Annotated in this window: 58 protein-coding genes and 6 tRNA genes (2 of these 64 cut by a window edge); 28 read left to right on the top strand and 36 right to left on the bottom strand. The window is 44.8% G+C overall.

The features are described 5' to 3' along the window. Positions 1-861: the 5' portion of a phosphoserine phosphatase SerB gene (gene serB, locus ACPUEK_RS07535; RefSeq protein WP_425642823.1), read on the bottom strand. It extends 57 nt beyond the left edge of the window; 861 of the gene's 918 nt are visible here — the first part of the coding sequence; it begins with the start codon at positions 859-861; the stop codon falls past the left edge of the window. A gap of 167 nt (positions 862-1,028) precedes the next feature. Between serB and ACPUEK_RS07530 the strand changes: the two genes are divergently transcribed. Beyond that, the gene (locus tag ACPUEK_RS07530; RefSeq protein ID WP_425642822.1) at positions 1,029-2,462 is read left to right on the top strand and encodes an AhpA/YtjB family protein; all 1,434 of its coding nucleotides are present in this window, start codon (positions 1,029-1,031) and stop codon (positions 2,460-2,462) included. A 74-nt stretch (positions 2,463-2,536) separates the two neighbouring features. On the opposite strand, the gene rpoS is transcribed toward ACPUEK_RS07530, so the two are convergent. From rpoS to ACPUEK_RS07465, 13 genes are all read right to left on the bottom strand, one after another. Beyond that, positions 2,537-3,526, bottom strand: a complete 990-nt coding sequence (gene rpoS / locus ACPUEK_RS07525) for an RNA polymerase sigma factor RpoS (RefSeq protein WP_425642821.1) — start codon at positions 3,524-3,526, stop codon at positions 2,537-2,539. A gap of 50 nt (positions 3,527-3,576) precedes the next feature. Then, positions 3,577-4,416, bottom strand: a complete 840-nt coding sequence (locus tag ACPUEK_RS07520; RefSeq protein WP_425642820.1) for a peptidoglycan DD-metalloendopeptidase family protein — start codon at positions 4,414-4,416, stop codon at positions 3,577-3,579. 11 nt (positions 4,417-4,427) lie between these two features. Beyond that, positions 4,428-5,375, bottom strand: coding sequence for a DUF368 domain-containing protein (locus ACPUEK_RS07515; RefSeq protein ID WP_425642819.1), 948 nt, complete (start codon positions 5,373-5,375; stop codon positions 4,428-4,430). Next, positions 5,368-6,030, bottom strand: coding sequence for a protein-L-isoaspartate(D-aspartate) O-methyltransferase (locus ACPUEK_RS07510; protein ID WP_425642818.1), 663 nt, complete (start codon positions 6,028-6,030; stop codon positions 5,368-5,370). Before ACPUEK_RS07510 ends, ACPUEK_RS07515 begins: the two co-directional genes overlap by 8 nt. Further along, positions 6,027-6,773 (bottom strand): 5'/3'-nucleotidase SurE, encoded by a 747-nt coding sequence (gene surE, locus ACPUEK_RS07505; RefSeq protein ID WP_425642817.1) that lies wholly within the window; start codon positions 6,771-6,773, stop codon positions 6,027-6,029. The genes ACPUEK_RS07510 and surE overlap by 4 nt, the downstream gene beginning before the upstream one ends. After that, positions 6,751-7,845, bottom strand: a complete 1,095-nt coding sequence (truD, locus tag ACPUEK_RS07500; protein ID WP_425642816.1) for a tRNA pseudouridine(13) synthase TruD — start codon at positions 7,843-7,845, stop codon at positions 6,751-6,753. Before truD ends, surE begins: the two co-directional genes overlap by 23 nt. Next, positions 7,842-8,330, bottom strand: a complete 489-nt coding sequence (gene ispF / locus ACPUEK_RS07495) for a 2-C-methyl-D-erythritol 2,4-cyclodiphosphate synthase (RefSeq protein ID WP_425642815.1) — start codon at positions 8,328-8,330, stop codon at positions 7,842-7,844. Before ispF ends, truD begins: the two co-directional genes overlap by 4 nt. A gap of 10 nt (positions 8,331-8,340) precedes the next feature. After that, entirely contained in the window at positions 8,341-9,039 is a 699-nt protein-coding gene (gene ispD, locus ACPUEK_RS07490; protein WP_067030527.1) for a 2-C-methyl-D-erythritol 4-phosphate cytidylyltransferase, read from the bottom strand. After that, on the bottom strand, positions 9,039-9,317 hold the full coding sequence (locus tag ACPUEK_RS07485; protein WP_231872648.1) for a septum formation initiator family protein: 279 nt from the start codon (positions 9,315-9,317) through the stop codon (positions 9,039-9,041). The genes ispD and ACPUEK_RS07485 overlap by 1 nt, the downstream gene beginning before the upstream one ends. Positions 9,318-9,428: 111 nt before the next feature. Then, entirely contained in the window at positions 9,429-10,724 is a 1,296-nt protein-coding gene (gene eno / locus ACPUEK_RS07480) for a phosphopyruvate hydratase (RefSeq protein WP_067223501.1), read from the bottom strand. A gap of 51 nt (positions 10,725-10,775) precedes the next feature. After that, on the bottom strand, positions 10,776-12,410 hold the full coding sequence (locus tag ACPUEK_RS07475) for a CTP synthase (protein WP_067223498.1): 1,635 nt from the start codon (positions 12,408-12,410) through the stop codon (positions 10,776-10,778). Between the two features lie 182 nt (positions 12,411-12,592). Further along, complete coding sequence (locus tag ACPUEK_RS07470; protein ID WP_244502920.1) at positions 12,593-13,561, bottom strand: PDR/VanB family oxidoreductase; 969 nt, start codon at positions 13,559-13,561, stop codon at positions 12,593-12,595. Between the two features lie 84 nt (positions 13,562-13,645). Continuing rightward, positions 13,646-13,942 (bottom strand): DUF6482 family protein, encoded by a 297-nt coding sequence (locus ACPUEK_RS07465; RefSeq protein ID WP_067030536.1) that lies wholly within the window; start codon positions 13,940-13,942, stop codon positions 13,646-13,648. A gap of 55 nt (positions 13,943-13,997) precedes the next feature. Between ACPUEK_RS07465 and ACPUEK_RS07460 the strand changes: the two genes are divergently transcribed. Further along, positions 13,998-14,699 carry a hypothetical protein gene (locus ACPUEK_RS07460; RefSeq protein ID WP_425642814.1) on the top strand — a complete coding sequence of 234 codons (702 nt, stop codon included), beginning with the start codon at positions 13,998-14,000 and terminating at the stop codon, positions 14,697-14,699. Between the two features lie 139 nt (positions 14,700-14,838). After that, complete coding sequence (locus tag ACPUEK_RS07455; RefSeq protein ID WP_425642813.1) at positions 14,839-16,077, top strand: outer membrane protein transport protein; 1,239 nt, start codon at positions 14,839-14,841, stop codon at positions 16,075-16,077. Between the two features lie 53 nt (positions 16,078-16,130). Here ACPUEK_RS07455 and tilS read toward each other — a convergent pair whose 3' ends face one another. After that, positions 16,131-17,372, bottom strand: a complete 1,242-nt coding sequence (tilS, locus tag ACPUEK_RS07450; RefSeq protein ID WP_425642812.1) for a tRNA lysidine(34) synthetase TilS — start codon at positions 17,370-17,372, stop codon at positions 16,131-16,133. 60 nt (positions 17,373-17,432) lie between these two features. Continuing rightward, positions 17,433-18,737: a tyrosine--tRNA ligase gene (tyrS, locus tag ACPUEK_RS07445; protein ID WP_067030545.1), complete on the bottom strand. Its 1,305-nt coding sequence runs from the start codon at positions 18,735-18,737 to the stop codon at positions 17,433-17,435. A 171-nt stretch (positions 18,738-18,908) separates the two neighbouring features. Here tyrS and ACPUEK_RS07440 point away from each other — a divergent pair, with 171 nt between their 5' ends. Then, positions 18,909-20,162 (top strand): peptidoglycan DD-metalloendopeptidase family protein, encoded by a 1,254-nt coding sequence (locus tag ACPUEK_RS07440; protein WP_425642811.1) that lies wholly within the window; start codon positions 18,909-18,911, stop codon positions 20,160-20,162. A gap of 79 nt (positions 20,163-20,241) precedes the next feature. Here ACPUEK_RS07440 and trxA read toward each other — a convergent pair whose 3' ends face one another. The 6 genes from trxA to lptM all read right to left on the bottom strand — a co-directional run bounded on the left by trxA (position 20,242) and on the right by lptM (position 24,298). Next, positions 20,242-20,568, bottom strand: a complete 327-nt coding sequence (gene trxA, locus ACPUEK_RS07435) for a thioredoxin TrxA (RefSeq protein WP_067223636.1) — start codon at positions 20,566-20,568, stop codon at positions 20,242-20,244. Between the two features lie 99 nt (positions 20,569-20,667). Beyond that, on the bottom strand, positions 20,668-21,381 hold the full coding sequence (locus tag ACPUEK_RS07430) for an HAD family hydrolase (RefSeq protein ID WP_425642810.1): 714 nt from the start codon (positions 21,379-21,381) through the stop codon (positions 20,668-20,670). Next, complete coding sequence (locus tag ACPUEK_RS07425; RefSeq protein WP_425642809.1) at positions 21,378-22,046, bottom strand: DUF484 family protein; 669 nt, start codon at positions 22,044-22,046, stop codon at positions 21,378-21,380. The genes ACPUEK_RS07430 and ACPUEK_RS07425 overlap by 4 nt, the downstream gene beginning before the upstream one ends. A gap of 10 nt (positions 22,047-22,056) precedes the next feature. Next, positions 22,057-22,887 (bottom strand): diaminopimelate epimerase, encoded by an 831-nt coding sequence (gene dapF / locus ACPUEK_RS07420; RefSeq protein ID WP_425642808.1) that lies wholly within the window; start codon positions 22,885-22,887, stop codon positions 22,057-22,059. 10 nt (positions 22,888-22,897) lie between these two features. Next, positions 22,898-24,151: a diaminopimelate decarboxylase gene (gene lysA, locus ACPUEK_RS07415; RefSeq protein ID WP_425642807.1), complete on the bottom strand. Its 1,254-nt coding sequence runs from the start codon at positions 24,149-24,151 to the stop codon at positions 22,898-22,900. Positions 24,152-24,160: 9 nt separating this feature from the next. Then, positions 24,161-24,298, bottom strand: coding sequence for an LPS translocon maturation chaperone LptM (gene lptM, locus ACPUEK_RS07410; protein WP_425642806.1), 138 nt, complete (start codon positions 24,296-24,298; stop codon positions 24,161-24,163). A 181-nt stretch (positions 24,299-24,479) separates the two neighbouring features. Here lptM and ACPUEK_RS07405 point away from each other — a divergent pair, with 181 nt between their 5' ends. After that, on the top strand, positions 24,480-25,238 hold the full coding sequence (locus ACPUEK_RS07405) for a hypothetical protein (RefSeq protein ID WP_425642805.1): 759 nt from the start codon (positions 24,480-24,482) through the stop codon (positions 25,236-25,238). A gap of 53 nt (positions 25,239-25,291) precedes the next feature. On the opposite strand, the gene argH is transcribed toward ACPUEK_RS07405, so the two are convergent. Continuing rightward, complete coding sequence (gene argH, locus ACPUEK_RS07400; RefSeq protein ID WP_067102094.1) at positions 25,292-26,692, bottom strand: argininosuccinate lyase; 1,401 nt, start codon at positions 26,690-26,692, stop codon at positions 25,292-25,294. Between the two features lie 157 nt (positions 26,693-26,849). Here argH and hemC point away from each other — a divergent pair, with 157 nt between their 5' ends. Genes hemC through ACPUEK_RS07380 form a run of 4 tightly spaced genes read left to right on the top strand, consistent with a single transcriptional unit; the run spans position 26,850 to position 31,015 of the window. Continuing rightward, complete coding sequence (hemC, locus tag ACPUEK_RS07395; RefSeq protein ID WP_417504663.1) at positions 26,850-27,776, top strand: hydroxymethylbilane synthase; 927 nt, start codon at positions 26,850-26,852, stop codon at positions 27,774-27,776. A 29-nt stretch (positions 27,777-27,805) separates the two neighbouring features. Beyond that, positions 27,806-28,558: a uroporphyrinogen-III synthase gene (locus tag ACPUEK_RS07390; protein WP_425642804.1), complete on the top strand. Its 753-nt coding sequence runs from the start codon at positions 27,806-27,808 to the stop codon at positions 28,556-28,558. 1 nt (position 28,559) lies between these two features. Beyond that, positions 28,560-29,786: a uroporphyrinogen-III C-methyltransferase gene (locus tag ACPUEK_RS07385; protein WP_425642803.1), complete on the top strand. Its 1,227-nt coding sequence runs from the start codon at positions 28,560-28,562 to the stop codon at positions 29,784-29,786. After that, positions 29,783-31,015 carry a heme biosynthesis HemY N-terminal domain-containing protein gene (locus ACPUEK_RS07380; protein ID WP_417504659.1) on the top strand — a complete coding sequence of 411 codons (1,233 nt, stop codon included), beginning with the start codon at positions 29,783-29,785 and terminating at the stop codon, positions 31,013-31,015. The genes ACPUEK_RS07385 and ACPUEK_RS07380 overlap by 4 nt, the downstream gene beginning before the upstream one ends. 56 nt (positions 31,016-31,071) lie before the next feature. Here ACPUEK_RS07380 and ACPUEK_RS07375 read toward each other — a convergent pair whose 3' ends face one another. The 3 genes from ACPUEK_RS07375 to ACPUEK_RS07365 all read right to left on the bottom strand — a co-directional run bounded on the left by ACPUEK_RS07375 (position 31,072) and on the right by ACPUEK_RS07365 (position 33,911). Beyond that, positions 31,072-32,619, bottom strand: a complete 1,548-nt coding sequence (locus ACPUEK_RS07375) for a methyl-accepting chemotaxis protein (RefSeq protein ID WP_425642802.1) — start codon at positions 32,617-32,619, stop codon at positions 31,072-31,074. Between the two features lie 140 nt (positions 32,620-32,759). Further along, the gene (locus ACPUEK_RS07370) at positions 32,760-33,677 is read right to left on the bottom strand and encodes a hypothetical protein (RefSeq protein ID WP_425642801.1); all 918 of its coding nucleotides are present in this window, start codon (positions 33,675-33,677) and stop codon (positions 32,760-32,762) included. Positions 33,678-33,704: 27 nt separating this feature from the next. Further along, positions 33,705-33,911, bottom strand: coding sequence for a hypothetical protein (locus ACPUEK_RS07365; protein ID WP_067030589.1), 207 nt, complete (start codon positions 33,909-33,911; stop codon positions 33,705-33,707). A gap of 89 nt (positions 33,912-34,000) precedes the next feature. Between ACPUEK_RS07365 and yaaA the strand changes: the two genes are divergently transcribed. Next, the gene (yaaA, locus tag ACPUEK_RS07360) at positions 34,001-34,777 is read left to right on the top strand and encodes a peroxide stress protein YaaA (protein WP_067030591.1); all 777 of its coding nucleotides are present in this window, start codon (positions 34,001-34,003) and stop codon (positions 34,775-34,777) included. A 4-nt stretch (positions 34,778-34,781) separates the two neighbouring features. Here yaaA and prmC read toward each other — a convergent pair whose 3' ends face one another. From prmC to hemA, 3 genes are read right to left on the bottom strand one after another with little or no spacing between them, the layout of a single operon-like run. Next, positions 34,782-35,618, bottom strand: a complete 837-nt coding sequence (prmC, locus tag ACPUEK_RS07355) for a peptide chain release factor N(5)-glutamine methyltransferase (RefSeq protein WP_425642800.1) — start codon at positions 35,616-35,618, stop codon at positions 34,782-34,784. A gap of 31 nt (positions 35,619-35,649) precedes the next feature. After that, positions 35,650-36,738, bottom strand: coding sequence for a peptide chain release factor 1 (gene prfA / locus ACPUEK_RS07350; protein WP_067030594.1), 1,089 nt, complete (start codon positions 36,736-36,738; stop codon positions 35,650-35,652). Continuing rightward, a complete protein-coding gene (gene hemA / locus ACPUEK_RS07345) occupies positions 36,735-38,009 on the bottom strand; it encodes a glutamyl-tRNA reductase (protein WP_067223601.1) in 1,275 nt (424 codons plus the stop codon). The genes prfA and hemA overlap by 4 nt, the downstream gene beginning before the upstream one ends. Positions 38,010-38,247: 238 nt before the next feature. Between hemA and ACPUEK_RS07340 the strand changes: the two genes are divergently transcribed. From ACPUEK_RS07340 to ACPUEK_RS07275, 14 genes are all read left to right on the top strand, one after another. Then, positions 38,248-39,978 carry a tetratricopeptide repeat protein gene (locus ACPUEK_RS07340; protein WP_425642799.1) on the top strand — a complete coding sequence of 577 codons (1,731 nt, stop codon included), beginning with the start codon at positions 38,248-38,250 and terminating at the stop codon, positions 39,976-39,978. Positions 39,979-39,987: 9 nt separating this feature from the next. Continuing rightward, positions 39,988-40,569: a lipoprotein insertase outer membrane protein LolB gene (gene lolB, locus ACPUEK_RS07335; protein ID WP_425642798.1), complete on the top strand. Its 582-nt coding sequence runs from the start codon at positions 39,988-39,990 to the stop codon at positions 40,567-40,569. After that, positions 40,566-41,426: a 4-(cytidine 5'-diphospho)-2-C-methyl-D-erythritol kinase gene (gene ispE, locus ACPUEK_RS07330; protein ID WP_425642797.1), complete on the top strand. Its 861-nt coding sequence runs from the start codon at positions 40,566-40,568 to the stop codon at positions 41,424-41,426. The genes lolB and ispE overlap by 4 nt, the downstream gene beginning before the upstream one ends. Before the next feature lie 56 nt (positions 41,427-41,482). Then, on the top strand, positions 41,483-42,430 hold the full coding sequence (locus ACPUEK_RS07325) for a ribose-phosphate diphosphokinase (RefSeq protein ID WP_067030606.1): 948 nt from the start codon (positions 41,483-41,485) through the stop codon (positions 42,428-42,430). A gap of 67 nt (positions 42,431-42,497) precedes the next feature. Further along, on the top strand, positions 42,498-43,076 hold the full coding sequence (locus tag ACPUEK_RS07320; protein ID WP_067030609.1) for a 50S ribosomal protein L25/general stress protein Ctc: 579 nt from the start codon (positions 42,498-42,500) through the stop codon (positions 43,074-43,076). A gap of 16 nt (positions 43,077-43,092) precedes the next feature. Continuing rightward, the gene (pth, locus tag ACPUEK_RS07315) at positions 43,093-43,677 is read left to right on the top strand and encodes an aminoacyl-tRNA hydrolase (RefSeq protein ID WP_067223587.1); all 585 of its coding nucleotides are present in this window, start codon (positions 43,093-43,095) and stop codon (positions 43,675-43,677) included. A gap of 23 nt (positions 43,678-43,700) precedes the next feature. Continuing rightward, on the top strand, positions 43,701-44,792 hold the full coding sequence (ychF, locus tag ACPUEK_RS07310) for a redox-regulated ATPase YchF (protein WP_067030615.1): 1,092 nt from the start codon (positions 43,701-43,703) through the stop codon (positions 44,790-44,792). Positions 44,793-44,896: 104 nt separating this feature from the next. Continuing rightward, positions 44,897-44,971: transfer RNA gene (locus ACPUEK_RS07305), tRNA-Gln, on the top strand. 11 nt (positions 44,972-44,982) lie between these two features. Beyond that, positions 44,983-45,059: transfer RNA gene (locus ACPUEK_RS07300), tRNA-Met, on the top strand. A 12-nt stretch (positions 45,060-45,071) separates the two neighbouring features. After that, positions 45,072-45,146: transfer RNA gene (locus ACPUEK_RS07295), tRNA-Gln, on the top strand. A gap of 20 nt (positions 45,147-45,166) precedes the next feature. Continuing rightward, a tRNA-Met gene (locus ACPUEK_RS07290) sits at positions 45,167-45,243 on the top strand. A gap of 12 nt (positions 45,244-45,255) precedes the next feature. Next, positions 45,256-45,330: transfer RNA gene (locus ACPUEK_RS07285), tRNA-Gln, on the top strand. Between the two features lie 55 nt (positions 45,331-45,385). Beyond that, positions 45,386-45,460 (top strand) — tRNA-Gln (locus ACPUEK_RS07280). A gap of 106 nt (positions 45,461-45,566) precedes the next feature. Next, positions 45,567-46,220, top strand: coding sequence for a TIGR04219 family outer membrane beta-barrel protein (locus ACPUEK_RS07275; RefSeq protein ID WP_425642796.1), 654 nt, complete (start codon positions 45,567-45,569; stop codon positions 46,218-46,220). A gap of 99 nt (positions 46,221-46,319) precedes the next feature. Here ACPUEK_RS07275 and clpB read toward each other — a convergent pair whose 3' ends face one another. From clpB to rluD, 3 genes are all read right to left on the bottom strand, one after another. Further along, positions 46,320-48,914, bottom strand: a complete 2,595-nt coding sequence (gene clpB / locus ACPUEK_RS07270; protein WP_067223837.1) for an ATP-dependent chaperone ClpB — start codon at positions 48,912-48,914, stop codon at positions 46,320-46,322. A gap of 103 nt (positions 48,915-49,017) precedes the next feature. Continuing rightward, positions 49,018-49,749, bottom strand: coding sequence for a peptidoglycan editing factor PgeF (pgeF, locus tag ACPUEK_RS07265; protein ID WP_425642795.1), 732 nt, complete (start codon positions 49,747-49,749; stop codon positions 49,018-49,020). Positions 49,750-49,809: 60 nt separating this feature from the next. Then, positions 49,810-50,787, bottom strand: a complete 978-nt coding sequence (gene rluD / locus ACPUEK_RS07260; protein ID WP_067030627.1) for a 23S rRNA pseudouridine(1911/1915/1917) synthase RluD — start codon at positions 50,785-50,787, stop codon at positions 49,810-49,812. A gap of 107 nt (positions 50,788-50,894) precedes the next feature. Here rluD and ACPUEK_RS07255 point away from each other — a divergent pair, with 107 nt between their 5' ends. Then, positions 50,895-51,740, top strand: a complete 846-nt coding sequence (locus tag ACPUEK_RS07255) for an outer membrane protein assembly factor BamD (RefSeq protein ID WP_425642794.1) — start codon at positions 50,895-50,897, stop codon at positions 51,738-51,740. A 64-nt stretch (positions 51,741-51,804) separates the two neighbouring features. Here the strand turns inward: ACPUEK_RS07255 and ACPUEK_RS07250 are convergent, their stop codons facing one another. After that, complete coding sequence (locus tag ACPUEK_RS07250; RefSeq protein ID WP_067031424.1) at positions 51,805-52,017, bottom strand: cold-shock protein; 213 nt, start codon at positions 52,015-52,017, stop codon at positions 51,805-51,807. Positions 52,018-52,496: 479 nt separating this feature from the next. Between ACPUEK_RS07250 and ACPUEK_RS07245 the strand changes: the two genes are divergently transcribed. Together ACPUEK_RS07245 and ACPUEK_RS07240 are read left to right on the top strand one after the other, a co-directional pair. Next, complete coding sequence (locus ACPUEK_RS07245) at positions 52,497-53,708, top strand: ammonium transporter (protein WP_156489106.1); 1,212 nt, start codon at positions 52,497-52,499, stop codon at positions 53,706-53,708. Positions 53,709-53,752: 44 nt separating this feature from the next. Next, positions 53,753-54,262 carry a tRNA-uridine aminocarboxypropyltransferase gene (locus ACPUEK_RS07240; protein ID WP_425642793.1) on the top strand — a complete coding sequence of 170 codons (510 nt, stop codon included), beginning with the start codon at positions 53,753-53,755 and terminating at the stop codon, positions 54,260-54,262. On the opposite strand, the gene ACPUEK_RS07235 is transcribed toward ACPUEK_RS07240, so the two are convergent. The 3 genes from ACPUEK_RS07235 to ACPUEK_RS07225 all read right to left on the bottom strand — a co-directional run bounded on the left by ACPUEK_RS07235 (position 54,259) and on the right by ACPUEK_RS07225 (position 56,790). Then, positions 54,259-54,960 carry a fumarylacetoacetate hydrolase family protein gene (locus ACPUEK_RS07235; RefSeq protein ID WP_425642792.1) on the bottom strand — a complete coding sequence of 234 codons (702 nt, stop codon included), beginning with the start codon at positions 54,958-54,960 and terminating at the stop codon, positions 54,259-54,261. The genes ACPUEK_RS07240 and ACPUEK_RS07235 overlap by 4 nt on opposite strands. An 11-nt stretch (positions 54,961-54,971) precedes the next feature. Further along, a complete protein-coding gene (locus ACPUEK_RS07230) occupies positions 54,972-55,613 on the bottom strand; it encodes a cupin domain-containing protein (RefSeq protein WP_425642791.1) in 642 nt (213 codons plus the stop codon). 220 nt (positions 55,614-55,833) lie between these two features. After that, the gene (locus ACPUEK_RS07225) at positions 55,834-56,790 is read right to left on the bottom strand and encodes a porin (protein ID WP_425642790.1); all 957 of its coding nucleotides are present in this window, start codon (positions 56,788-56,790) and stop codon (positions 55,834-55,836) included. A gap of 465 nt (positions 56,791-57,255) precedes the next feature. Between ACPUEK_RS07225 and ACPUEK_RS07220 the strand changes: the two genes are divergently transcribed. Continuing rightward, positions 57,256-57,341, top strand: partial view of a sulfite exporter TauE/SafE family protein gene (locus ACPUEK_RS07220; protein WP_417504630.1) — the 5' end (the start) only. It continues 673 nt past the right edge of the window; 86 of the gene's 759 nt are visible here — the first part of the coding sequence; the start codon lies at positions 57,256-57,258; its stop codon lies beyond the right edge, outside the window.

Raw genomic sequence — 57,341 nt, 5'->3', positions numbered from 1 at the left:
CTCCAAACCCAATTGACTCATTGGACACGGCGCTTGCTTACGTACAATCGGTTTAGCGTGCAATGCTACCCCTAACCCCGCATCATTCAGCATAAGTAAATCATTGGCGCCATCGCCACACGCTACCGTCTGAGAATGAGGTACAGAATATTGCTCTTTCAGCAAAGCTAACAGTTGCTGCTTGCGTTTCGCATCGACAATGGGGCCAATGTGCTTACCTGTCAACGTCCCATCCACAATATCCAACTCATTAGCATGCACTTCCGTCATACCATAATCTTGTTGAACACGGTTGGCAAAGTAGGTGAAACCACCCGATAAAATAGCGGTCTTCCAACCAAACTTATGCAGCACTTTCATCAGTATTGAAATACCATCCATATGCTCTATACGCTGATAAACAGAATCCATCACATCGCTGCTCAAACCGTTTAACAGCGACAAACGCTGTACAAAGCTCTCGGTAAAATCGATTTCACCGCGCATTGCACTGGCCGTTACAGCCGCAATTTGTGCACCTATTCCCATCTCCACTGCTAACTCGTCCATAACTTCAGCTTTAATTAGCGTAGAGTCCATATCAAAGACAGCTAAACCGGGTTCAGAAAGTATTGGTGTAAAAGGTTGGAAAATATGGTCGATTCCAGACGTATCCGCCATGGCTAACAATTGCGCCCGAAGCTCTTCATATTTACCATCGTGGATGGTAGTGCTAAGGTCGTAGCGCTGAACACAAAATGCGTCTTGAGGATTTGTTAGGACTCTTGTCGAAGTCTTTAAAAATTGTTGTTCAAGCCAGCTCTCAAAGACTGGCAAGTAGTCGGCGAGGTGGTCGCCAATAAGCGTGATCGAAGCGGTCATAACAACTCCTGATAATGGGGACACTTACTATATCAAATCCTCATGCGGACGCTAACCGTGATTAAGACCTAAAGAAATACCGCCTAGGTCCGTAAACCTTTAAGAACATCATTAAAACATCGGGTATATCAACTAGATACCTACACAATATTCGTACTAGGACGTCGATGGACACCTTAAAAAAACTATCATCAGGGTATTATCAGCTGCTTCAAAAGTGCTCGTCCGCGAGCATTTTATTGTCGACCTATTTAGCACTGATTCTAATTACGCTGGCGACCGTATGGTTTTCGGTTACGTCGGCGGTAGACAAACATCTCAATCAACAAACCGATGTATTGGGCAGTAGCTTAGCAACTCAGGCCGCCTTTAACGCAACCCAATCGATCTTAACCAATGACTTACTCAGCTTAAATGTGTTATTGAACCGTCTTGTTGTCAGCGACAATATTTTGAGTGCACGCGTGTACAACAAAAAAGACGAATTGCTCGCAGAAGCAAATATAAACGGCAACCAATCTAATAGTGATGTCGACCTTCGACCGTCTGATAAACACAGAGTCTACAGCTCTCCGATTCGTTTTCGAGACGATGTCGTAGGCCATGTCTTGATTACGTTAGATAAGTCATCCGCTCAAAATACCTTAAATCATATTAGCAACCTGGTCATCGGCTTAGGAATTTTTCTCACCGCTATCACCAGTGTACTTTTAGTGCTAATCGTTCGTCGTTTGTATATGCCGATTGCACGAGCCACTGATGCTTTAGAGGCATACACCAATGGTACAAATAATGCTCCTATGCCTGAGAAAAGTTATCGAGAAGCTCATGAGCTTATTCATCATGTTCAGCAGTTACAGAGTCTTGAATTAAAGACACCGCTTCAAAAAGCAGTTGAGAACACTGATACTGATGCGCCAAGCGTTGATGAAGAAGGCCAGTTTGAAATTAATTTTGAACAGATAATCAAAGAGTCAGAACGTCAATCCTGTGCCCTATTCATTCAATTAAAACACTTGAATCAATGGCGTGATGAACTCCCTCCTTTGCAAGTAGCAAATTTACTTACCCCCATTTACCGTACTATTTTCTTAGCAGGTGAATACTACAATGGCCAAGTTCATCAATATGAGAAAGATTGCGTACTAATGCTTTTTCAAGCAAAAAACTGCGACGACAACCTATATATGAATGCCGCATGCTGTGCTGAACTGATTCAAGAATTACTGAATCAACTAATGAGCAGTGACTTGTATGAAGAAGTTCCCGATATCAGCTATCACATGGGGCTTCACAACGGCGATGAGTCTCTCTCACGTATGTACGAAGCAAATAAGATCAACGCCGAAGAAATTACACCTCTTATAACGCTGGCCAATGCATTGGCACTCTCCGAATCCCACAATAAACTTGTGCTAAGTGAAGAAATCATCACAGTGCCTGAGATTCAGAACCGTATTGTATTGAGCTTACCAGAAATCATTGAGCTTGATAGCGGAGAAGAAATCTTAGCGTACTCAGTGAAAGGGTTGTCTGAAAAATATCGTACTCGTGTAGACGAACAAATTAATGAGCTTGCATTAGAGCACGAAGAAGCTTAATAATTTACCGCTTACAATACAAAAAAGCCCCAGCTATCTTTTTGATAGCTGGGGCTTTTTTGATCGTGGCAACATTAGTTATCTAAATTGATGACATCCGTTAATGACAGACCACGGTTTTGCAACATGATCCGTAATTTGCGCAATGCCTCAACTTGTATTTGTCGAACACGCTCTCGTGTCAAACCAATTTCAGCCCCGACATCTTCAAGGGTACTTGGTTCATAACCACGTAGACCAAAACGTCTAGCAATGACCTCACACTGCTTATCGTTAAGCTCATCAAGTAATTGTTCGATATTCTGGTGTACATCACCTTCTTGACGGTCGTCTTCAGGCCCAGCATGCTGTGTGTCAGCTAATACTTCCACCAAACTTTTATCACTGTCTAAACCACCAACAGGAGAATCAATTGAACTGACACGTTCATTTAGGCTTAACATACGCTGAACATCCTCTACAGGACGATCCAGCATTGTTGCAATTTCTTCTGGGCTCGGCTCATGATCCAGTTTTTGCGTCAGCTCACGGGCCGCTCGCAAATACACATTTAGCTCTTTGACGACATGAATAGGCAAGCGGATCGTTCGTGTCTGATTCATGATTGCGCGCTCTATGGTTTGACGAATCCACCACGTAGCGTAAGTTGAAAAGCGGAAGCCTCGTTCTGGGTCAAATTTTTCAACGGCACGAATCAAACCTAAATTGCCCTCTTCGATCAAATCTAAGAGCGTTAGGCCTCTATTTAAGTAACGACGAGAAATCTTCACGACCAAACGTAAATTACTCTCAATCATCCGCTTACGAGCTGCCTCATCCCCCTTTAATGCTAATCGAGAAAAGTAAACCTCTTCCTCTGCACTCAATAATGGGGAATAACCAATCTCGCTTAAATAAAGCTGTGTTACATCCAAAGATTTTACATCATTGTCTGCATAACGCGCATTTACCGCTAATTCAAAATCATCTGTGTCATCCACAGATTCATTTGTATCTTCGAAATCAAAATCATCCGTATTCTTAAGAATTTCTTCTGTCGACTTGTCCATCTCTACTGATTTCATATAGCCCTCCTCAACGCCCAAATTATGATTATTATTTTTGGGGGTAGTACTTATTTTTTAGGTAGTACTTTAAGTGGGTCGATTGGCTGGCCATCACGCCTAACCTCAAAGTGTAATAAAGGTTTTTCCGTTCCTTTACCACCAATGATGGCGAGAGAGTCGCCCGATCGAACACTTTGTTTTTCCTTAACTAAGATGCGCTCATTGTAAGCATAGGCACTAAGATATACTTCGTTATGTTTCACTATGACTAAATTACCGTAGCCAATCAAGCCATTTCCTGCGTACACCACAATACCATCTGCAACCGCTTTAACATGCTCAGCATCTTTGCCGCGAATGTCTATACCTTTACTACTAACGCCGGCACTTGAAAAGCCCCTAGTCACAGATCCCGAAATTGGCCAACGCCATGACGACACTTTTTTATCCGGTATCTTTACAGTCGACACGGGCTTTGACGAAGAGTTCACTTTCGCTATGGCGTTTTTTGTTACAGGCTTTTGTGGCGTAGATGTCTTCTTGGCCACTGTTTTTGTCGGTGTAGTCGATCGTTTTACGGAACCTTTCAAACGGATTTTTTGATTAGGGTAAATAGTATAAGGAGCTGGGATGTTATTAATTTCTGCCACATGGCGATAATCTAAACCATAAGAAAAAGCGATAGAAAACAAGGTATCACCCGAGTCAACCCGATAAACGCCGCTGCTCGGCATAGGTTTGGTTCTCGGGCTACTCGAAGAATGATCGAAAGATCCGACATTAGAATAATGAAAACTGTCTGATGCACACCCCGATAAAACCAAACATAGCATTAGGGCACCGCTGAGCTTGTGTGTCAGCAATTTAGAGATTTTGTAAGCTATTCTCATCTGCCCAACTATTTGCATTTAAACTCACTTTACTTACATAGATCGGGGTTGGTTACAGTCGCGTTTGCTTTTTGTAAGAAGATGTAATGGGTTCCCAGAACGAACAACGCACCGAGTAAAATTAAGCCAAATGGAATGATCAAGCCATCGATTAGCACAAAGTTATCCATATTCCATGGCAACAGCAATTCTTCCTGAGCAGGAAGACGCTTACTGCCCACATCAATAAAAGACACCGCTTCTTTCCAAGGCCACACTTTCACCAGTGCACCTAGCATAATACCGGTTAGCATCGCTAAGGTGACCGACTTTGCATGGGTTAGTAGCCAATTCAATAACTTCGAAAAACTTAACAACCCCAATACAGCGCCAGTTGCGAACACAATGATCACAACAAAATTAAGGTCTTTAACTGACGTAATAATAAATCCGTACATTCCCAGCATTAATAAAATAAAGCTACCGGAAATGCCAGGTAAAATCATGGCGCAAATGGCAATCATGCCAGAACAGAACACCATCACTAAGTTCGTATTGACTTGCGTCGGCACCAACAAAGAAAGCCCGCTACCGACACTTATACCAATCAACACAATAAGGCCATGTTTGACAGTAAAGGTTGGTATTTCATGTATCAAAACATAAGCAGAAGCGATAATTAGCCCAAAAAAGAAGCTCCATAACCAAACAGGATAATCTTGTAATAACGTTGTTATAAGGCTCGCGAGACCAAAAATACTCGTAATGATGCCAAGTAAAAGCGCTAATAAGAAACCGCCATCAAAATGCTGCCATAAACCCTTGATATCACCTTTGCAAAGCATTGCAATGCTTTGACGATTGACACCACTTAGTGCGCTAATCAAGCGACTATAGATGCCGATAATAAAGGCCATCGTGCCACCAGAAACACCTGGCACCACATCTGCAGCGCCCATTAGCACACCGCTTAAATAAATTTTTAGCCACTTAGGCATCCACTTTTCCTTCTAATAATGGAACAAACTGAGCTGGAGCCGATTCTAAACGCTTCCACTTATCCCCTACTCGGCGCCAACATCCAATGGAAGGCACCTCATCCGCAATAGGCATAATTAAAATACCGTCCTCTTTCAGCATATCTGTCAGAGCTGAGGGGACTTTACTCGCCATTGCCGTGACGATGATGGCATCCATTTGTACTTTTTGTGGCCAACCTAAATGCCCATCACCGTGCAAAAACTCAACATTGTTAATCCCCATATTTCTTAAGCGCTCTTGCGCTTGGACATACAGGCTCTTCTGACGTTCAATGGTATGCACTTTATTAAAGAAATGCGCTAACAAACAGGTTTGATACCCTGAACCAGTCCCAACCTCAAGCACGCGCCCTAATCGTGCATAGGAGAGCAGCCACAACGTCATTCGAGCCACCGTTAGCGGTTGACTGATAGTTTGACTACGACCGATAGGAAGCGCCGTTGGACTGTATGCCAAATGCGAAAAAGCAGGCTCAACAAACTCCTGACGTGGCAACATCGCCATCAGTTCAAGCAATTCTTTATGATCAACCCCCTCATGAACCAAGTGCTCTAGCATTTGACTGCAGCGAGGTTGTGAGCGTTTTAAAAGGTCATCTAATGCAATGCTCATGGTGCTATATCATTCACCCATTGATTCAGTTGATGTAATGCCGAATGACAGGTCATGTCTGTATGCATCGGCGTAATCGAAATATAGCCATTAGCAACCGCATGAAAATCGGTTCCCTCTTGAGCATCATTGGGTTCGGCTAATGCCCCAATCCAGTAGCACTCAAGACCTTTTGGATGGTTAGCTGGAATCGCTGGAAGCGCTTGATGACGATACCCTAAACGCGTCACTTTAATGCCTTTAATTTCAGCAAACGGTAGGTCCGGAATATTAATATTCAGCAGCACTTTAGGCGGCAACGCTAGCGTATGGGAGTCCTGCAACAACTTACTCACCCATTTTGCCGCGGTATCAAAATAACGATTCCCCACCAAAGAAACGGCAATTGCTGGCCGCCCCAAATGACGCGCTTCCATCGCTGCGGCAACGGTACCCGAGTAAATCACGTCGTCCCCTAAATTAGGGCCGTGATTAATACCAGAAACCACGGCATCAAAGCGCCCATCAATCACTTCAGACAATGCTAAATTAACACAATCGGTTGGCGTACCATCAACTTTGTATTGGCCCTCGCGAACCAACGTAGGGCGCAAAGGGCGCGTCAATGTTAAAGAGTTACTTGCACCACTGCGATCACGATCAGGTGCCACTAGGGTACATTGGAAATCTTTCTGTAAGTAATTGGCTAACGTTTGAATGCCTTTAGCATCCAATCCGTCATCATTCGCTAGTAATAATCTCATGACGTTTTTCTTGGGATCGATCGTTAATAATAAACAACTCACGCAACACGCTGGTCGCAAAAGCTCCCTTAGGCAGCTCAAATTGAATCACCAATTGCTCCGCTTCATCGGTAGCATTTAGCAATTCCCAGGCCATGTCTTTCGGTACAATTCGAGTCGCACGACTGTCACGAGAGAAATCAAAGCTAATTAGCCCTTTTAATAGTTCGCTTTGCTCAGCGTAAAGGATCGCCATGGCTTCCGCTCGTTCAGAATTCGTGCCCATAGGCCAGCCATCACTAATCAATGGCAACACCGGCGAAATGTCACCCAAACGGGTTCGATACAATGTATCTAAACTTAACTCTTTGACTCGAAACGATTGAGAGCCATCTCTTGGTTGAGCAATATCGCCTGTTTTTATCACATCCCAACTGCCATCTACGACAAACTGAGATAAGGCTTCATTAAAAAACCATGATCGGATGGCTGATAACCAAAACGACTGTGTTTTATTGAGCTTATGTGTACCATAACGTCCTGGCATCACAAACTTGTAGCCATTCACTAAGTTATTGCCATCAATACCAAAACGCTGTTCACCATAATAATTCGGCACACCATGACGCTCAATGAGACTTAAACGCTGCTTTACCTCATTTAGATCGCCTTGAATATTACGCAAACGCAAACTAAAGCGATTCCCTAGCAACCCCCCGGTACGCAACTTTTTACTATGGCGCGTTTGCATTAGCACTCTCACCGTTTCCGGCTCACGAAAGACCTGCTCAATATCACTCAAATCTGGTGCTTGACCAATGATATGCAAGCAAAACCATTGACGTGTACAGGCATGTCGGTCTTTAACTCCGGCATAGGTAACACGGCTCGGTGAAATATCAGCGGCCTGCGCCAAGCGCTTAGCTAGGAAATCTGTATTAACGCCTTGCTTCTCTACCCATAGATAAACAAACTCGCCTTTCCCTTCTGGCTCAAATCCTAAGATTTCTTCTACCAAGAAGTCACTGACCTGCGTTTTTAGGTCTGCACGGGCTTGCGGTTCCGTCCATGCATAGTGCCATTGTGTGTTCATGTATTATCTCGATACAGTAGCGCAACCGCTTCCACAGCGATGCCTTCTTTACGACCCGTAAAACCTAGTTTCTCGGTCGTCGTCGCTTTTACATTTGTTGCAGACATATCGATCGCAAGATCTGCAGCAATGTTAGTACGCATAGCATCGATATGAGGACGCATTTGGGGAGCTTGAGCAATGATGGTGACATCAACATTTCCAACTAACCAGCCAAGCTTTCTGATCTCAGAAAACACTTGACGCAATAAACCACGACTGTTTGCGCCTGCAAATTCGGCATCCGTATCCGGAAAGTGTTTACCAATATCACCCAGAGCTGCTGCGCCTAATAAAGCATCCGTCAAAGCATGCAAAGCCACATCACCATCGGAATGAGCTACCAGCCCTTTTTCATAAGGAATGGTTACCCCTCCGATTACGATGTGATCGCCTTCGCCGAACTTATGAACGTCAAAGCCATGGCCAATTCGAAATGGCACCATAAAAATCTCCTTACTGTAACTCGGAACTGTGAATACTAATAAGCGCTTGAGCGATTACTAAATCATCTGGCACCGTAATCTTTAAATTGCTCGACTCACCTTCGATCAAATCCGGTTGCCAATCTAATAGCTCCATTGCCGAGCTTTCATCAGTAATCGCGATACCTTCTTCTGTCGCGCTAGCAATGCCTTCATACAATGCCATCAGTGGGAATTTTTGGGGTGTTTGAGCCTGCCATATAACACTGCGGTCAACCGTTGCAGTCGCGCATTGATCGTTTGCTAGTTTCAATGTGTCTTTACAAGGGATAGCCAATAACGCACCTTGCTCACCCGTATGCGACACAATACGTGTCAGAGCCGATTGCGAGAGTAACGGACGTACCGCATCGTGTACTAATACGGAATCAGTTTCAGAAACACCAAGGGCCAATAACACTTGCAGGCCATTTAATACCGTATCCGATCGCTCTTCACCACCGTCAAAACGAACCACTTGAGGATGCGTCGACCACTCTGAATCTGGCCAATACTCATCGTCTGGACTGACACCAACAACGACCCCAGCTACATTAGGGTGCCCAATAAAACGAGAAATCGTCGTATCTAGGATAGTTTTATCATTAAGCATTAGATATTGCTTTGGTTGCGCACTTGCCATGCGTTTACCAACCCCTGCGGCTGGAATAATTACCCAATACTGTGTCATTACTTTTCTACTATTCGATAAAAGACTTCGCCGTCTTTGATATATTGAAGTTCTGTCCGAACGTGTTCTTCGATCGCATCGCCGCCACGACGCAAATCACTTATTTGGGCACGTAAGGCATCATTACGCACTTTCAGACGCTTATTAATCTGTTCTTGATACTCAATCTGCTTGGCCAGCTCTTCTTCGCGTTTTATGCCCTGCTCTCCCCAATAGCTTTGGTAAAAGAAATAAGCAGACACGCTTAGAAATATGGCAATAAAAATACGCAACATCATGTTGGAAGATTCAGACTCTGGACAAAGGAGTGCCCATTATTTCGCGAAATGGGAGAAAAAAACATAAAAAAGGGAGAACGAATGTTCTCCCTTTTAAAATCAGACCAAACTTTACGCTTGGCCTTTGATCTCAGAACGACCTTTATAAGGTGCTTTACCACCTAGCTGTTCTTCAATGCGTAACAATTGATTGTACTTAGACACTCGGTCAGAACGACATAGTGAGCCAGTTTTAATTTGGCCAGCCGCGGTGCCTACGGCTAAATCAGCAATCGTCGCGTCTTCTGTTTCACCTGAGCGGTGCGAAATCACAGCCGTGTAACCGGCTTCTTTCGCCATTTTGATTGCCTCTAGTGTCTCCGTCAAAGAACCAATTTGGTTAAATTTGATCAGGATAGAGTTCGCAATGCCTTCATCAATACCGCGTTTCAGAATTTTAGTGTTGGTTACAAACAAGTCGTCACCGACTAATTGAATCTTGTCGCCAAGAATCTTAGTCTGATAAGCAAAACCGTCCCAGTCAGATTCGTCTTGGCCGTCTTCGATCGATACGATTGGGTATTCATTACACAGTCCAGCTAGGTAATCAGAGAACTCTTCTGAAGAGAACACTTTACCTTCACCTTTCATGTTGTACTTACCATCTTCAAAGAATTCAGATGCAGCACAGTCCATCGCCAAGGTAATGTCTTTACCTAACTCGTAACCTGCAGCAGCAACCGCCTCTTTGATCACTGCCAATGCTTCTGCATTAGAAGCAAGGTCTGGAGCAAAGCCACCTTCATCACCTACCGCTGTGCTTAGGCCACGTTCGCTTAGCACTTTCTTCAAGGCGTGGAAAATTTCCGCACCGTAACGCAGTGCTTCACGGAAATTAGGTGCACCGACAGGCTGAATCATAAACTCTTGGATATCAACGTTGTTATCCGCGTGCTCACCACCGTTGATGATGTTCATCATTGGCACAGGCATAGAATAAACACCCGGTGTACCGTTGATATCAGCTATGTGTACGTACAAAGGCACTTTCTTAGAGACTGCTGCGGCTTTCGCTGCGGCCAAAGAAACCGCTAGGATTGCGTTCGCACCGAATTGAGATTTGTTCTCAGTTCCATCAAGATCAATCATGACCTTATCTAGCTCAGCTTGTGCTGTCGCATCTTGGCCAATTAGCGCTTCACGGATTGGACCGTTTACCGCTGCAACCGCTTTCAGTACGCCTTTACCCAAGTAACGGCTTTTATCACCATCACGCAGTTCCAACGCTTCACGAGAACCGGTTGAGGCACCAGAAGGTGCACACGCTGTACCAAACGAGCCATCGGCAAGGATTACGTCAGCTTCCACAGTTGGGTTACCACGTGAATCCAGAACTTCTCTGGCCTTGATGTCAACGATTTGACTCATAACAAACCCCTTTTTGTAGATGATAAATTCACAAACATCTGTCTGCTAAAACTACTTTTCTTTTCCTGCATTCTTCAATGCTGCATGCACAAATGCACTGAATAGGCCATGTCCGTATCGAGGCGTAGACGTAAATTCAGGATGGAATTGACATGCAACAAACCAAGGATGATCGGCAATTTCCACCATTTCTACTAGTGAATTGTCAGCTGACAAGCCTGAAATGGTCAGGCCCGCTTCTTTCAATGCTGGCACGTAGTAATTATTTACTTCATAACGATGACGATGACGCTCACTGATCACTGGCTCGCCGTACGCTGTATGTGCTTTCGTACCCTCTACCAAGTTACAGTTTTGCGCACCTAAACGCATCGTTCCACCTAGGTCGGATTGCTCTGACCGAATTTCTTTAGAGCCTTCAGAATTAACCCATTCAGTGATTAAGCCAACCACTGGGTTCTCTGTCTTAAGATTAAACTCGGTGCTGTGCGCACCTTTTAAATTTGCGACGTTACGCGCAAATTCAATAACCGCTACTTGCATACCTAAACAGATACCCAAGTACGGAATTTTGTTCTCACGGGCGTATTGTGCCGTACGAATCTTACCTTCCACGCCACGCTCACCAAAGCCACCAGGTACGAGAATCGCGTCCATACCTTCTAGAACAGAGGTGCCTTCTTCTTCAATTTTTTCAGAATCGATGTAATGCAATTTCACTTTCGTACGTGCATGAATGCCCGCATGATCCATTGCTTCAATTAACGATTTGTAAGCATCCAACAACTCCATGTATTTACCTACCATGGCGATGTTCACTTGCTTCTCTGGGTTAAGTTTCGCTTGCGCAACCTTATTCCAGATTTCTAAATCGGCAATGTTGCAGTCTAGATTAAAGCGCTGAACAATCAGGCTATCAAGACCTTGGTCGGCCAACATTTGAGGGATACGATAAATTGTATCTGCATCAGGTAGAGAAATAACCGCACGCTCGTCCACGTTAGTGAACAATGCAATTTTCTTACGATCTGCTATATCAATCGAAACTTCCGAACGACATACCAGCACATCAGGTTGAATACCAATCGAGCGCATCTCTTTAACAGAGTGCTGAGTCGGCTTGGTTTTCGTTTCACCTGCTGTACGAATGTAAGGGACCAACGTCAAATGCATGAACAATGCTCGGTGAGAGCCTAGTTCAACTTTTAGCTGACGAATTGCCTCTAAGAAAGGCTGTGATTCAATATCACCGACCGTACCACCAATTTCGACCAAAGCGATGTCTGCGCCTTCAGCGCCAGCAATGACACGACGTTTGATTTCATCAGTAATGTGAGGAATCACTTGAACAGTGCCGCCCAAGTAATCACCACGACGCTCTTTTTGCAGAACGTGCTGGTAAACGCGGCCAGATGTGAAGTTGTTGCGTTTGTTCATCTTCGTTGAGATGAAACGCTCATAATGACCCAAATCTAGGTCTGTCTCAGCACCGTCTTCAGTCACGAAAACTTCACCGTGCTGGAATGGGCTCATCGTGCCTGGGTCAACGTTAATGTATGGATCCAGTTTTAGCATGGTGACTTTCAGACCACGGGATTCTAGGATCGCTGCCAATGAAGCCGACGCTAACCCTTTACCAAGTGATGAAACCACGCCGCCTGTGACGAAAATATATCGTGTCGCCATGAGTGTTAAGCCCGCCTTAAATGTGTGAGATCGAAATGAGAAAAGGCACTTAAAAAGCACCTTTATGACGGGAGCAAATAATAGCACCAGCCCCTCTTTCACTCAACGTAAAAGCTGACAAGTTTTGCGTCTTTTATAAACGAAACGTGTGAATCGAGTAAAATCTTCGTCACTCAGTCAATCTAGATATCTAATACAAGACAGTCACTACGGGATCGAGAACAACATGGCATGATCAAATTACTTGAAGCACGCTCATCATTTGACAAGAAAGTATCTCGGTGATCCGGCACGCCTTCTACAACCCGAGTCATACAGGTTCCACACCAACCTTCTTCACACGAGATAGGAATATCGATGCCGTTTATTTCTAACGTCTGCGTGATACTTAGCCCCTCTTCAACATCAAACACTTCCCCCGAACTGGCCACTTTTACTTGAAAAGTCTCCCGTGGGGCGCTGTCCATCTCAGGAGAAGCAACCCCTTTGAAGAACTCATGATGCAACTTTGCTTCCGGCCAGCCTAAGCTTCGCGCAAGATCAAGTACCGTTCGAATATAACCATTTGGGCCACAAACATAGATATCACGTTTATCCGGCAACGACGCGAGCAAAGCTTGGATATCAGCTCGTTTACCTTGCTCGATGGTGAAATGAAATTTCACTTTATCCGAGAAAGAAGCGTTTTTGAGTGTGCCGTAGAATGCCGCATGATGCGCACTTTTAGCGGAATAATGAAGCAAAAACTCCGTACCTGATTTAGACAACATTTGCGCCATCGGCATGAGAGGCGTCACACCAATGCCAGCGGCCATTAGCAAAGCAGGGAGTCGAGGGCTATTAAGAGGAAAGTGGTTTTGAGGTAGCTTCGCCTTAAGCTTATCGCCTTGTTTCAGACGATGGATTTCAGCAGAGCCACCACGTGAATTTGGATCACGCAACACGGCTACTTCAAATTCTTTACCCGTTGTCGGTAAACGACACAACGAATACTGCCTCAATAAACCACTAGGCAATTGCAACTCGATGTGTGCTCCCGCTTGATAAGAGGGTAATGTACCACCATCTTGTTTAACTAAGGTTAAGCGGATCACATCTTCCGTTTCTTTGAGAATGTGACTCACAACTAAGTCCAGCATAATAGCTTTCACCCACCCTCCTCAAATACAATCAATAATTACCCTTAATATAGAAGAGACTTTCGAAAGAAGAAATACACTGTTGCAGAGATGTATTTATTGTTTGAACGGGTCTCCCAACGGCACTTCAAGAATATTGGTGCCACCCACAGGTTGCCCCACCATTTCATCGTAAGCACTTTGGTGACACAAAACCATCTTCTCAACCTGCTTATTGGTAAAGATTTTCTGCAGGTCAAGTTTGTTATGACTGGTCACAAACACACCTTTTTGATCGGTAATATAGTGTTCTTCTCCTTCTGAAATAATAGACAGCTGATATAAGTTAGACTCCAGTGAATGAATACAGACTTTTTCAATTTCAGTTATTTTTGCTAGCTCGGATAAGGTCATTTCGCTACTCTCCTTCTAGGATACCTAATCTTCTACGCAAACTATTCGAAATTGGATGTTACCTGTCTCTATCATGATCCCATCAGACTTATTAAAAAAACTCGACCATAACTCTATTTACCAAGATGCTTTAGCGAAAATACACAAGCTCTTACCCACTCTTAAAAGCAGAGTTATCATTGGCATTGGTGGCATTCCTGGCTCTGGAAAGTCAACGTTAGCCGAATACATCTGCAATCGAATCAATCTGCAATACCCTAATCAAGTAGCCAGTGTCAGCATGGATGGTTTTCACTTAAGTAAAGCGCAACTTAGCGCTATGACTGATCCAGAAGCTGCGTTTGCACGACGAGGGGCGCCTTGGACGTTTGACAGTGAGAGTTTTGTAGAACATTTACGCCATTTCAAACAGCACCCTTCAAAGCCTCTTAGCTGGCCAAGTTTCGATCATGCTTACGGTGACCCCGTATTCAACGATGTAATAATCGCCCCTGATGTCAAGATACTGATTGTGGAAGGTTTGTATGTGTTGCACCAACAAGATGGCTTTGAAAAAGCGTCAGAATTTCTCGATTTTCGTTGGTTCATTCATTTAGAGCTAGAGCATGCTATGGCTCAATTAGCCCTCAGACATCAAAAAGCGTGGGGGATCAGTGCAGAAGAAGCAAAACATAGGATTCTAATCAACGATGCTCTCAATGCTCAAATCGCCGATCTAAGCCAACAACATGCCGATCATGTACTGCATATTATTTGAACGATTTTGCCATTAATATCGCAACAAAATTACATGGAAACTCTTTGGTTATGGCGCTATGTTTTATGGACGCTCTAATAAATGGCGTTGTACGTCAGGGTTCATAGCCAACCAAATTATAACAAAAAGGAAACCATTTATGACCTCGTCTTTCCCATATAAGAAAACGCTGATTGCTTCTGCATTTGCGTTATCTGCCCTTCAATTGCACGCGGCAGGATTCCAACTCAACGCCCAATCTGCGACGGGTCTAGGCCGGGCTTATGCAGGTGACGCTGTCATTGGTGATAACGCAAGCATCATTTCAAGAAACCCTGCCGGCATGGCGTTGTTCGATTCGCCAGCGATGTCTATTGGTATTGAAAGCATTACAACTGATATTGAAGCAAAAGATGCTACCTACACCAATAATCTAACGGCAAGCAATACTAGCGCAAGCACTGACGGTATTGGCGACACGTCAATCGCACCAAATTTTCATTATATCCGACCGGTCGACGACAAATTCGCTTGGGGTTTCAATGCTTATTCAAATTTCGGTACAAAAACCGAATTTAATAAAGACTACCAAGGATACGAGTACGGTGGAAAAACCGACGTCAAAAGTATCAACCTTGGACTGGTTGGTTCTTACCGCGTTAACAAACAGCTTGCTGTAGGCGCAGGAATTGATGCGGTGTACGGCGATGGCACATTTATCCGACCAGCTAATCCTGTTGTGGCAAGCCAATTCAACACTAATAGTCTTTTGGAAATTGAAGCCGATGGTTGGGCTGTGGGATACAATCTTGGGTTATTATTTGAGGTCGATGACAATAATCGCTTTGGCTTAGACTACCATTACAGTCCAGATATTGATGCAGACGGTGAAGTATATCGTTTTGGCGCCACGCCAACAAAGCAGTCGGACACAGTGGTCATGCCCTTACCTGATATTGCTGAATTTTCAGGTTATCACCGCTTGGCACCAGAATACGCGGTTCACTACAGTGTGCAATTTATTCGCTGGTCTGAATTTGATGTACTGGAAGCCAAACAAGCCGGTCTAATCAACAACTACCAATGGCAAGATGCGTGGCATTACTCCATTGGTGGTACTTATTACATGGATGACGCTTGGGAGTTGCGCGCAGGCTATATGTACGATACCAGCGCTCAAGCCGATATGCGTTCGCTTTCTGTTCCTGATTCCGATCGCCAATGGTTATCTGCTGGCTTTACCTACCGCCCAAGCCAAACCAGCAGCATCGACTTTGGTGCGACCTATCTCATAGGTGAAGACACAAACGTGCAAGAAAGCACTCAGCTATCCAGCATCCAAGGTACGACACACGCTGATGCCTTATTGCTAGGTTTACAATACAGCCGCTCTTTCTAGCGTTAGCCGGTAATTTTTAAACTCCCAAAGGCCCAGACTATTCTCTGGGCCTTTCAGTTAGGCCAACATAGACACTCATTTCTTTGCCACTCTACGGTTAAAACAGCTTCAGGGTGCTGCCAAAGATCTCCAATCGCAACCAACGTATCAGTTTGATAAATATAAGGTAGATGGTCGCGCCACCAGATTGGAATTCTTTGATCTTGTAGCCATTTTTTAAGTGAACGATGCTTGCCATTTGCCAGTAATAAACGCTCCCCTTCTGGACGAGATTTAAGCTCTACAGCTTCACTGCAGCGAATACGATCAAACTCTCGTTCAAACCAAACGCATTTTTTGAGCGCACCCAGTACAGGCAAACGCTCTTCAGGCAATACATGCAAATGCTCGTTATAACGCACCAGTCGATATCCTGAAGTTTGAAACAAAGGCTGCTTACTTTGAGCGCCATAAAACATAGCAACAACAGCAGATAACTGAGCTTGCGTGAGCGAAATATTCTGTTCTTTAAGGTAACCCGACAACCAAAAGGCTCTTTCATCAATCGGCAAAGAGGCTAAATTCAGCCCTCCAGTTTCATTAATATGTGCCTGGAGAGTGGTTCTGATTAAGCGCTCAATAACACGTCCTTCTGACTGCATAAATTCGGCACTTTTAGCCACTTGCGCCATAAGAGCCCCATCGTTTTCTTCCCAAGGTTCGATTACCTGATGACGAAGAAAGTTTCGTCGAAACCGCACGTCAGCATTCGATTCATCTTCAATCCAATGAAGTGATTGCTGTTGAGCATATTCCGTTAATGCTTGTCGCGAGATCGTTAACAACGGACGCCAAAGTTGACCTAAACCGAGTGGACGCTGGGCAGGAATACCCTGAATGCCCCGCCAGCCAGTGCCTCGCTCTAAACGAAAGAGCAGCGTCTCTGCTTGATCGTTCGCATGATGACCTTGCAGCAGTACATCACCATTCTCTAAGTAGCGCTCAAACACCTCATAACGCTTACGCCGAGCTTGCTCTTCAAGTGATTGGTGAGTATCAAGTGTGACCCGCTCATTGAACAACGGAATCTGATAACCATCACATATCGTCTGACAATGCAGCGCCCAAGCATCTGCATTGTCACTCAAACCATGATGAATATGAATGGCAGACACACGTGATCGTAAATCAGAAGAAAGCTGCGTCATTACACAGTGAAGCAAAACATGGGAATCCATACCGCCGCTGTAAGCAATATAGATCTTTCCTTGCTCCCCTAACAATCTATGCAATGTTTCTGTCGATAATACAATCATGCTTTACCTAACAAACAGAAAAGGCGCCGAAGCGCCTTTAGTATGAACCATTTATCATGCTTATAGAGCAAACAAGTGGTGTTTCTTCTTACCTAATTTCACTAGGAAGTACTTACCGTAGTAACCGTTCTGCGCGGTAAAGATATCCGCTGCAGACATGTTGTCATCCATGCCTTTTGCTACACCATTTACAAATACAGAATTACGCTGCAGAGCATCTTTTACTTGTTTGCCGCTTGCTGCTAAACCGGCATCCGCAAGCAGTGAGGTCATTGGCGTTTCCGCTAAATTGATACCTTCTAAAGAACTGCTTGGCAAACCATCCAATTGAATTTGCTCAAGGTCTTGTTCGCTTAGCTTGTCCGTTTCACCACTGAACAACGCTTGCGTAATACGCTCGGCGGCTGCCAAGCCTTCCTCACCATGCACTAAACGAGTTGCCTCGCGCGCTAGTACTGCTTGTGCTTGCGGCTTACCGCCATTTTCTTGATCGGCCTTTTCAATCGCATCAATGTCTTCGATTGACATGAACGTGAAGTACTTCAAGAATTTGTATACATCCGCGTCAGCTGTACCCAACCAGAATTGATAGAACGAGTATTGGCTGGTCTTCTTAGGATCTAACCAAACCGCACCAGACTCTGTTTTACCAAATTTAGTACCATCTGATTTCGTTACCAAGGGAACTGTTAAACCAAATGTTTGCGATTGATTTTGACGACGAGACAGGTCAATCCCCCCAACGATATTACCCCACTGATCGCTACCGCCTACCTGAAGCGTACAATCGTATAAGCGGTTCAATTCTGCGAAGTCCATGCCTTGCAACAATGCGTATGAAAACTCGGTAAAAGAAATCCCGGCACCTTCGCGGTTTAAACGTTGCTGAACAGACTCTTTGTTAATCATGGCATTGACAGAGAAATGCTTACCAATTTCGCGCAAGAAATCGATCACATTCATATTGCCAGTCCAATCTAGGTTGTTTACCACGCGGGCAGGGTTATCAACGCCCTCGAACGCAACAAACTGACTTACCTGGCCTTTAATTTTATCAGCCCAACTTGCCACGATATCAGACGTATTTAATGAACGCTCTGCGGCTTTAAAGCTTGGGTCACCAATCATACCAGTGGCACCGCCAACAAGCGCAATTGGGTTATGTCCCGCATCTTGACAGCGTTTCAGTACCAACAAAGGTACTAAGTGGCCAAGGTGTAGGCTGTCTGCCGTTGGATCAAAGCCACAATACAAAGTACGACGACCGGATGACAAATGAGCGCGCAGCTCTTCTTCAGCTGTCATTTGAGCGATAAGCCCACGAGCTTGTAAATCAGCTAATAGGTCGAGGTTTTGTTGTGTCATTGTTAGATCCAAATCCTAGTGTAGTGAAAATAATTAGCGTTCAATTATAGCCACTTAGTTGATAGGATTACATGGCTTTATGCTTAAAATTGGAACTCAATATTGGACAAATTATTGCTATCTAAGGGACTTTTCTGGACATCCTTAGTTTTACTGCTCATAGGGGGTGGTTTGCTACTATGGGACGGCTCCTCAGAGCCTATAACAAATACATCTAAGCAGAGTACTGTTCGGACAAGTGCGGGGCCGATTCCCGCTAAAGCAGACGTTCCTTCGCCAGAACATATCAAGCCGATACCACAAACACTTGAGTCTAAAACTGTGTTGCTACAAAACGGTGATTCACTGTCACGCACCCTGAACCGACTTGGCGTCAGTAATCGTCAAATTGCCCAGCTGCTGCAAGTAGATGAAAGCAATGTACTTAGCAACCTTCAACCTGGACAAAAACTCACCACCGACATTTTGGTTCCCAGTAATGATTTGAAAAATCTCACTCTTTCAGTGAACCGTGAACGCGCTCACGTCTTTAAACAAGTCGACAGTGGTTATCGCTACAAGGAGCAACTCACACCGATTGAGACAGTACTCGCTTACAAAGAAGTCACCATTCAAAACTCATTGTTTGTAGACGGTGCAACGGCAGGTATTTCAGATAAGTTATTGCTGCAAATCACCGGCATCTTTCGTTGGGACATCGATTTTGCCCTCGACATACGTCAAGGCGACCGCTTTGCCTTATTGTTTGAAGAGCGCTTTATTGATGGCGAAAAAATTGGCACAGGCAATATTATCGCTGCCCAATTTATTAATAATGGCCGTGTTTTTGAAGCACTGCGCTATCAGCTCGAACAACAAACAGACTACTTTACTCGCGACGGTTTATCTTTACGTAAAGCGTTCATCCGCTCACCTGTCGACTTCACTCGCGTATCCTCACAGTTTAACCCCCATCGACTGCACCCTATTTTTAAAACCAGCCGACCACATCAAGGAGTGGATTACGCCGCAGCGACCGGCACGCCAGTACAAAGTTCAGGGGATGGTAGTGTGGCATTTGTGGGGGAAATGAAAGGCTATGGCAATACGGTCATTATTGATCACGGTGCCGGCTACACCACCCTATACGCGCATTTAAATGACTTCGCAGATCACGTAATAGCGGGCAGACAAGTGGCTCAAGGGGAGACTATCGCGTATGTAGGCCAAACTGGCTGGGCAACAGGCCCCCATCTGCATTATGAATTCCGCATTAATGGTACGCATCAAAACCCCGAAACCGTCGACATTCCTTATGATAGCCCTATGAGCAAATCCGAATTGATGGCTTTTTTACCTTATGCGCAGACATTAATGGAGAGACTAAAGCGCTCTCGCTCACAAGACATGGCCAGTTATCTTGCAAGGCTATCGCGTAAAAATTGATACACTGCATTTTATAAAAAGTTAGACACAAAAAAGGCCGCGTAAGCGACCTTTTTAGCAGTTAGCGTTTTCTCTCTGATTAAAGAGCGCTTTCTACAAACTCTACAAGCTGAGACTTAGAAACTGCACCCACTTTCGTTGCAGCAACTTCGCCACCCTTGATAACAAGTAGTGTTGGAATACCACGTACATTGTATTTAGGCGCTGTTTCTGTGTTTTCGTCAACGTTGATTTTAACCACTTTCACACGACCAGCGTATTCTGCTGAAACGTCTTCAAGAACTGGCGCAATCATTTTACAAGGTCCACACCATGGCGCCCAAAAGTCCACAATAACAGGCAAGTCAGATTTTAGAACTTCTTCTTCAAACTGAGCATCAGTTACGTTGATAATATTTTCGCTCATCGCAAATTCCTTAAATTCGATTATTCATTTATGGTGTAAGTGTAACACTATTCACGTCACGGCAAAATCAGAATACTTAACTAGAACGATAGCAAAATGCTATAAGGTCATGTTCTCAATTAGCGTAATCAACTCTGGTAGAGAATGCACTTCCGCATCCGGTACCACACTCCATTCAGCCTTCCAACGGCGCGCCCCGTGGCGGTTAAACCACACCGCACGCGCCCCTGCATTCACCGCGCCTTGAACATCGTCAACAGGGTGATCGCCCACATGGATAATGCGATCCATTGGTGTATCAGTACGTTCCGATAGACGTGCAAAAATCTCAGGATCTGGTTTCGCAATCCCCTCTTTGTCTGCACGAATAACCGTACTAAAATAATGCTCTAACGCGATATGAGGATGGTACACATCGGCATTACCATTGGTTAAGGCGGCCAGTTCGTACCGCTCTGCGAGCTTAGTTAACGTTGAATGGACATCTGGATACAAGTCAATACGCTGACGCCAATCATAAAACACATTGAAGGCTTGTTCTGCGCGTTGCTCAGCTTCTTCAGCAGGCAAGCCATAGCGCTGCAATGCCAAACGATATTGCGCTAAACGCACTTTTGTCACATCGTGTTTAATTTCTGGGTAAAGCTCATAAATCTCGTACTTAACAGGATCCATTGTAGGCGTATAAAAACGCTCAGCAAATCCTGGAAAGTTGCCATCAAACCATTTCTCCATCGCATGCTCTGCACGGATGAGTGTTGGATCGACATCCCAAAGGGTGTTGTCTAAATCAAATGATATCAACGTTTTCATGGTAATAGCCTTAATAGCAGCGCACTCAATAGGTCAGAAAGGTAATCTAAAAACAAGGAGCCCTTCTCTTTATCGAAATGGTTCAATCGATTAGAACCAAGCGCCAATACGCCATGATAGACCACTTGCCCACCTTCAAATGACACTAAAGGCATGATGGCCGAAGACATCACCGAGTCACTTTGCGACTGAAATAAAAACTCAGACTCAGCAACCGACAGTACGCCGCAGTAGCAGCCTGACTGTGCCAACATTTCTTTAATAATAGGCTCGGCGGATTCCCAACTGGCCATACGAACCGACGTATCTAATGGTTGTTCGGTAAACAGCACCATCGACATATAGTTGACCGCGAAGTCTTCGCGCATCACCTCTTCGACAACTCCAGCGAAATCATCAAGCGAGTCACCACTTAGACATTTTAAGATCAGCCGACGGCTTTTTTTCATGATGGCTTCGTTTTCACGCGCAATGCTTACCAAGCGCTCAAATTCACTACGGTATTCGGCGGTCGATTTACGCAATAACGAAACCTGGCGCTCCAGTAACGAGATCGCGCCACCATGAACAGGATGAGGAATGGTCAACTCCTCTAATAACGCAGGATTTCGCTCGAAAAAATCTGGCGTATTTTGTAGGTATTGAACAACGTCCTCTTCCGACATGAATCCTCTCTTACAGGTAAATTTGGCCTTCAAATACTTTTTGTGCAGGTCCAGTCATTGCAATAGAATGACCCGGTCCTTGCCAAGAAATACGCAAATCACCACCAGGCAAATGCACTAACACATTAGCAGCCAGCCAGCCTTGCTTAATCCCGGCCACAACGGCGGCACACGCGCCGGTTCCGCACGCTTGTGTTTCGCCTACTCCGCGTTCGTATACGCGCAAGTTAACTTCATCGGATGATAAGACCTGTAAAAAGCCAACATTTACATTGTTCGGAAAACGCTCATGAGCTTCAACAATCGGACCTACGCGATGCACAATTTCATCCGTTAATGCTTCTACGCGAATCACGGCATGGGGGTTGCCCACTGACACAGGCGTTAAATCGAAACGTTCGCCTGCCACATCAATCGCATAAACGTCAGCCAATTCGTCTGCTACAAAAGGAAGGTCAGCAGGTATGAAACTAGGCTCTCCCATGTCCACACAGACTTGACCATCCTCTTGGATTTTCAACTGCATCTGACCACGCTTTGTTTCTACATCAATGACACGTTTATGAGTCAACTCGCGATCCAGTACAAACTTAGCAAAGCAACGAGCACCATTGCCACAATGCTCAACTTCCGAACCGTCACAATTATAAATACGGTAGCGAAAGTCCATATCCGGGTTGGAGGGAGGCTCAACAACCAAAAGCTGATCAAAACCTATGCCACGGTTACGATCACCAAGACGCTCGATCTGCGCCTTGTTGAAATACACTTTTCGAGACACGGCATCGACAACGACGAAGTCATTACCGAGGCCATGCATCTTAGTAAATTTTAGTAACACGTTACGCTCCTTAAGCAGGCAACAGTTGCTCACCGGCTAACTGGTGATCAATGTCTTCACGCTCACGGATTAAATACGTTTTATCACCATCAACCATCACTTCCGCAGCGCGACCACGACTGTTGTAATTAGAAGCCATTGTGAAACCATAAGCTCCGGCTGAGCGAAGTGCTAGTAGATCACCCGGCTGAATGTCTAACTCACGATCTTTGCCTAGGAAATCACTCGTTTCACAAATCGGACCCACTAAATCATAGGTGCGTTTGCCTTCAGGTGTTGCCTCTAAATTAACTGGGACGATGTCCATCCAAGCGCCATAAAGAGAGGGGCGAATCATATCGTTCATCGCACCGTCGACAATGGCAAAGTTTTTATGCGCGGTGCATTTTAGAAACTCAACTTTCATCATCATAATGCCGGCGTTCGCAGCAATTGAACGCCCTGGTTCAAAAGCCAGTGACAGATCACGACCTTTTACCTTGGACAGTAATTGATCAGCGTAATCTTTCGGCTCTGGTGGCACTTCATCACGGTAACGCACCCCTAAACCACCACCTAAATCAAGATGTTTAATGGTAATACCTTGTTCAGCTAACTGATCAATCAGACCAATCAAGCGATCAAATGTGTCCATAAATGGCTGAAGCTCAGTTAGCTGAGAACCAATGTGACAATCTACCCCCATCACATTTAGGTTCTCTAACGAATGTGCCACGCTGTAAATACGTACGGCATCTTGAATATCAATACCAAATTTATTGTCTTTCAAGCCCGTTGAAATGTAAGGATGTGTTTTAGCATCTACATCAGGGTTTACGCGCAATGAAACTGGCGCCACAACCCCCATTTCGCCCGCCACAGTGTTTAGGCGATAAAGTTCTGACTCAGACTCAACGTTAAAACAGTGAATGCCAACTTCTAATGCACGACGCATTTCATGCGCTTGCTTCGCCACACCAGAGAACATCACTTTGCTCGGATCGCCGCCTGCACGCAAAACGCGTTCTAGCTCGCCGATGGAGACAATATCAAAACCTGAACCAAGACGCGCCAGCACATTCAAAATTGCAATATTCGAACACGCTTTCACGGCATAGCAAATCAACGTTGGGTGTGACGCAAAGGCATCCGCATAAGCTTTGTAATGTCGCTCGAACGTGGCACGCGAATATACGTAAGTTGGTGTACCGTATTGATTTGCGATATCCGTTAATGAAACATCTTCAGCGTGAAGCTGTTGACCAGAGTAATTAAAAAAATCCAAGGGAGCACCTCAATGATCGGAGGAAGTAGACACAGCGTCCGCTGGCAAAGATTGCTGCGGTAAATATAAGGCACCTTTATTTCCACAACCCGATAAAACTAAGGTCACGAGCAACAAAAAAATAGGCTTAGACACAGTGACAACCATCCATTAATACAATTTGTTGACAGTATACTGATCCCCTGTTTTATTCCCACCCCCACTCACTATTTTGATTGAAAAACTTTACGCGGTTTGCCTGTTTAAAGCCATGTGATTTGCTATAGTGAGCGCTTGATGCGCACGGCCTTGTACGCAAAAGAATTAGAATCAAGATACGGATGCTCGAATGAAACGCTTGCTTAAACCATGGGTGGTTGCTTTGCTTGCAGCACTAGGTCTGCATGCCGCTCTATTCGTAGGGTTTAAAGATCGTCACTGGGGCGCTCAAACGCCAGAGCCAACGCATTTACAAGTTTCGATATTAGCCGCTGAGGAGTCAGCGCAGCTCGCTCGTGAACCTGAACCTGAACCTGAACCTGAACCTGAACCAACTACAATCAAACAAGCCCCAATAAAACTAAGTCAAATCACCGAACCACCTTCACAGGCTGAAGCACTCAAAGTGCCAGTTACAGCAATAACAGAGGCTACTCGCGCACCAGTGCCAACGCCGCAACCTCGTTTCACATTAAGTGACATTGTCGATGCGACCGAAGCGGTCACCTCCAGTTCTGACTGGAAAGCCAAAAGCTTGCTAGATATTGGTGCCGTTACTTCCAAAAAACCGGTATTAAACCCATCTAAAGATGCATTTTCGCCGAAATTCAGACAAGCGCTGGGCCGAGCAAAGCAAGCGCAAAAGGAATACGAAAAAGGAATTGTGGAAGAGCAGAAATACCCTATTACAGAAGACGCGGACGGAACACGCTACGTCAATATAAAGGGAATATGTTGGAAACTACCGGAGCCAGGCAGTAATGAAGAATGGCAAGTGGTTCTATCTGGCTGTTCAGGACAAAAGGACACGTTTAGATTTGAGCTGAATATCACAACAGATCTATTACGCTCAGATACTTTCCAAGAACTTCCATTCGGTAGAGATTAAAAAACCCCGTATAATGCGGGGTTTTGAGAGTATTCCGGAGAAACATCGTGTGATTAACGCTGCGCTAATTCTGCCTTAGCACGTTCAATCGCAGATTTCACCTGAGCTGGCGCTGTGCCTCCAATGTGATCACGTGCCGCCACTGAACCTTCAAGCGTTAATACTTCGAACACATCCTGTTCAATCATGTCGCCAAAACCTTGTAGCTCGACTAGCGTCATTTCAGATAAATCACGACTTTCTTGCACACCAAACCCAACCGCTTTACCGACGATTTCGTGAGCATCACGGAACGCCACACCTTTACGTACTAGGTAGTCAGCAAGGTCCGTTGCAGTACTGAATCCACGACGCGCCGCTTCATACATATGCTCGTTACGCGCTTCGATCGCTGGAATCATATCTGCAAACGCACGCAGTGAACCACGTAACGTATCTACTGTATCAAATAACGGCTCTTTGTCTTCTTGGTTATCTTTGTTGTACGCCAAACACTGGGATTTCATCAATGTTAATAGACCCATTAGGTGGCCATAAACACGACCCGTTTTACCACGCACAAGCTCAGGTACATCTGGGTTTTTCTTCTGCGGCATGATAGATGAGCCAGTACAGAAGCGATCAGGAAGGAAAATAAAGTTAAACTGAGCCGAGGCCCACATAACCAATTCTTCAGCCCAACGAGACAAATGCATCATAGTAATCGATGCTGCAGCCGTGAATTCAATCGCAAAGTCACGATCACTAACCGAGTCCAAAGAGTTGTAAGTAGGACGCTCAAAACCTAACAGATCTGCTGTCATGAAGCGGTCTATGGGGTAAGTCGTCCCAGCCAAAGCGGCAGCACCTAGCGGTAAGATATTAACGCGTTTACGGCAGTCCAGTAGACGCTCGTAATCACGCTGAGCCATCTCGTACCATGCCATCAAGTGATGACCAAACGTCACTGGCTGAGCCGTTTGTAAATGCGTAAAACCTGGCATAATAGTGTCTGTGTTACGCTCGGCAAGAGACAAAATACCTTGTTGCAAACGCGTTACTTCTTCCAACAAGAAATCAATTTCGTCGCGCATGTACAGTCGAATATCCGTCGCTACTTGGTCGTTACGCGAACGCCCTGTGTGCAATTTTTTACCCGTGATACCGATTTTCTGCGTCAAACGTGCTTCGATGTTCATATGAACATCTTCTAATTCTATAGACCACTCAAACTCACCACGAGCAATCTCTTGCTCAATTTCCGTTAAGCCTTGGATAATTTGGTCGCGTTCAGCCTCTGTTAACACACCGACTTTTGCCAACATCGTTGCATGTGCAATCGAGCCACGAATGTCTTGTCCTGCCATACGCTGGTCAAACTCAACCGATGCGGTAAAACGAGCGACAAACGCGTCAACAGGTTCAGAGAAGCGACCACCCCATTGCTGGTTAGTGGTTTTGTTTGTATCAGTCATTTATTCATTTCCCAGTCTGAGATCAATGTTGCGGCAAGATTACCTGATGACGCGCCCTTTATAAAGGGCTGCGGGATGACGGCCAAAGGGCAAGCGAGTATGATATAGCGAAATTTTATCGTTATTTTCGTACTCGATGTCGACTCTAGGAGAGAATGTGAGAAATAAAATCGTCATTGCAACCCGTGAAAGCCAATTGGCCCTTTGGCAAGCAAACAACGTAAAAGCTTCTTTGGAGGCTCTCTACCCTGAGATCAATGTCGAACTGATGGGCATGACCACTAAAGGCGACCAGATCCTTGACTCACCGCTCTCAAAAATTGGCGGTAAAGGTTTATTCGTTAAAGAACTAGAAAAAGCCCTTCTCGATGGTGAAGCAGACATCGCGGTACACTCCATGAAAGACGTGCCAATGGAATTTCCTGAAGGCCTAGGTCTAAGCGTTATTTGTGAACGTGAAGACCCAACCGATGCGTTTGTCTCCAACACTTACGACAGCATCGACGATCTACCAGAAGGCGCAATCGTCGGCACCTCTAGCTTGCGCCGCGCGAGCCAACTGCAAATGCACCGTCCTGATATCGAAATCAAAAACCTGCGTGGCAATGTCAATACTCGTCTACGTAAACTGGACGATGGCGAATACGATGCCATTATTTTGGCTACAGCAGGCCTAGTCCGCTTGGAAATGGCTGACCGTATCAAAACGCGTATCCGTGACACATTTTCTTTGCCTGCGGGTGGTCAAGGTGCAATGGGGATAGAGTGCCGCACCAACGACGAAGAGCTGATCAACTTACTGACTCCCTTACAACACCAAGAAACGGCCTACCGTGTAACCGCTGAGCGTGCTGTAAACAAGCGTCTGAACGGTGGCTGCCAAGCTCCGATTGCCTGTTTCGCCGTATTTGAAGGCGAGGAGCTTTATGTACGCGCTTTAGTCGGCAGCACCGATGGTAAACGCATGGTACGCAGTGAAATTCGCGGCGCCAAAGAACACGCCGAATCATTAGGTGTCCAGCTAGCCGATGAACTGCTTGCGAAAGGCGCTCAGGCGCTTTTGGATGAAGTCTACCAAGACTAATTCGCAACCTAATTGGGGAATTACCCACCATGCAAGGCTTAAAAGTATTAGTTACTCGACCTGAGCCCGAGAACGCTTTGACCTGCCAAGCACTTACTGCGCTTGGCACCTCCCCTATATCACTTCCAATGCTAGAAATACAGGAAACAACGGACCCCACCGCCCGCGCAGCACTGCGCACTCAACTCTATAATTTAGATCTGTATCGCTTCGTCATTTTTGTTAGCAAAAATGCGGCGCGAATAGGGTCGGAATTAATCGACGAGTGCTGGCCAATGCTACCCGTTAACATTAACTGGCTGGGGATTGGACAAGGAACCACGCAAACATTGCAAGAATTACACATCCCCGCATTAAGTAACCCAGGCAACAACACTGAAACCATGCTGGATTGGCTGAAGCCCGTCAAAATGCGCGGTGAAAAAGTGCTGATTGTTAGAGGTTGCGGCGGTCGACCGGATTTGGCAAAAGCGTTAGAAGAACGAGGAGCAATTGTCGACCATTTAGAACTCTATAAGCGACATATGCCACAATATACAGCACAAACTTTTTTATTCTTAGATCATCCTGACGTAATATGGGCGACTAGTGGAGAAAGTGTGGCTAATCTGACAACTTACGTTGAGCAATTTGCCCCAAACCTCAAAGACACTGTCTTATTTGTTCCAAGTGAAAGAGTGGCGCAACAAGCAAAGTCCCTTCACTGGAATCAGGTAATCTGTGCACATGGCGCTGACGATCAACGTTTAATCTCAGCCACACAGCAGCATTTAGGACGATAACATGACTGATAAAAACGAAAAGGCTTTAACCGAGAACACGGAAAACAGCGTAGACTCTACGTCCTTAGAGTCCTCACGCGAGGGCGTTTCTACTCCCAATGGTGATACTCACAACGTCACCAGCACTCACGATGCCTCTAAAAGCAATAAAGTTTTACCTGCCATTGCACTGCTCGCTGGCGTTGCCGCGCTAGGTTTAAGTGGCTGGCAGTTTTATCAGAGCCAATATATGAACTCTGATAATCAGGCCTTAGCGGATGCCCAAAATAAAGTGGTTGCACTTGAACAACAAGTGAATCGTCTTAACCGTCGTGTTGAAAGTAATACCTCGCTTACTACTCGTATTAGCGACTTTGATGAAGCGCTTGCCAACACACAAGCACAGTCCAACAGCGTGAAAACACAGACAGAGCAAGCCTTAGTTGATCTTTCAAGCAAGATCAACAAGCTAAGCAGTGCTGATAAGAACGACTGGTTGCTGGCCGAAGCAGAATATTTAATCCGCCTTGCAAATCAACGCTTACTACTTGATAAAGATACCAAGGGAACAATTTCTCTATTAAGCAGCGCTGACACTATTCTTGCGGACCTAGAAGACCCGTTGATGTTCGACACTCGCAAAGCCATCGCCCAAGATTTACAAGCATTAAAGTCTGTAGCCTCATTTGATCTAGAAGGTCGCTATTTACAGCTTTCTGCATTGTACGACCAGGTTGCCGAGCTACCACAGCGTGAACCATCAAAAGCATGGCAAGAGCAACAAACAGAGACTAGCTCGCAGACTGCTGAAGTGAAAACATCATCTGCAATCAAGCAATTGTTTTCAGAAGCGTGGCAAGGACTGAAGTCTTTGGTCGTTATTAATTACAACCAAAAGCCCATCAAACCCCTGTTACCGCCAGCGGAATATCAAGAACTAGTCACTGGTATTCAATTACAGCTTGATGTCGCGCAAGTTGCACTTCTAAAAGGCGAACCTGCGATCTACGAAAAGTCATTAAGCCGCGTTGCTGCGACCGTTAATCAACATTTTGATACGTCATCCCAGTCAACAATTGCATTTATGACAACACTAACATCGTTGCAACAAGTGAACCCGAACCCTGACGTCCCGCTTCCTCGTGCTTCACTTCAAGCAATGAAAAACTTGATGAAAAACTGGAAAGCCAATCCCATGCAGACACAAGGCAATACACCTGTAATCAGCAATGAGGAGCAAGCTCTATGAGAAAAATTCTCTTATCTCTCATTATTGTCTTACTGGTTGGCGGCGCCATTGGGCTAATCATGAAGCAAGATCCTGGCTACGTTATGATCTCTTTCAAGGACGTAACATTAGAGATGAGCCTATGGGTAATGCTGACACTTGTCATCGTAGGCTACGTCGCAACAGTTGTGTTGTTTAAGTTCATTTGGGTACTACTCCACCCAAATTCATCCCTGTCCAAATTGACAGGTACGCTTTCTCACAAGCGCGCCTTGAAATCTACCATTAAAGGCATGCTTGAATTAGCTGGTGGTAATTGGGGCAAAGCAGAGAAGCTGCTTACAACGTCTGCTAACAAAGTATCTTACCCATTACTAAACTACATTGGTGCGGCCTACGCGGCTAGCGAACAAGAAGAGCATGAGCGCTCAAAAGAACTACTGCGTAAAGCACACCAAACATCACCAGATGCTGAATTCGCTATCAGCTTTGTACAAAGTCAACTTCAGTTAAAACAAGGCCATTATGAAAGCGCTCTAGCTTCCCTAAAACGCCTACACAGTATGAAACCAAAACACCGCCAAACACTTAAGATGCTAGTAACCGCACACACTCAGCTGAAAGATTGGGAAGCTTTACAAGAGCTGACACCAACACTTAAGAAACAAGGTATTTTTGACGACCGCAATCTATTAGAGCTTGAAAAAAATGCATTTCTAGCACTTTTAGAAAAATTGCATTTCCGAGCAAAGACAGGTGAAAGTAAAGAAACCCTTTTGAGTGAGCTTCAAGGTATTTGGAAAAAACTGGATGCTTTAGCCAAAGACGATGAAATGCAAGTTCTATATGCAAGCACACTGATCGAATTCGGCAGCGAAGAAAAGGCAGAAGCCTTCATTCGCTCGTCACTAAATGACCAATGGTCTGATGCGCTTGCCGGTGTATACGGTCAATTAACAGATGTATCTATGAAGAAATCGCTTAGCAATGCTGAGACATGGATTCGCCGACATCCTGAAAGTGCCCCTCTCTACCTAGCTGCCGGGCGAATTTGTCAGCGTTTGCAATTATGGGGCAAAGCCCGAGATTACTACGAAAAAGCACTACACATTGACGCTTCTTCGGAAGCCATTGTTGAGCTGAGCATGCTTTTGAAAGCCATGGGCGATATTGATGTGGCGCAAGAGCTTATCGTAAAGCGCATTCATAATGACAGCCTATCCATGAAAGCGTTACCGCTTCCTCACTAAAACAAGAATGCCGAGCAGTGATGCTCGGCATTTTACTTTTCAGATAACTGAAGTGCTTATTTAAACCGAACAACCAGTTCATGCATATCAGAAGCAACGCCTCTTAAGGTGATCATACTCTGCATCGCCCCTTCCGCTTCATCTTTACTCTCGTTCGCTAGATCTGAGATTCTGACTAATTGCTGATTAATATCTTCCGAGACATGCGCCTGCTCTTCCACTGCAGCGGCCATCTGCGTCGACATATCAGAAATATTCGTAACGGCTGAAACAATGGTTTGCAAAGATGTTTGAGCGTCTGACATCTTCTGTAAGCCTACGTTTGCACTCTCGCGACCATTGCTGGCCACTTTTACCGCGTCGTGTGCACCACCGCGAAGACGCTCAATAATACTGTGAATTTCTTGAGTCGAACCTTGAGTTCTTTGAGCCAGCTGACGCACCTCATCGGCGACAACAGCAAAACCACGACCATGTTCTCCCGCTCGTGCAGCCTCAATAGCCGCATTTAAAGCCAATAAATTCGTTTGTTCGGCTATTTGATCAATCATCACAGCGACCTCAGCAATACTCTCTGATTGCTTTGATAAGTGACTCACTGACTCACTGATCTGCTCGACTAATGATGCCAGCTCTTGAACTGCTACGGTGGTTTCCCCAAGTGTTTTACCACCCTCTAAAGCCAAATTTTTGGCCTGCTCAGAACTGTGTGCAGTGTGCTGAACATGCTTAGAAACATCCGAAACAGTGGCCGTCATTTGCTGCATTGCGGCCGCGACTTCTTGCGTTTCATGGAGTTGCTGTTGAATTTTTTTCGTCGAACTGTCCGTTTGCTCTAAACCGAGCTCTGATTTTTTCGATACTTCCATCGACTCCGTCTCAATTCGCGTTAGTACGGTATCGAGATGCATCGCTTGGCTTTTAATACCAACTTCAAGTTGACCAAGCTCAGTATTATGGTCTGAATAGGTTTTAGCGGCTAAGGGGTGAGTAAATGAATGACTCAAAGACGCCTGCAAACTGTGGTACATCTTCCTCTGTGTAACCTTGTAATAGAACGCCAACAAAACCGAGGACACTAAAGCAGGAGCCATGGCGTAGGGTGTCTCCATAAGAAACATCGACAAAGACGCAAGCCAAGCAATCATAACAAGACTAGGTACAACAATATTTAAAGGAACGGTTAAGCTTTTTTTGCCCTCTCGAATCGAACGATACAGCTTTTCAGCTCGCTCCACATCCTTTCGATCCGGAGTAGAACGCACAGATTCATAACCTATTACCTGCCCTTTTTCTGTAACAGGCGTCACATAAGCATCCACCCAATAATAGTCACCATTTTTGCTGCGGTTTTTAACCAATCCCATCCAAGGTTTACCACTTTTTAAATAGCTCCACATAATATCAAATGCTTCTGTAGGCATATCTGGGTGACGCACTAAATTATGCGGAGATCCTAGAAGTTCTTCATACTCAAACCCACTGATATCAATAAAATCCTGGTTACAATAGGTAATTTTGCCTTTGAGATCGGTCGTGGAAATCAACCGAACACCTTTAGGTACAACTCTTTCCACATCAGTGATAGGTAGGTTTTTTCTCATAATTCCCTCATGACCACTATACAAATTAAGTAATTCACAAAATAAACCAAAACAAAAGGCAATATCGTCTGCTTTCTTTGCACATTAATTAAATGAAGCGTAGTCAAAGGTTAGTAATTTTGCATATATGGTCAGAAATTTTATAAGCGATTTTTTAGATAGCGGGCAATCCGCCTAGTGATCACAGGTAAAATATAGGTTGGCACTTGCATAGCACCAGCAAGGGGAAGGAAAGCTGGGCCTAATAAAACACCAGCAATAGAATAGGTAAGTAAAACATTGCGATTTCCAGACGTAATCGCAGCTGTTAGCGACTTTTCTATGCCTTGATGACGATAAAAAATAAATGTCACGACAAAGAAAACACACACTAAAGCAACCGCGATTAACAAAAACACTATGGCTTCCGGCATACTTTCATTCCACAGCCCTCGGTAGCTGCCAATTAAACCAAAAGGAAACGCAAACACTAACAAAATCGTATAAGGTGACACTTTCAATAAGGCGCGCTGCAGAGTTTCTGTAGGTACAACACGATGCAAAGTAAACGAAATCAAAATAGGCCCAACGATAAAAATCAATAACCGCACGCCATAGGTAACAAAATCTAAACTGCCTTGAGACATAGGCAAGAAGTGAATAGGAATAAACAAGGCAACAGGTAAAATTAAAGTCGTAGCGATCGTCATTGCCATCGCTTCAAGAGAATCATAACCTAATGCTCGAACAATAGCGGGTGTGGCAAACAATGAGCCTGTCGCCCCAACGCCTAAAACAGCCAACAATAGCTCATCAGATAAACCTAACAAAACACCGCAAACAGCAAAAATCGTCATGAAAAAAGCGCTGTGAAGTAATGCGTATAGCCAGATAGACTGATGGCAAAGCCGCTTAATCAGTTGCTCCATCGGCATTCCGATAAGTGTCAGCAGCATAAGGGTGAATAAGACGTACGGAAGAAATGGAAATAATGCGTTCGAGGCAACAGGAAACGCAAAGCCAAGCAAGGCGCATAGAAACATACACACAAGTGAGTGTTTAACTAAAAAAGTTAGCAAGGTTCGTCTTCCTTGAAGTTTTTATTATTACCGCTTACGTGATGTGGCACATATTCTGTTCTGCTCAGGCAACTCAGAAAGCTCTAAGGGCCAAAGTTTTCGAGCTTCATCAAACGCATGACGTAATTCATCTAACTGGCGTTCCGATGCCTTTTCCTCCACACCCGCTACCACCACCCCATCATCGCTACACGATTTAGGCCGCACCGGAAATGGTATTACGTTATCCTTCATACAATATCTCTATCAAGGCTATTAGTGGATATCTACTAACACTCTATGGATAATCTAATTAAAACGCAACGCTATGCCAAGGTAAGACAATGAAATATTTGATTTCTCCGGCGAAAACACTGGATTTAGACAGTAAAACGCCTGATGTGAAGTACTCCGAGCCGCGATTTTTAAACCAAGCGCAATCACTCATTAAAACCATTAAACCCTACACGCCAGCGGACATTGCTTCATTAATGAAGCTGAGCGATAAATTAGCAACGCTTAACGTCGAGCGCTACCAAACTTGGTCAAAGCAGCATGACGTCAACAATAGCCGTCCAGCATTGTTTACGTTTATGGGGGATGTCTACACGGGTCTCGATGCTTATTCACTAAGCACCAAACAGATTCATTACGCGCAATCTCATCTTCGTATTCTAAGCGGTCTCTATGGTCTACTTAAGCCTTTAGACCTTATGCAGCCTTACCGCCTCGAAATGGGTACGAAATTAAAGAACAGCGAAGGTGATAACCTTTACCACTTTTGGGGCAGCCAAATCGCTAACGCTCTATCAGAAGAACTTGAAGAAGACGAGTTATTAGTCAATCTAGCCTCAAATGAGTACTTTAAAGCGGTCGATAAAAAAGCAATCAAGCAAACGATCATTACACCGAACTTCTTAGATGAGAAAAACGGTCAATTTAAGGTGATTAGCTTTTATGCGAAAAAAGCCCGTGGCCTAATGGTGCGCTATTTAATCGAAAGTGGCGCGGAGACTATCGAAGACATTAAACGCTTCGATCTAGCCGGATATCGCTATGATGCAGAGCGCTCTAAGCCCTTAGAGCCTGTATTCACAAGGGCAGAAGGCGTGACAGACTAAGCGCTTAGACTAAACGTCCTATTGTCACTCGATCATTGCCACCTAAATCTTGATAGGTGGCAATGTCTTTAAATGCTTTATCAGAAAACAACTGTCGTACAGCTGTAGCTTGGTCATAGCCATGCTCAAACATCAACCAACCTCCGCCAACAAGATGCACTAAAGCCCCATCTATGATTCGCCTTATATCTGCTAAACCGTGATCATCAGCGACTAAAGCGGTGATGGGTTCAAAGCGCACATCTCCTTGAGATAAATGCTGATCCTCTGGGTCAATGTACGGCGGGTTTGAGACAATCACATCAAACAAAGGCTCATCGGCCAATGCTGAAAACCAATCACTTTGCAAAAAACGAGTATTCTTTATATTGTTTTTGACAGCGTTTCGCTGAGCTAATGCAACCGCTTGAGCCTGGAAGTCAATCCCAACTACGTCCGCAGAACGCCATTCGTAAGCTAACGCTAACGCAATCGCTCCCGTGCCAGTACCAAGATCCAAAACCCGCTTGACACCGTTAGGCTGTAGCTCCAAAGCCACTTCAACCAATCGCTCAGTGTCTGCTCTAGGAATCAAAGTATGCTTTGACGTTTCTAAGCTCAGAGTCCAGAAGTCTTGTTGTCCCAAGATATATGCAATCGGCTCACCCTGCTCACGACGAGCCAACAAGGTATCAAATTGCTCACTCGCAGAATCCGAGACAGCTTTTTCAGGCCACGTAAAAAAGTAGCTTATAGAAACGCCAAGTACATGCGCCAGCAATAATTGGGCATCTATCTGTGCTGTGTCCGATTGCGACGCGAGTCGCCCATAAGCCAGTTTAAGCAAAGAATCTATGGTCATGGATGTCTCGCGTGCACTCAAAAGAAAGGAATTAGTTATCGCCACTCAAAGCAGAAAGCTGTTCAGCTTGATACTCATTAATCAGAGGGTTAACCAGTACATCTAAGTCACCCTGAACAATTTCATCTAACTTGTATAACGTCAGATTAATACGGTGATCCGTGACACGGCCTTGTGGGTAATTATAAGTACGGATACGTTCAGAGCGATCACCACTGCCCACCAAAGAACGGCGCGCTTCTGACTGCTCCGCAGCCGCCTTGCTTTCTTCTGCCGCTTGTAAACGCGACGCCAGTAAAGCCATGGCTTTAGCACGGTTCTTATGCTGCGAACGCTCATCCTGACATTCCACTACAACTCCTGTTGGAATGTGTAGAATACGAATCGCGGAGTCTGTTTTGTTGACGTGCTGACCACCCGCACCAGAGGCGCGAAAAGTATCAACACGAAGGTCAGCTTTATTGATGTTAATCGCTTCTACTTCATCCATCTCAGGCAGAATCGCAACGGTACAAGCAGACGTATGAATGCGGCCCTGAGATTCCGTTGCAGGTACGCGTTGCACTCGGTGCGCACCGGACTCAAACTTCAATTTAGAGTAAGCACCATCACCTACAATACGTGCGATCACTTCTTTGTAACCACCGTGCTCGCCTTCACTAGCACTGACGATTTCTACTTTCCAGCGCTGTGTTTCGGCATATCGAGAATACATGCGAAACAAGTCACCAGAAAAAATTGACGCTTCATCACCACCGGTTCCGGCACGCACTTCTAGGAATACGTTTTTCGCATCGTTAGGGTCTTTCGGCAGCAAAAGCAACTGAAGGTCTAACAGCAATTGTTCTCTTTGAGCCTGTCCAGCTTTCAGTTCTTCTTGGCCCATTTCTTTAATATCTGGGTCAGCATCACTCAGCATTAATTGCGCTTCTTCAATGTTTTCCAACACCTGCTGATATTCTGAGAAGCATTTCACGACAGGCTCTAGCTCAGCGTACTCTTTACTGTAATTACGGAACAAATCTTGATCCATAATTACTTCCGCTTCACTGAGTAACGCTGCCAACTCTTCGTAACGCTCAGATAAGCTCTCTAACTTAAATTTAATCGATTCTTTCATTCTAAGGATTCTTTCGTATCGGTTATGCCCAACACCTCGGCAGCTCGCTGCAAAGCTTCTTGATCAGCTTCGGCACCCGCTTGGCGTAAATACTGGGTTGGGGAATGGATCAGTTTATTCATCAATCCATGGGCTAATTTAGCAACCACCTGTTCTGGAGTCTGTCCTGACTCTAAACTTTTCAATGCTCGCTCTAATTCGGACTGTTTTATTAATTCTGCTTGGGCGCGGTAGCTTACAATTAGATCAGCAACTTTGCGAGACTCTTGTTTGCGCCTAAACTCATCAATACCTTGCTCGATGATTTTTTCAGCGGCTTCGGCAGCGTCTTGACGTGCTCGAACGTTTTCCTCAATAACAGAGTGAAGGTCATCGACTGTGTACAAATACGCATCTTCAACTTCCTGCACTTCCGGCTCGATGTCTCGAGGCACCGCAATATCAACCAATAACATCGGTTTATGTCGACGTTTATTTGTCGCACGCTCAATCATTCCTTTACCGATAATCGGTAGCTGGCTGGCAGTAGAGGAAATAACGATGTCTGCTTGATGCAGAAAATCGGTAATATCACCTAACAATATGGCTTCAGCACCCAACTCATCAGCAAGAATTTGGGCGCGCTCAAGTGTACGGTTGGCGACAATAATACGCTTTATGCCGGCTTCTTTTAAGTGACGCGCAACCAGTTCAATGGTCTGGCCGGCGCCTATCAAAAGCGCCGTACTGCGCTTCACATCAGCAAATATCCGTTGCGCTAAACTGACCGCCGCAAAGGCGATCGACACAGGGTTTTCTCCTATTGCCGTATCCGTTCGTACGCGCTTTGCAACGGAGAACGTCTGCTGAAATAAACTCTGAAGCTCGGAGCCAATACACTTACCTTCTTGAGAGACCGCATAGGCAGACTTTACTTGACCAAGAATCTGAGGCTCACCTAAAATCAAAGAATCCAATCCTGATGCCACGCGCATAACATGGCGCACACCTTCGTCACCTACATGTGTATAACAGAAACGCCCTAGCTCAGCAGGCTCAACGTGATGATAACGTCCTAACCAATCAATGATTTTTTCGGCATCAGATTCACCATCTATAGCACAGTACAACTCGGTACGGTTACAGGTAGAAACAATCACCGCCTCTTTTGCTTGAGCGTCAGACACAAGTGAATTGAGCGCCTCAACCATTTTCTCAGGGGCAAACGAAATTTTCTCTCGAATAGATACTGGTGCAGTTTTGTGGTTTACACCCACAGCAATTAGCGGCATTCAGGAACTCTTCTCACGACTTGAGATCGAACAGATGTTGGCAGATATATGCCTAGTATTCTGACACATGATTAAATGCCCCTATTATAAGTGGAATTTTTAGCTCTTCGCACCCCATCAAATCAATAAATATGTCAATTCCTTACAATCATGCACCGTTTATTAGGCTGACAACACCTCTATAGCAGCGCTACCATAGTAACTAGGATATGATTTTAGCCAAATAAGGCAGACACTTATGCAACGAATGCAATACGCGGTATCGATTAAACGAGCTTTTATTACGATGGCATTCGGCCTATCTGTCAGCGCCTGCTCATCCATTTCAAATTCGCATACCGCGCCAATCGCGGATAACCGCTGGGCACCGGTAGCAAAATCCAAGCATGCGGAGCAACTGGAACAACTACTGAGCGCTGAGTTTGCTTTGCAACGTCAAGGCAGTGAGTCTGCCACGGCACTGTATTTAGATTTAGCTGAGCAAAGCACAGATGTAGAGATCGCCAAACGTGCCACTTCAACAGCCATGATGAGTGAAGACAGTCAAGCGGTACTCAAAGCCAGCTCTCGATGGCTAACACTTGAGCCGAACGCCTCTCAAGCCTACCCTATTTTAATGCAAGCTCAGTTAAGCGTAGGGGCACTGGACGAAGCAAAAGCGCTGCTACTAAAAGCCAAGAAAAACAATATTTCATTGAGCTTTCTGCCTAGCTTTGTGGACCAAAACATCCGTCACGACAACATCACAACTCATTTAGAGAGCCTTCTAAGTGGCCCAGAATTAACCTCCGATCTGTTTGTTAAAATTGCCTTATTTCATGTCCATTTCATCAACGGAAAATATCAATACATACTCGACAATATTGCACCGTTAATTGAACTCACTCCAGAAACAGAACAAGAAGGGCTAATCATTATAAAAGCAGTCAGTGAAGAGCAATCAGGGTTGATAGACAGCGCTCAAGAGACTCTCAAACAAGGACTGAAAGCTTTCCCTGAAAGCCAACGAATGATGGCAAATTATCTAGAGATACTTATCAAGAATGATCAGTATCAAACTGCATTATCAACGTTTTCTGAGGCTCAGTTTTCCCCTTATTTACAACAACAAATTGGTATTGCTATCGCCCAATTGCTAATGCAAAAAAATCAACCTGAGCTTGCCATTAAGTTAATTTCCGAACTGCCAAAACATGGCAACTTACGTGATGACTTATTGTTTATATTAGCGAATGCTCAACATCAAGCAGAGCATTACAATGATGCTTTAAAGAGCCTATTAAATGTATTTGGTAAACTCAGCTGGGAGGCTTCTCATCTTCTGGTGCAATGGCTATATTCAGCTGACCAAGCAGAACAAGTGAACTCTTTTATTTTGAAACGAGCTGTGGTCGATGTAGAACCCGGCCATATCAACGGTGTTGCGGACTTACATCTACACAACCAACGTCCTGACTTAGCAATTGATTTGCTTACTCGAGCCCTTCCAATATTCCCAGAAGCGGACGGACTACGCTATAAACGCGCCATTACTTACGATATGCAACAACAGTGGCCTCTAGCGCTGCAAGACCTTACAATATTGTATCAAAAGCATCCAAATGATCCGTCTTACATTAATGCGCTCGGTTACACCATGATGGTTCGATCCCCTGAGCAGTTCGATCAGGCGTTTCAATTAATACAAAAAGCTTATGCCCTTGACAGCACTGACGCTGCGATCATGGACAGCATGGGGTGGGCGTATTTTCTTCAAGGTAATTTGGAGCAAGCTGAAACGTTACTTTCGCAGTCATGGGACGTTATGCAAGACGCTGAAATTGGTGCCCACTATGGCGAAGTGCTATGGCAACTTGACGATCAAGAAAACGCTATCAAGATCTGGCAACAAGCACTCAAAGACAATCGTAAGCTGCCAGTTTTACTCGAAACTTTAGAACAATACGCGCCAGAACTATTAGGCTCGTAAGGAATCACCATGAAAATCAAACATTTGGTTATTGGTATTATGGCCAGCGCTTTTTTAGCTGGCTGTAGCTTATCGCCAACATCACCTAAGGCCTCGTTACCAGAACGTGCCGAAGATATAATGGCGTGGCAAAATGAAGGCCGTGTCGGCATTCGTACAGAGCAAGATGCAATCTCCGGTAACTTTAATTGGCAGCACTCGCCTGAGCATTATGAACTCAATATCTACGGCCCTTTTGGTCAAGGTGCAACGCGATTGGAAGGTATTCCGGGCAAAGAGTCGCGTCTGAGTTACGATGACAAAAATTTAACCGGGCCGAGCGCTGATGCTTTGCTTTACCATGAGCTAGGCTGGCACTTCCCTGTTACCAGCGTGCAATATTGGATTCGAGGGCTAGCCGCCCCTAACAGCGCAGCGGAAATCACTTATCAACAAGATGGCACCACGCCCGAGCAAATTTTACAAAACGGCTGGACCATTACCTATAAAGAATTCACTGAGTTAGAGCATTTAAAATTACCTCAAAAAATGCAGGTTACTCACCCTCCATATCGGGTTAACTTGATCATTACAGACTGGAATGTTCAATGACGACACTCACGCTGCCATCCCCAGCAAAGCTGAATTTATTTTTACATATCACAAGCCGTCGAAACGATGGCTATCACGAACTGCAAACCTTGTTTCAATTCATTGATTTATGTGATGAGTTACGCTTCACCCTTACCGATAATCCTGATATTAGCCTTACCCCTGAAATTAACGGTGTCGATCACGAAGATAACTTAATCGTAAAAGCCGCACGTCTTTTAGAAACGCATAAGAAAACACAGCAAGGTATCGCCATTTCCATTAGCAAAATCCTGCCGATGGGCGGTGGTATAGGTGGTGGTAGCAGTAACGCTGCGACGACACTGTTGGCACTCAACACACTGTGGAAATGCGACTTTTCATTGGAGGCGTTAGCACAACTGGGCAAACAACTGGGGGCGGACGTGCCTATCTTTGTGTTTGGGCATTCGGCATTTGCTGAAGGGATCGGCGAAAAATTAACACGAACTAGCCCGAAAACCCCATATTACCTACTCTTGAAGCCAAATTGCGAAGTGCCAACTGGTCAAATTTTTACCGATAAATATTTGACAAGAGACACCCCTACGATCAGAATATCGCACGCCTTGAAACTGGAAGGGCATAACGATTGCCTAGAGGTCGCGCGAAGACTGTATTCTGAAGTAGATGAAGCATTTTTGTGGCTCACACAATTTGGCGACGCAAAACTAACTGGCACCGGAGCGTGTTTGTTTTTGGCATTCGAGTCAATTGATGAAGCCAAGCGAGTGGAAGCTTGCGCACCTGAGAAGTGGCAAACTTGGGTTTGTCGTGGATGCAATACATCTCCTGCTCATGACGTACTGAACCAGTGGATTGCATCTCAGCATACTTAATGCTGAATAAAACGCCAGTCTATTTTTCATCGCTATAAATACAAAGGGTATACACAGTGTCCAAGTTGATGGTTTTTACCGGTAATGCCAACCCTGAACTCGCTCGCAGGGTCGTTCGCCGTCTAGGTCTTCCTATCGGCAACGCTACGGTTGGAAAGTTCAGCGACGGAGAAATTACGGTTGAGATCAACGAAAACGTGCGTGGTAAAGACGTTTTTATTATCCAATCAACCTGCGCTCCAAGTAATGACAACCTCATGGAACTGATTGTAATGGCTGATGCGCTGCGTCGTGCGTCGGCTACCCGTGTAACCGCTGTAATTCCATATTTCGGTTACGCACGACAAGATCGTCGTGTTCGCTCAGCACGTGTACCGATTACAGCCAAAGTCGTTGCAGACATGATCTCTGCTGTGGGTATTAACCGTGTACTAACGGTAGACCTACACGCAGATCAAATTCAGGGCTTCTTCGACATTCCAGTAGATAACGTTTATGCAACACCACTGTTGCTAGATGATCTACAGCGCCAAGGTCATGAAAACATTACGGTTGTTTCACCGGATGTTGGTGGTGTTGTCCGTGCTCGCGCATTCGCAAAAATGCTGGATGATGCAGATTTGGCCATCATCGACAAACGTCGTCCACGTGCAAACGAAGCACAAATCATGCACTTGATTGGCGATGTAGAAGGTAAAACCTGTGTATTGGTCGACGATATGATCGATACCGGTGGTACACTATGTGCCGCAGCTAAAGCCCTTAAAGAACATGGTGCAGCAAAAGTATTAGCTTACTGTACTCACCCTGTCCTATCTGGCAAAGCTATTGAAAACATTAGCAGTTCTGTTCTTGACGAGTTAGTGGTGTCAGACACTATCCCACTGACTCAAGCAGCACAGAATTGCCCGAAAATCCGCCAACTGTCTATGTCAGACATCTTGGCTGAGGCTGTTCGTCGCGTCTGCAACGAAGAGTCAATCAGTGCCATGTTTGGGGCCTAAGCCAAACATTTACGCTCGGAACGGGTCGCAGTTCTGGGCAACCTTAACTTTATTTTAGGATATTAACATGTCTGTAGTTCTAAACGCTTCTGTGCGTAACGAAGAAGGTAAAGGTGCGAGCCGCCGCCTTCGTCTTCAAGGTCTTGTTCCTGCTGTTGTATACGGTGGCAACGCTGACCCTGTGTCTGTTACGTTCAAAGGTAACGAAGTAGTAAAAGCCGTTAAAGATGCCGCTTTTCTAACTACCGTAGTAAAAGTATCTGTTGATGGTGCTGAGCAAGAAGTAATCGTTAAGTCTCTACAACGTCACCCAGCAACTGGCGATGTTATGCACATCGACCTACTACGCGTTGAATCAGAAACTAAAATCGTTACACGAGTGCCACTAAGCTTCGTTAACGCTTCTAAATCTGAAGGTGTTAAATCTCAAGGTGGTCGTCTACAAGTTGAAGCGAAACTTGCTGAAGTTCGTTGTCTTCCAAAAGACCTTCCAGCTGCTTTGATCATTGACGCTATTGACGGTCAACTTGGTCAAATCTTCCACCTTTCTGATGCTCAACTTCCAGAAGGCGTTGAATTGGTTGCTTTGCTTAAAGGCGAAGATCACGACCAACCTATCGCTCGTATCGGTAAAGCTAAGCGCTAATCATTGAGGCAAGTCTGTGGCAGGTTTTAGATTACTCGTTGGCTTGGGTAACCCAGGTTCAGAATATGAAAATACCCGCCACAATGCTGGCGCACAATGGATAGAAGCACTGGCTCGCATGAGTCAGTGCTCTCTTCGAACTGAAAAGAAATTCTTCGGTCAGTTCGGCAAAGTTTTTATAGGTGGGCAGGAATGCTACCTCCTTATTCCTACGACCTATATGAATTTAAGCGGCAAAGCAGTTCAAGCCGTCTGTCAATTCTATAAAATATCCCCTCAAGAAGTTCTAGTCGTACACGACGAGCTTGATATCGCTCCAGGCACTGTAAAGCTTAAAAAAAGCGGTGGCCACGGGGGTCATAATGGCCTTAAAGATATCATTAGCAAACTCGGTAATAACCGAGACTTTGGTCGCGTCCGCATCGGTATAGGTCATCCTGGACATGCAAGCCAAGTGGCAAGCTACGTGCTCAAAAAAGCGCCCAGCGATGAATACCAAAAAATCGAACAAACCATCGATGAGTCACTACGCTACCATACCGACATTATTGCGGATAATTGGAGCAGTGTAATGAACCATCTTCATAGTTTTAAAGCATAAACTACCAGCTTTAGGAATCTAATATGGGCTTTAATTGCGGTATCGTCGGCTTACCAAACGTCGGCAAATCAACTCTGTTCAACGCACTCACAAAAGCCGGCATCGGCGCTGAAAACTTCCCTTTCTGTACGATTGAACCCAACGCAGGTGTCGTGGCCATGCCTGATCCTCGCTTGGATGCATTAGCTGAAATTGTGAAGCCTGAACGCGTATTGGCTACGACCATGGAGTTCGTAGACATTGCAGGCTTAGTCGAAGGCGCATCAAAAGGCGAAGGCCTAGGCAACAAGTTTCTAGCAAACATTCGCGAAACAGACGCCATTGCTCATGTTGTTCGCTGCTTCGAAGACGAAAACGTAATCCACGTTTCCAATCACGTTAATCCGAAACTAGACATCGAAGTGATTAACCTTGAGCTAATTTTCGCCGATATCGAATCGATCGATAAACAACTGTTCCGCACAGCGAAAAACGCGAAAAGCGGCAATAAAGAAGCCATCGCGCACAAAGAGTTTCTAGAACGCATCAAAGCCCACTTAGAAGACGGTCTACCTGTTCGCGCGATGTCACTCTCAGACGATGAAAAGAAAGCCGTAAAACAACTGCATCTTTTGACCACTAAACCGACGATGTACATAGCCAATGTGGCTGAAGATGGCTTTGAAAATAACCCTCACCTAGACGTCGTTCGTGAAATCGCCGAAGCTGAAGGCGCCATGGTTGTGCCTATTTGCAACCAACTTGAAGCGGAAATTTCTGAGTTGGATACAGAGGAAATGCAAGAGTTCTTGGATGAAATGGGCATGGAAGAACCCGGCTTAGATCGAGTGATTCGTGCAGGCTATGAACTACTGGGCCTGCAGACCTACTTTACAGCAGGCGTTAAGGAAGTGCGTGCTTGGACCGTTAAACAAGGTGCAACAGGCCCTCAAGCGGCAGGTGTGATCCACACAGACTTCGAGAAAGGCTTTATTCGTGCAGAAGTTGTTGCATACAACGATTTCATCCAATACAAAGGTGAAAGCGGTGCGAAAGAAGCAGGCAAATGGCGCCTAGAAGGTAAAGAATACATCGTCAAAGATGGCGACGTGATGCACTTCCGATTTAATGTTTAACTTTTTTTAAAAATAACCCTTGACCCATTAACGGGTTATGTGAATAATATCGCGCCACAGACACAGCGAAGCAACGTTTCAAAATGTCTGTGTTGAGAGAATGTTGGGGTATAGCCAAGCGGTAAGGCAACGGGTTTTGATCTCGTCATGCGTTGGTTCGAATCCAGCTACCCCAGCCAATCTCTCAAAAGGCTATGTAGCTCAGTTGGTTAGAGCACATCACTCATAATGATGGGGTCACTAGTTCGAATCTAGTCATAGCCACCAATTTTAATGTATTGGGGTATAGCCAAGCGGTAAGGCAACGGGTTTTGATCTCGTCATGCGTTGGTTCGAATCCAGCTACCCCAGCCATTAAAATACAATTTAGGAAAGGCTATGTAGCTCAGTTGGTTAGAGCACATCACTCATAATGATGGGGTCACTAGTTCGAATCTAGTCATAGCCACCAATATTGATGTATTGGGGTATAGCCAAGCGGTAAGGCAACGGGTTTTGATCTCGTCATGCGTTGGTTCGAATCCAGCTACCCCAGCCATCAGTTATTTCCTAAAATACACAGCTCTACTGGTTAGTACGATCTCTCGTCCTGATGGGGTATAGCCAAGCGGTAAGGCAACGGGTTTTGATCTCGTCATGCGTTGGTTCGAATCCAGCTACCCCAGCCATTAGGCACTCTCTGTTTAAAGCTCAAACTTCTGCACTCTTCCTTAGCTTTTTTGATCGGCTTCTATATAATCCACTGAAACCTAAATCGAAAAAGGGATTCCTTTCATGAAGAAAGCTCTGATTGCTTCTACTTTAATTCTAGCAAGCACCGCTCACGCCGATATTTTGGGCCTAACAGCAGAAGTTGGCCAATTCTCACCAGATGTATCATTTGATGGTCGAATCAATAACCAAACAGCTGACGTTGATTTTTCTGGTGAAGATGACACCTATTACGGCATCGCTTTTGAACACCCAGTGCCGCTTATTCCAAATGTACGCCTACAAGGCTCTTCAATGGAAGGTAGAAGCAGCAGTGTAGATATGAAAGTCGATAGCACAGATTACACACTTTATTATGAAATTCTCGACGGCCTTGCATGGATAGACCTAGATGTCGGCATCTCTATTCGCGATATGGACATTGATGCCCGCGTGAATAGCAACACTACCTCAGAAAGCGTTGTTCTACCAACAGGCTACTTATCGGCTTACTTCACTATTCCAACGCTCCCTATTCAAATCGGTGGTGAAATCAAAGCACTTTCCGCTGGCGATTCAAGCATCAGTGATACAACGTTTAAAATTAAGTACCAATCACCGTTTGTGGTGGGCTTAGAAGGCGGTTACCGTAATGCCAACTTCGACATCGATGAAGGCAGCATCGACTCTGAGATCGAGTTTGATGGCTTCTTCGTAGGTGTCTTTGCTGATTTCTAAGCATCTTTTCTAATGCGCGACACAAAGATATAAAAAAGCCAGCTCAATGAGAGCTGGCTTTTTTCATTTCAAGTGATTTTTAAGTGAAATCAGCGTGTTTTAGAGTGACTCTTTCAACGCCTCAAATGTCATCTCTTCTCCTTCCACATCCACCTTAATCAAATCCCCAGCAACAAACTTGCCTGCAAGCAATTCATTGGCCAGAGGGTTTTCAATCCACTGCTGAATAGCACGCTTCAATGGACGTGCACCGTAAATAGGGTCATACCCGACTTCGGCTAAACGCTCCATCGCAGCGTCACTTAAATTCATCGTCATCCCCATTTCAACTAGACGCTCATTAAGATGCGCTAGCTGGATCTTAGCAATCCCTTTAATCTGCGACTGCATTAATGGGTGGAAGACAACAGTTTCATCAATACGGTTAATGAATTCAGGACGGAAATGCTGCCCCACCACTTCCATCACTTTACTCTTGATGGCTTGGTACTCATCGTTGCCTCGATATTCCTGAATAACGTCTGAACCCAAGTTAGAGGTCATCACAATAACCGTATTACGAAAATCGACGGTTCGGCCTTGCCCATCAGTAAGACGCCCATCATCTAATACCTGCAAAAGAATGTTAAACACATCTGGATGCGCTTTCTCAACCTCATCCAGCAACAACACTGAGTATGGACGACGACGAACAGCTTCGGTCAGGTAACCGCCTTCCTCGTAGCCAACATAGCCTGGAGGCGCGCCAATCAAACGAGCGACAGAATGCTTCTCCATAAATTCCGACATATCAACACGCACCATGGCATGCTCAGTATCGAATAAGAACTTCGCCAACGATTTACACAGCTCAGTTTTACCCACACCAGTTGGACCAAGGAACAAGAAAGAGCCGTTGGGACGATTAGGATCTGCTAAGCCAGAACGAGATCGACGCACAGCATTCGACACCGCGTTAACCGCTTCGTTTTGACCAATAACGGATTCATGCAAAGCATCTTCCATGCGTAATAATTTATCACGCTCACCCTCTAGCATTTTATCTACTGGAATACCGGTCCAACGCGACACGACCGTCGCAATTTCCTCTTCTGTCACACGATTCTTGAGCAACTGCGTCACAGTTTCACTTTCTTCAGCCAAGGCTGCTTTTTCGATTTCGGCTTCTAGCATTGGAATAACGCCATATTGAAGCTCTGACATTTTCGCGAGATTACCTTGACGTCGTGCTTCTTCCATTTCATGACGAACCGATTCGAGTTCCTCTTTTAATTTCTGAGCACCTTGTACAGCCGCTTTTTCAGCATTCCAGATTTCTTCCAAATCTGAGAATTGTTTTTGCAAAGAGTCTATTTCAACGTCCAACTCTTCAAGACGCAGCTTAGAGGCCCTGTCTTTTTCTTTCTTAAGCGCTTCTTTTTCAATTTTCAGCTGAATCAAACGTCGCTCAAGACGATCCATTTCTTCAGGTTTTGAATCCATTTCCATACGAATGCGGCTGGCAGCCTCATCGATCAGATCAATGGCCTTATCCGGTAATTGACGATCTGTAATGTAGCGCTGCGATAGCTTAGCTGCCGCAATGATCGCAGAATCCGTGATATCGACACCATGATGCACTTCATAACGTTCTTTTAAACCACGTAAAATGGCAATTGAATCAAGCACACTGGGCTCTTCAACCAGCACTTTTTGGAAACGACGCTCTAAGGCAGCATCTTTCTCAATGAATTGACGATATTCATTCAGTGTCGTTGCTCCCACACAGTGCAGTTCACCTCGGGCCAACGCAGGCTTCAGCATATTTCCGGCATCCATTGAGCCTTCCGATTTGCCAGCGCCAACCATGGTGTGAATTTCATCGATAAACAGAATGATTTGACCTTCCTGTTTAGATAATTCGTTCAAAACCCCTTTTAAACGCTCCTCAAACTCACCTCGATACTTGGCACCTGCAATCAAAGCCGCCATGTCCAAAGACAATACACGCTTATTCTTTAGCCCTTCCGGTACCTCACCATTGATGATGCGCTGAGCCAGCCCTTCAACGATCGCAGTCTTACCCACTCCAGGCTCACCAATAAGCACAGGGTTGTTTTTACGGCGACGCTGCAGCACTTGAATCGTACGACGAATTTCATCATCACGGCCAATAACAGGATCCAGCTTACCTTCCGCAGCGCGTGCGGTTAAATCAACCGTAAATTTATCCAATGACTGTCTATTCTCTTCAGCATTCGGATCGTTTACCGCATCGCCGCCGCGAACAGAATCGACCACAGAGGCGATGTCTGCCTTCGTCACACCAGTCGCTTTTAATGCTTTCGTTACGTCGTCTTTGCCATCAAATATGGCCAGTAGCAGTAACTCAGACGAGATATATTGATCTTTACGCTTCTGAGCTTCTTTGTCCGCTAAGTTTAATAAGCGCCCCAGCTCGGGTGACATTTGAACATTGCCATCGTGATTATTCACTTTTGGCATACGTTCTAAAATAGCATTGAGCTCTTCTCGAAACTTCGCAACATTAACACCCGCCTGCTGCAAAATAGGACGTGTTCCACCACCTTGTTGGTCCAACAAGGCCGTTAACAAATGGGCCGATTCAATATATGAATGGTCGTGTCCAAGTGCCACAGACTGTGCATCAGAAAGGGCTACTTGTAATTTACTGGTTAATCTATCAATTCGCATATTGACCTCCGAGGAATCGACAACAAAATTTAGCTTCTGATTGCTTTATAAGATCAGTATTTTGCTTTTCAATGGCACAGTGTCATTTTTTTGACACTCGTCATCATTCTTGCCAAATAAGTGAGGCCATTCGCCCAGTAACACCGTCTCTGCGATAGGAATAAAAACGCTCGACATCGCTGAAGGTACAAAAATCCCCCCCGTATATATTGCAACAGCCTTGACTCGACAAACGTTGCCGAGCGATCGCATATAGATCACCCAACCACTTTCCATCATGACCACTGCGCTTAAAAGCCTGTTCCGCCGCAGGATCAACAGCCATGAACGCACTGCGAACCTCTGGGCCAACCTCAAATGCATCCGGACCAATAGCAGGCCCAAACCAAACCACGACATCTTGAGGATTGGAAAACACCTTCAGCGTCTCTTCCAATACACCATCGCACAAGCCACGCCAGCCTGCATGAGCCGCAGCCACTTGTAATGTATTAGGATCACAAAACAAAACAGGTAAGCAATCTGCCGTTAACACTGCGCAGACGGTATTCGCTTGATCCGTGTAACACGCATCAGCATTACGATCTTGTTTCGAGGAAGGAAGCTCTAGAACAGAGGTACTGTGAGTTTGGTTAAGCCATTGAATCTCGCCGGGATAACACGCCAATGTTTTTAGCAAAAGACGATTGCTCGTAACGTCTTGGGACACATCACCAACGTGCGCTCCCATATTAAAGCTGTCATAAGGCTGCTGACTGACACCACCAATACGAGTGGATACAAACGCTTTGATGTTACTCGGCACTGGCCAATTAGGGGTAATGATTGAGTCCATATTATTTCCACCTAAGAAAAAGGCAGCTTAGCGCTGCCTTTAGAATGTTATAGGATCGGGTTACATGTAGTGGTTTTCACCGCCGTTATGCAAATCTGCCTCAAGCACTTCTATTAACTCAAGCATGTCTTCTGGCAAATCCACTTCCCACTCCATCCACTGACCTGTAGCAGGATGCGCCAGCTCAAGCTTTTTCGCATGCAAAGCCTGTCGACGAAAACCTCTCAGCGCATCCTGAAGTTCAGGAGAACAGCCCTTCGGCATTTTCAAACGCCCAGCGTACTGCGGATCACCTACCAGCGGATATTGAATGAAAGCCATGTGTACACGAATTTGATGCGTACGGCCCGTTTCTAGCTTTAAACGAATATGCGTGTGATTATTATAGCGTTTAACAAGGCGGTAATGGGTGATCGCCTCTTTACCATTCACAGGCTCGACCGCCATTTTTTGACGATTATGCGGATGACGACCGATAGGCTCATCAACTGCGCCACCACCTGTCATAGCACCGATAGCGATGGCTTCATATTCCCGCCCCATGCTTCGGTCTTGTAACTGAGCAACGAGATCCGTTTGTGCCTGAAGTGTTTTCGCTACTACCATCAAACCAGTGGTTTCTTTATCAAGACGATGCACAATACCTGCTCGAGGCACAGTGGCCGTTTCCGGAGCATGATGCAAAATAGCATTCAGCAATGTACCGTCGTGATGACCCGCCGCTGGATGTACAACAATCCCTGCAGGCTTGTTGATAATTAAAATATCATCGTCTTCATAAACGATGTTTAGTGGGATTTCTTGAGCGTCATGCACAACCTGCTCTTCCAATTCCACACTTAATGTGATTTTCTCACCACCAAAGAGTTTCTCTTTTGGCTTAGTCTGTTTACCATCAACCAGAAGTACCCCATCTTTGATCCAACTTTGGATTCGAGAACGTGAGTAATCTGAAAATAATTCGGTAGCAATTTGATCAAATCGCTGTCCTGAGAAATCCAATGCAACTTGGGCTTCTTTTACAATGCGCTCTGCCATACAATAAACTTTCTATGCTCGATGCTGCGTCATCGTGACGCGAAATATGCCAACTGCATAGCAATCTTTTAAAATGCTATGCCTCTTTTACTAGGGTTGTATTATACATGGGATTTAATAAGACATTGTCACGAATTCTGACAATTGCTGGCTTTTACACCGCATTGACGGCCTGTTCAGCCAATCAACCAACCGTAGAACCTGATTTACCGGAGAAAGAGTATTTCCGTCTTGCTCAAGAGGCGCTGGATAATAATCTTCCGACGACTGCGGCAGAGCAACTGAAAGAACTTGAAACGCGCTATCCTTTTGGCGAATACTCAGTTCCAGCACGTTTAGATTTAATCTACGCTCAGTTTGAAGCGGGAAATTTTGCTGCTGCGCACGCCACTGCAGACCGTTTTATCAAAAACTATCCTGACAATCATGCCATTGATTACGCATACTATATGCGAGGCCTGTCAACTTACAAAGGTGCCGAAACGTTTTTAGGCCGCTATTTGGACTTAAATCCTGCCGAACGAGATACCACGGAGTTCGACAAAGCGTTTAGTGAGTTTGCAGACTTTTTACGTCGCTATCCATACAGTGAGTTTGCACCAGATGCGAAAGCACGCATGGTGTATTTGCGTAATCTAATCGCCGAACATGAAGTCTCCATTGCGCATTATTACTTCAAACGCAAAGCGCCTATGTCGGCATTACGCCGCGGCCAAGAAGTTGTACAAAGCTACCCTTCCACGCCAGCAGTCGAGGAAGCATTAGCGGTTACTATTCAAGCTTACATGGATCTAGGACTGTACGATGAAGCAAAACAAAATTTATCCGTGTTAGCCAATAGTTTCCCAAACAGCGAATATCTAACTAAAGATAAAAAGTTCATACCTTTCAAGTTACCGCGTGAAGCAGACCCAGACACGCTTTACTGGGTAAGCTTAGGGTTAATTGAGTAATCTTAAGAACAACATAGCCAAAAAAGCCAAGCAAATGCTTGGCTTTTTTCATTTCTATGCCAGATCACACAATCGTGACATTTTCAGCTTGAGGGCCTTTTTGACCTTGAGTGACTTCAAAGGTTACTTTTTGACCTTCCTGCAAAGTACGGCGACCAGTACCGTTAATCGCGCGAAAATGAACGAACACATCTGCACCACCATCACGCTCGATAAAACCAAATCCTTTCTCATCGTTGAACCATTTCACGATACCGGATACCAATTGATCTGACATAACAACCTCTTTTACGCTGACTACCGATAAGCGGTAGCTTGTTAAACTTTTCATCTTGTTTTACACAAGACTGTGTTCCTTTGCGCTGCCTAAATCCCTTTTCATTAGAGTTATTTTTAAACAGCGACACTTCGATAATAAGTCGACTGGAAAAAAATATAAACCCTAAATTCACACAAAAAGTGCACATTAGAGCCTACCTTTATCAACTCTTATATCGCCAGCATACTAGCTCCGCTTCATGACAATTGTTTGAAACCTATCGCAGGACGCTCTGAAATAGCCAGCACCAAAATAAGTCCCACCAAAGCACCAACATAATACAAAGCACCAAAAAAAAGCACATCAGGCACATATATTGCTTAACACCAAACCAACTAAGGAATGGATGCCTCAAAACATACCTTCAATGAACCATAAGAAGGCATATAAAAACAAATAACACCATATTGGTGCAAAATTTTCATTCAGGAGTGCATGTGGAACACATTAACAGTGCAGTAGAAACATTAGTTTCCAGCTCAAACACCTTATTTATATTACTCGGCGCCATCATGGTTTTTGCCATGCACGCAGGATTTGCATTCTTAGAAGTAGGTACCGTTCGCCACAAAAACCAAGTAAACGCTTTAGTGAAAATCATGACCGATTTTGCGGTTTCTGCTCTCGTCTATTTCTTTATCGGTTATCAAATTGCCTATGGCGTTACCTTCTTTGATAGTGCCGTAGTTTTATCGCAAAACAATGGCTATGAGTTAGTGAAGTTTTTCTTTCTAATGACCTTTGCTGCCGCAATACCCGCGATTATCTCTGGCGGAGTCGCTGAACGCGCCAAATTCTATCCAATGCTCATATCAGCGGCTTTTATTGTTGGTATCGTTTATCCTTTCTTTGAAGGGATTATCTGGAACGGTAACTATGGCTTCCAAGGCTGGCTAGAAAGTACTTTTGGGGCTGCATTTCATGATTTTGCCGGTTCTATCGTGGTGCACGGTGTAGGCGGTTGGGTCGCACTGGCAGCGGTTATTTTACTTGGCACCCGTAACGGACGTTTTCGCCAAGGCCGTTTAGTTGCTTTCGCCCCCTCAAATATTCCATTCCTTGCATTAGGCGCTTGGATTTTATGTATTGGCTGGTTTGGCTTTAATGTTATGTCTGCTCAAACCTTAGATGGGGTTAGCGGGCTGGTGGCCGTCAACTCATTAATGGCGATGGTCGGCGGCGTCATTACGGCGATGCTTATTGGCAAGAATGACCCAGGCTTTATTCATAACGGTCCATTAGCCGGACTTGTCGCAGTATGTGCAGGCTCCGATATCATGCATCCAATTGGCGCTTTAGCGACTGGAGCCGTGGCGGGTGCACTGTTCACTGTTTTGTTTACTTGGATCCAGCAGAAACTACATTCTGTTGATGATGTTTTAGGGGTATGGCCTCTTCACGGCGTATGTGGGTCATGGGGAGCCATCGCGGCTGGTATTTTTGGTAGCACGTCTTTCGGTGGACTTGGTGGTGTAAGCTTTATGGCACAGCTGGTCGGAACACTTGCAGGTATAGCGATCGCTTTAGTTGGAGGCTTCGCGGTATATGGCGCAACAAAAGCCATCTCAGGCTTACGTTTAACTGAAGAAGATGAATTCAATGGTGCCGATTTAAGTATCCATAGAATCGGTTCTACAGGAAAAGAATGACCCGTGAAATCGGGGTGCTATAGGCGCCCCGACCTTCATTTGCTATGATAAAGTCCATTCATGGCTACTCTATACTTCCTATGCATATTTGGCTATTAACACATTCTGAAGAGCTGAAAAAAGCCAATGGTACGGGGCAGCTTATCTGTAAACATTTGCCCGATCATTGCAGCCTCATCGTATGGCAGCGCAATGAGCCCTCAAAGGTTCTAGCAAATCTTCCCCAAGAGAGCACTCTCGTCATCTATCCCACAGCACTGTCTTTAGAAAAGAACGCTACTTTAAGTGTGTCTATTGAAGCGGTAGACCACGTCATTATTTTAGATGGTACATGGCAGCAAGCTCGAAAAATGTACAACCGCACTCCCTACCTGCATAACTACGCAACCTACGAGATAACTGGACAAGTTTCTCGTTATGTACGCCGTAAAAACCAACAAAAAAGCGGCCTCTGCACCGCAGAAACCGCCATTTATTTATTGCAAAAACAGAGGCTAACAGACCAAGTAGCCCTGCTTAAGTCAGCTTTTGAAGCTTTTAACACCGTTGTTTAAACTACTTCCATCTTGAATTCTGCAACCCCTTCAACCAACGCCTCAATCGTGTCTCCGATGACAACGGGGCCTACATTTTCAGGCGTTCCAGTCATTATTAAATCTCCTGGATACAACTCAAACTGCTCAGAAAGCTTAACGATCACTTCCGCAATCCCCCACGTCAGATGCGTCAGGTTACTGCTTTGCTTCACTTCACCATTCACTGATAACTCTATTTTTCCTGCTTCTAATACTGGTGCCGCCCCTCGCGGAACAATCGGCGTCATGGGCGCACTGAATTCAAATGCCTTACCGGCTTCCCATGGGCGGCCTTTCTGCTTAGCTAAGCTCTGTAAATCTCGTCGCGTCATATCCAAGCCAACACCGTAGCCATATACCGCTGCCTGCGCTTCGTCTAACGTTAAATTACGACCACCTTGAGACAACGCTATCACCAACTCCACTTCGTACTCAAAGCGCTCTGTCGCATCAGGGTAAGGTAACGGCGTTACACCGTTTAATGTAACCAGTTGAACACAACTACGATCTTTACAAAAAAAGAACGGCAAATCTCGATTAGGATCATCACCCATTTCTCGTGCATGAGCCGCATAATTTCGGCCGACACAATACACTCTACGAACAGGGAAAAGTTCTTCTCGACCGATAATAGGTAACGTAACTTCCTCTACAGGAGAGATTGCATACAACGACATTTTGATTCCTTTTAAAAGTGTCCACTCTTAATCCACAGCAAACTGTCACGGCTAACGACTAACTGCTCAAAATCCACATAAGGCACTCTGAACCAGCTTAATGCAGGTAGATCATCTCCTTCGTAGGATATCAGTCCGTCGACGATTAAAATTTCGACGCCATTAACCATGTCCGGAAAAAGAGCTGACATATCATCACCCTCTCGGGCATAAAGTAGATAGACTCTTTCATTTTGATATTCATGTAAACAGTAAGGCTGAGTATATTTTAAACACTTTAATGTGTCTGACCTAATAACCACTTGCTTGTTATCTAAGGGTGAAAACTGATGTAACTTTACAAATAAAGTACAGCCTTCAGAGCTAAAAGGCGCATGACTCGAACCAGGGGGATTTCGAAAGTATGTACCAGCAGGATAATGGCCCGTTTCATCACAAAACACCCCATCAAGTACCAGAATTTCTTCACCAAGCGGATGTGGATGCGCTCTAAATACAGAGCCAGGTGCGTAACGAACAATACTGGTCGCATGCCCTCTTTCTGCATCTTCACGTGCAAGAGGCTTACGCTCGACGCCAGGCATCGGACTTGAGCACCACTCAAGATCGTCAATTTTCATTAACACTGGAACAGTAAAATCCATATTCAACATAAGCCATGCGCCTGATTAAATAATAGACTAACTAGTCTAGCGACAGAGTGACTGACAAGGCAAATTTTATGCAAAAAAAAGCACTAGATCGAAACCTAATGCTTAAATGTTCCAGTCAGTCTATCGCCGAACGAAAAAGGACGTATGGAACCTTGAATGATCACATTTAACATAAGGCTCCCGATAGGGAGCCTTAGAGTAAACGTAATCCACTAAAGGATTAGAATAGGTAAGTTGCACCTACTGCAGTTGTTTTGTCATCATCACGCACTACCGCATCATTTTCATCGAAGCCAGCGTTTTGACCGTATTCAGCGTATACATACATGTTAGATGCTAGATTGTATGTAACACCTACACCATAAACATTGTAGTCGCTAATACCATTAACTTCGTCATCAAGGTCTACATTTTGGATTGTTGTGTATACATCACCAGAACCATAGTTAAAGCGAGCAGCTAGACCAAATGCGCTTGAGAAGTCTTCAACTTCTTCGTATTGAGCACCCACAGACAAAGCTGGAGTTACTTGATAAGTTACGTTTAAACCAGTTGTGCTTGATTCACCATCACCAGTATTTTTACCATCATCGTAACCAACAGCAACTGTAAGAGCATCAACAGAGTACTTAAGAACTACATTTGCAGCTGTACCATCTTCAGATTCTGGGGCATTGTCTTCTGCTGAATCTTTAATTGCTGCAGAAGCTTGGAACTCAAAACCACCGAAAGATGGAGAGAAGTAAGCGATTGTGTCGCCTTCTTTTGTTGTTGTTGCTGTGTGAACACCAAGCGCTTCAAATTGGTCGTAAGTGTCTTGAATTGCGTTGTTGTAGATAGTATCAAAAGAGCCAACTTGAACTTTACCGAAACCACCTTGTAGACCTACGTACGCTTGGTCAAGGTTTACAGCGATGTCGCTTGTTTTTTCATCTGCATCGGCTTCAAGCTCGTATTTAAAGAAGCCAGTTAGATCATCGTTGATCGCTGTGCTGCCTTGGAAGCCAAAAGTAGAACCATTATCTTTGATCTCGCTTGTGTTAGAAGCGTCAGAGTCAATGTAAGCTAGTTGAATGTTACCGTAAACGTCGAAATTAACCGTATCTTCAGCTGCAAATGAAGACATTGACGTTAATGCGGCACTTGAAACTGCGATAGCTACAAGAGTCTTTTTCATAAATCGGTTTCCTTTCTGTTGATTCACTTATTATGTACAGCGCTCGAACTGTGCAAGCCACTTACCGACACTCTAATATTCATTCACATTTAATCAATACTAAGCAACATACTTGCACTCTCTATTCACCATGCGTGTCATTTTTATTCTCAATCTTAAAATTTGCATAACCAAGGAATACCTGAATTAATTTTTTGTATTTTTAAATCAAATACTTAAAAGAAAGTATCGCAGCATCATTTTTTTAAACAGGTCACTAAAGATACGATTTAAAGCAATTAATATGATATTAAAACCATAGAAATAACCAAAAGTTATCATAAAATAGCATTAAAAATCATTTCATACACATTTAATGCCACATAACCGCACCAAATATGGTCATCGAACAAATAAACGCTCATATTTCCTGCAAACTCAACCTGTAAGTTTGTTAGTCTATAGAAAAAATAAGGAGCCAATCTAGTGGATGTAAATTTCTTTTACGCTGTTTTACTTGTTGTGACCGGTTTTTTAGCAGGCATTATTAACACATTAGCTGGAGGCGGCTC

It is taken from the genome of Marinomonas gallaica (assembly GCF_049821165.1).
Lineage (GTDB): Bacteria > Pseudomonadota > Gammaproteobacteria > Pseudomonadales > Marinomonadaceae > Marinomonas > Marinomonas gallaica.
Note: the sequence above shows the minus strand (reverse complement) of the source record. Positions and strands in the feature narration are given on the sequence as shown.

Excerpts from the sequence above, each read along its gene's own strand:
- ACPUEK_RS07320 (WP_067030609.1), top strand. The coding sequence starts at position 42,498 with ATGTCTGTAGTTCTAAACGCTTCTGTGCGTAACGAAGAAGGTAAAGGT.
- ACPUEK_RS07275 (WP_425642796.1), top strand. The coding sequence starts at position 45,567 with ATGAAGAAAGCTCTGATTGCTTCTACTTTAATTCTAGCAAGCACCGCT.
- ACPUEK_RS07515 (WP_425642819.1), bottom strand. The coding sequence starts at position 5,375 with ATGCCTAAGTGGCTAAAAATTTATTTAAGCGGTGTGCTAATGGGCGCT.
- tyrS (WP_067030545.1), bottom strand. The coding sequence starts at position 18,737 with ATGACACAACAAAACCTCGACCTATTAGCTGATTTACAAGCTCGTGGG.
- hemA (WP_067223601.1), bottom strand. The coding sequence starts at position 38,009 with ATGCCGCTAATTGCTGTGGGTGTAAACCACAAAACTGCACCAGTATCT.
- ACPUEK_RS07510 (WP_425642818.1), bottom strand. The coding sequence starts at position 6,030 with ATGAGCATTGCATTAGATGACCTTTTAAAACGCTCACAACCTCGCTGC.
- ACPUEK_RS07230 (WP_425642791.1), bottom strand. The coding sequence starts at position 55,613 with ATGTTGAATATGGATTTTACTGTTCCAGTGTTAATGAAAATTGACGAT.
- prfA (WP_067030594.1), bottom strand. The coding sequence starts at position 36,738 with ATGAAAGAATCGATTAAATTTAAGTTAGAGAGCTTATCTGAGCGTTAC.
- surE (WP_425642817.1), bottom strand. The coding sequence starts at position 6,773 with ATGAGATTATTACTAGCGAATGATGACGGATTGGATGCTAAAGGCATT.
- ACPUEK_RS07530 (WP_425642822.1), top strand. The coding sequence starts at position 1,029 with ATGGACACCTTAAAAAAACTATCATCAGGGTATTATCAGCTGCTTCAA.
- eno (WP_067223501.1), bottom strand. The coding sequence starts at position 10,724 with ATGAGTCAAATCGTTGACATCAAGGCCAGAGAAGTTCTGGATTCACGT.
- rluD (WP_067030627.1), bottom strand. The coding sequence starts at position 50,787 with ATGGCAGAGCGCATTGTAAAAGAAGCCCAAGTTGCATTGGATTTCTCA.
- ispD (WP_067030527.1), bottom strand. The coding sequence starts at position 9,039 with ATGACACAGTATTGGGTAATTATTCCAGCCGCAGGGGTTGGTAAACGC.
- ACPUEK_RS07375 (WP_425642802.1), bottom strand. The coding sequence starts at position 32,619 with ATGAGAAAAAACCTACCTATCACTGATGTGGAAAGAGTTGTACCTAAA.
- ACPUEK_RS07460 (WP_425642814.1), top strand. The coding sequence starts at position 13,998 with ATGTTACCTGTCTCTATCATGATCCCATCAGACTTATTAAAAAAACTC.
- clpB (WP_067223837.1), bottom strand. The coding sequence starts at position 48,914 with ATGCGAATTGATAGATTAACCAGTAAATTACAAGTAGCCCTTTCTGAT.
- yaaA (WP_067030591.1), top strand. The coding sequence starts at position 34,001 with ATGAAATATTTGATTTCTCCGGCGAAAACACTGGATTTAGACAGTAAA.
- pgeF (WP_425642795.1), bottom strand. The coding sequence starts at position 49,749 with ATGGACTCAATCATTACCCCTAATTGGCCAGTGCCGAGTAACATCAAA.
- ACPUEK_RS07520 (WP_425642820.1), bottom strand. The coding sequence starts at position 4,416 with ATGCAAATAGTTGGGCAGATGAGAATAGCTTACAAAATCTCTAAATTG.
- rpoS (WP_425642821.1), bottom strand. The coding sequence starts at position 3,526 with ATGAAATCAGTAGAGATGGACAAGTCGACAGAAGAAATTCTTAAGAAT.
- ACPUEK_RS07425 (WP_425642809.1), bottom strand. The coding sequence starts at position 22,046 with ATGTCGGAAGAGGACGTTGTTCAATACCTACAAAATACGCCAGATTTT.
- ispF (WP_425642815.1), bottom strand. The coding sequence starts at position 8,330 with ATGGTGCCATTTCGAATTGGCCATGGCTTTGACGTTCATAAGTTCGGC.
- argH (WP_067102094.1), bottom strand. The coding sequence starts at position 26,692 with ATGACTGATACAAACAAAACCACTAACCAGCAATGGGGTGGTCGCTTC.
- ACPUEK_RS07455 (WP_425642813.1), top strand. The coding sequence starts at position 14,839 with ATGACCTCGTCTTTCCCATATAAGAAAACGCTGATTGCTTCTGCATTT.
- ACPUEK_RS07385 (WP_425642803.1), top strand. The coding sequence starts at position 28,560 with ATGACTGATAAAAACGAAAAGGCTTTAACCGAGAACACGGAAAACAGC.
- ychF (WP_067030615.1), top strand. The coding sequence starts at position 43,701 with ATGGGCTTTAATTGCGGTATCGTCGGCTTACCAAACGTCGGCAAATCA.
- trxA (WP_067223636.1), bottom strand. The coding sequence starts at position 20,568 with ATGAGCGAAAATATTATCAACGTAACTGATGCTCAGTTTGAAGAAGAA.
- ACPUEK_RS07390 (WP_425642804.1), top strand. The coding sequence starts at position 27,806 with ATGCAAGGCTTAAAAGTATTAGTTACTCGACCTGAGCCCGAGAACGCT.
- ispE (WP_425642797.1), top strand. The coding sequence starts at position 40,566 with ATGACGACACTCACGCTGCCATCCCCAGCAAAGCTGAATTTATTTTTA.
- ACPUEK_RS07485 (WP_231872648.1), bottom strand. The coding sequence starts at position 9,317 with ATGATGTTGCGTATTTTTATTGCCATATTTCTAAGCGTGTCTGCTTAT.
- ACPUEK_RS07465 (WP_067030536.1), bottom strand. The coding sequence starts at position 13,942 with ATGACCTTATCCGAGCTAGCAAAAATAACTGAAATTGAAAAAGTCTGT.
- ACPUEK_RS07405 (WP_425642805.1), top strand. The coding sequence starts at position 24,480 with ATGAAACGCTTGCTTAAACCATGGGTGGTTGCTTTGCTTGCAGCACTA.
- ACPUEK_RS07475 (WP_067223498.1), bottom strand. The coding sequence starts at position 12,410 with ATGGCGACACGATATATTTTCGTCACAGGCGGCGTGGTTTCATCACTT.
- ACPUEK_RS07380 (WP_417504659.1), top strand. The coding sequence starts at position 29,783 with ATGAGAAAAATTCTCTTATCTCTCATTATTGTCTTACTGGTTGGCGGC.
- ACPUEK_RS07240 (WP_425642793.1), top strand. The coding sequence starts at position 53,753 with ATGATAAAGTCCATTCATGGCTACTCTATACTTCCTATGCATATTTGG.
- tilS (WP_425642812.1), bottom strand. The coding sequence starts at position 17,372 with ATGATTGTATTATCGACAGAAACATTGCATAGATTGTTAGGGGAGCAA.
- ACPUEK_RS07250 (WP_067031424.1), bottom strand. The coding sequence starts at position 52,017 with ATGTCAGATCAATTGGTATCCGGTATCGTGAAATGGTTCAACGATGAG.
- prmC (WP_425642800.1), bottom strand. The coding sequence starts at position 35,618 with ATGACCATAGATTCTTTGCTTAAACTGGCTTATGGGCGACTCGCGTCG.
- ACPUEK_RS07225 (WP_425642790.1), bottom strand. The coding sequence starts at position 56,790 with ATGAAAAAGACTCTTGTAGCTATCGCAGTTTCAAGTGCCGCATTAACG.
- ACPUEK_RS07430 (WP_425642810.1), bottom strand. The coding sequence starts at position 21,381 with ATGAAAACGTTGATATCATTTGATTTAGACAACACCCTTTGGGATGTC.
- ACPUEK_RS07365 (WP_067030589.1), bottom strand. The coding sequence starts at position 33,911 with ATGAAGGATAACGTAATACCATTTCCGGTGCGGCCTAAATCGTGTAGC.
- ACPUEK_RS07340 (WP_425642799.1), top strand. The coding sequence starts at position 38,248 with ATGCAACGAATGCAATACGCGGTATCGATTAAACGAGCTTTTATTACG.
- ACPUEK_RS07235 (WP_425642792.1), bottom strand. The coding sequence starts at position 54,960 with ATGTCGTTGTATGCAATCTCTCCTGTAGAGGAAGTTACGTTACCTATT.
- lptM (WP_425642806.1), bottom strand. The coding sequence starts at position 24,298 with ATGGTTGTCACTGTGTCTAAGCCTATTTTTTTGTTGCTCGTGACCTTA.
- lolB (WP_425642798.1), top strand. The coding sequence starts at position 39,988 with ATGAAAATCAAACATTTGGTTATTGGTATTATGGCCAGCGCTTTTTTA.
- ACPUEK_RS07255 (WP_425642794.1), top strand. The coding sequence starts at position 50,895 with ATGGGATTTAATAAGACATTGTCACGAATTCTGACAATTGCTGGCTTT.
- truD (WP_425642816.1), bottom strand. The coding sequence starts at position 7,845 with ATGAACACACAATGGCACTATGCATGGACGGAACCGCAAGCCCGTGCA.